Annotated in this window: 45 protein-coding genes, 4 tRNA genes and 1 other annotated feature; of the genes, 37 read left to right on the top strand and 12 right to left on the bottom strand. The window is 47.8% G+C overall.

Translation table 11 applies throughout. The annotated features are described in order from the left end of the window. From dnaE to ACH2EM_RS08990, 32 genes are all read left to right on the top strand, one after another. Positions 1-1,659: DNA polymerase III subunit alpha (gene dnaE, locus ACH2EM_RS09145; protein ID WP_395152089.1), on the top strand; the 1,659-nt coding region annotated here is incomplete at its 5' end. A 130-nt stretch (positions 1,660-1,789) separates the two neighbouring features. Next, on the top strand, positions 1,790-2,764 hold the full coding sequence (gene pfkA / locus ACH2EM_RS09140; RefSeq protein ID WP_395152087.1) for a 6-phosphofructokinase: 975 nt from the start codon (positions 1,790-1,792) through the stop codon (positions 2,762-2,764). Between the two features lie 676 nt (positions 2,765-3,440). Continuing rightward, complete coding sequence (locus ACH2EM_RS09135) at positions 3,441-4,097, top strand: sporulation protein YunB (RefSeq protein WP_395152085.1); 657 nt, start codon at positions 3,441-3,443, stop codon at positions 4,095-4,097. Between the two features lie 194 nt (positions 4,098-4,291). Beyond that, positions 4,292-6,274 carry an NAD-dependent DNA ligase LigA gene (gene ligA / locus ACH2EM_RS09130; protein ID WP_395152083.1) on the top strand — a complete coding sequence of 661 codons (1,983 nt, stop codon included), beginning with the start codon at positions 4,292-4,294 and terminating at the stop codon, positions 6,272-6,274. 117 nt (positions 6,275-6,391) lie between these two features. Next, positions 6,392-7,291, top strand: coding sequence for an ATPase, T2SS/T4P/T4SS family (locus ACH2EM_RS09125; protein WP_395152081.1), 900 nt, complete (start codon positions 6,392-6,394; stop codon positions 7,289-7,291). Further along, positions 7,288-7,758 (top strand): hypothetical protein, encoded by a 471-nt coding sequence (locus tag ACH2EM_RS09120; protein ID WP_395152079.1) that lies wholly within the window; start codon positions 7,288-7,290, stop codon positions 7,756-7,758. Before ACH2EM_RS09125 ends, ACH2EM_RS09120 begins: the two co-directional genes overlap by 4 nt. A 27-nt stretch (positions 7,759-7,785) precedes the next feature. Further along, positions 7,786-7,980 (top strand): stage III sporulation protein AC, encoded by a 195-nt coding sequence (gene spoIIIAC, locus ACH2EM_RS09115; RefSeq protein WP_395152077.1) that lies wholly within the window; start codon positions 7,786-7,788, stop codon positions 7,978-7,980. Between the two features lie 10 nt (positions 7,981-7,990). Next, entirely contained in the window at positions 7,991-8,371 is a 381-nt protein-coding gene (locus ACH2EM_RS09110; RefSeq protein WP_395152075.1) for a SpoIIIAC/SpoIIIAD family protein, read from the top strand. After that, positions 8,368-9,417, top strand: a complete 1,050-nt coding sequence (locus ACH2EM_RS09105; RefSeq protein ID WP_395152073.1) for a hypothetical protein — start codon at positions 8,368-8,370, stop codon at positions 9,415-9,417. The genes ACH2EM_RS09110 and ACH2EM_RS09105 overlap by 4 nt, the downstream gene beginning before the upstream one ends. Beyond that, on the top strand, positions 9,418-9,852 hold the full coding sequence (locus tag ACH2EM_RS09100; RefSeq protein WP_395152071.1) for a hypothetical protein: 435 nt from the start codon (positions 9,418-9,420) through the stop codon (positions 9,850-9,852). A gap of 79 nt (positions 9,853-9,931) precedes the next feature. Next, a complete protein-coding gene (locus tag ACH2EM_RS09095) occupies positions 9,932-10,363 on the top strand; it encodes a stage III sporulation protein AG (protein WP_395152069.1) in 432 nt (143 codons plus the stop codon). 14 nt (positions 10,364-10,377) lie between these two features. Next, positions 10,378-11,013: a SpoIIIAH-like family protein gene (locus ACH2EM_RS09090; RefSeq protein ID WP_395152067.1), complete on the top strand. Its 636-nt coding sequence runs from the start codon at positions 10,378-10,380 to the stop codon at positions 11,011-11,013. 151 nt (positions 11,014-11,164) lie between these two features. Continuing rightward, a complete protein-coding gene (locus tag ACH2EM_RS09085) occupies positions 11,165-11,539 on the top strand; it encodes an Asp23/Gls24 family envelope stress response protein (protein WP_395152065.1) in 375 nt (124 codons plus the stop codon). A gap of 74 nt (positions 11,540-11,613) precedes the next feature. Beyond that, positions 11,614-12,048: a transcription antitermination factor NusB gene (gene nusB, locus ACH2EM_RS09080; RefSeq protein WP_395152063.1), complete on the top strand. Its 435-nt coding sequence runs from the start codon at positions 11,614-11,616 to the stop codon at positions 12,046-12,048. 3 nt (positions 12,049-12,051) lie between these two features. After that, positions 12,052-12,981, top strand: coding sequence for a glycoprotease (locus tag ACH2EM_RS09075; protein WP_395152061.1), 930 nt, complete (start codon positions 12,052-12,054; stop codon positions 12,979-12,981). After that, a complete protein-coding gene (xseA, locus tag ACH2EM_RS09070) occupies positions 12,974-14,188 on the top strand; it encodes an exodeoxyribonuclease VII large subunit (protein ID WP_395152059.1) in 1,215 nt (404 codons plus the stop codon). The genes ACH2EM_RS09075 and xseA overlap by 8 nt, the downstream gene beginning before the upstream one ends. Beyond that, positions 14,185-14,442, top strand: a complete 258-nt coding sequence (gene xseB, locus ACH2EM_RS09065; protein ID WP_395152057.1) for an exodeoxyribonuclease VII small subunit — start codon at positions 14,185-14,187, stop codon at positions 14,440-14,442. The genes xseA and xseB overlap by 4 nt, the downstream gene beginning before the upstream one ends. Further along, positions 14,439-15,320, top strand: coding sequence for a polyprenyl synthetase family protein (locus ACH2EM_RS09060; RefSeq protein ID WP_395152055.1), 882 nt, complete (start codon positions 14,439-14,441; stop codon positions 15,318-15,320). The genes xseB and ACH2EM_RS09060 overlap by 4 nt, the downstream gene beginning before the upstream one ends. Positions 15,321-15,343: 23 nt before the next feature. Further along, positions 15,344-15,814 (top strand): divergent PAP2 family protein, encoded by a 471-nt coding sequence (locus ACH2EM_RS09055; protein WP_395152053.1) that lies wholly within the window; start codon positions 15,344-15,346, stop codon positions 15,812-15,814. Between the two features lie 18 nt (positions 15,815-15,832). Next, on the top strand, positions 15,833-17,698 hold the full coding sequence (gene dxs, locus ACH2EM_RS09050) for a 1-deoxy-D-xylulose-5-phosphate synthase (protein ID WP_395152051.1): 1,866 nt from the start codon (positions 15,833-15,835) through the stop codon (positions 17,696-17,698). Beyond that, the gene (locus tag ACH2EM_RS09045) at positions 17,695-18,498 is read left to right on the top strand and encodes a TlyA family RNA methyltransferase (RefSeq protein WP_395152049.1); all 804 of its coding nucleotides are present in this window, start codon (positions 17,695-17,697) and stop codon (positions 18,496-18,498) included. The genes dxs and ACH2EM_RS09045 overlap by 4 nt, the downstream gene beginning before the upstream one ends. A gap of 54 nt (positions 18,499-18,552) precedes the next feature. Next, positions 18,553-19,401 (top strand): NAD(+)/NADH kinase, encoded by an 849-nt coding sequence (locus ACH2EM_RS09040; protein ID WP_395152047.1) that lies wholly within the window; start codon positions 18,553-18,555, stop codon positions 19,399-19,401. Positions 19,402-19,407: 6 nt separating this feature from the next. After that, the gene (locus ACH2EM_RS09035; protein WP_395152045.1) at positions 19,408-19,875 is read left to right on the top strand and encodes an arginine repressor; all 468 of its coding nucleotides are present in this window, start codon (positions 19,408-19,410) and stop codon (positions 19,873-19,875) included. Positions 19,876-19,903: 28 nt separating this feature from the next. Next, entirely contained in the window at positions 19,904-21,562 is a 1,659-nt protein-coding gene (recN, locus tag ACH2EM_RS09030) for a DNA repair protein RecN (protein WP_395152043.1), read from the top strand. A gap of 45 nt (positions 21,563-21,607) precedes the next feature. Next, positions 21,608-21,851 (top strand) — a binding site (T-box leader). 66 nt (positions 21,852-21,917) lie between these two features. Next, positions 21,918-23,144 carry a tyrosine--tRNA ligase gene (tyrS, locus tag ACH2EM_RS09025; RefSeq protein WP_395152041.1) on the top strand — a complete coding sequence of 409 codons (1,227 nt, stop codon included), beginning with the start codon at positions 21,918-21,920 and terminating at the stop codon, positions 23,142-23,144. A gap of 295 nt (positions 23,145-23,439) precedes the next feature. Continuing rightward, on the top strand, positions 23,440-25,239 hold the full coding sequence (gene pepF, locus ACH2EM_RS09020) for an oligoendopeptidase F (protein WP_395152039.1): 1,800 nt from the start codon (positions 23,440-23,442) through the stop codon (positions 25,237-25,239). Positions 25,240-25,389: 150 nt separating this feature from the next. Continuing rightward, positions 25,390-27,288 carry an ABC transporter substrate-binding protein gene (locus ACH2EM_RS09015; RefSeq protein ID WP_395152037.1) on the top strand — a complete coding sequence of 633 codons (1,899 nt, stop codon included), beginning with the start codon at positions 25,390-25,392 and terminating at the stop codon, positions 27,286-27,288. 91 nt (positions 27,289-27,379) lie between these two features. After that, a complete protein-coding gene (locus ACH2EM_RS09010; RefSeq protein ID WP_395152035.1) occupies positions 27,380-28,372 on the top strand; it encodes an ABC transporter permease in 993 nt (330 codons plus the stop codon). A 15-nt stretch (positions 28,373-28,387) separates the two neighbouring features. Next, positions 28,388-30,211 (top strand): ABC transporter permease subunit, encoded by a 1,824-nt coding sequence (locus ACH2EM_RS09005; protein WP_395152033.1) that lies wholly within the window; start codon positions 28,388-28,390, stop codon positions 30,209-30,211. A gap of 8 nt (positions 30,212-30,219) precedes the next feature. Next, the gene (locus tag ACH2EM_RS09000; protein WP_395152031.1) at positions 30,220-31,215 is read left to right on the top strand and encodes an ABC transporter ATP-binding protein; all 996 of its coding nucleotides are present in this window, start codon (positions 30,220-30,222) and stop codon (positions 31,213-31,215) included. Continuing rightward, entirely contained in the window at positions 31,205-32,218 is a 1,014-nt protein-coding gene (locus ACH2EM_RS08995) for an ABC transporter ATP-binding protein (RefSeq protein WP_395152029.1), read from the top strand. Before ACH2EM_RS09000 ends, ACH2EM_RS08995 begins: the two co-directional genes overlap by 11 nt. A 1-nt stretch (position 32,219) precedes the next feature. Beyond that, the gene (locus ACH2EM_RS08990) at positions 32,220-32,426 is read left to right on the top strand and encodes a hypothetical protein (RefSeq protein ID WP_395152027.1); all 207 of its coding nucleotides are present in this window, start codon (positions 32,220-32,222) and stop codon (positions 32,424-32,426) included. A gap of 277 nt (positions 32,427-32,703) precedes the next feature. Here the strand turns inward: ACH2EM_RS08990 and ACH2EM_RS08985 are convergent, their stop codons facing one another. From ACH2EM_RS08985 to asd, 5 genes are read right to left on the bottom strand one after another with little or no spacing between them, the layout of a single operon-like run. Then, entirely contained in the window at positions 32,704-33,660 is a 957-nt protein-coding gene (locus tag ACH2EM_RS08985; RefSeq protein WP_395152025.1) for a pseudouridine synthase, read from the bottom strand. 32 nt (positions 33,661-33,692) lie between these two features. Further along, entirely contained in the window at positions 33,693-34,898 is a 1,206-nt protein-coding gene (locus ACH2EM_RS08980; protein ID WP_395152023.1) for a CapA family protein, read from the bottom strand. Between the two features lie 26 nt (positions 34,899-34,924). Continuing rightward, complete coding sequence (gene dapB / locus ACH2EM_RS08975) at positions 34,925-35,683, bottom strand: 4-hydroxy-tetrahydrodipicolinate reductase (protein ID WP_395152021.1); 759 nt, start codon at positions 35,681-35,683, stop codon at positions 34,925-34,927. 57 nt (positions 35,684-35,740) lie between these two features. Further along, complete coding sequence (dapA, locus tag ACH2EM_RS08970; protein WP_395152019.1) at positions 35,741-36,628, bottom strand: 4-hydroxy-tetrahydrodipicolinate synthase; 888 nt, start codon at positions 36,626-36,628, stop codon at positions 35,741-35,743. 32 nt (positions 36,629-36,660) lie between these two features. Continuing rightward, positions 36,661-37,740 (bottom strand): aspartate-semialdehyde dehydrogenase, encoded by a 1,080-nt coding sequence (gene asd / locus ACH2EM_RS08965; RefSeq protein ID WP_395152017.1) that lies wholly within the window; start codon positions 37,738-37,740, stop codon positions 36,661-36,663. 317 nt (positions 37,741-38,057) lie between these two features. Here asd and queA point away from each other — a divergent pair, with 317 nt between their 5' ends. The 5 genes from queA (at position 38,058) to ACH2EM_RS08940 (ending at position 42,058) form a co-directional block, all read left to right on the top strand. After that, a complete protein-coding gene (queA, locus tag ACH2EM_RS08960; RefSeq protein ID WP_395152015.1) occupies positions 38,058-39,086 on the top strand; it encodes a tRNA preQ1(34) S-adenosylmethionine ribosyltransferase-isomerase QueA in 1,029 nt (342 codons plus the stop codon). A gap of 30 nt (positions 39,087-39,116) precedes the next feature. Then, positions 39,117-40,250 (top strand): tRNA guanosine(34) transglycosylase Tgt, encoded by a 1,134-nt coding sequence (tgt, locus tag ACH2EM_RS08955; RefSeq protein ID WP_395152013.1) that lies wholly within the window; start codon positions 39,117-39,119, stop codon positions 40,248-40,250. Between the two features lie 79 nt (positions 40,251-40,329). Further along, positions 40,330-40,668, top strand: a complete 339-nt coding sequence (gene yajC / locus ACH2EM_RS08950) for a preprotein translocase subunit YajC (protein WP_395152011.1) — start codon at positions 40,330-40,332, stop codon at positions 40,666-40,668. Positions 40,669-40,730: 62 nt separating this feature from the next. Continuing rightward, positions 40,731-41,150, top strand: a complete 420-nt coding sequence (locus ACH2EM_RS08945) for a TIGR04086 family membrane protein (protein WP_395152009.1) — start codon at positions 40,731-40,733, stop codon at positions 41,148-41,150. Positions 41,151-41,326: 176 nt separating this feature from the next. After that, entirely contained in the window at positions 41,327-42,058 is a 732-nt protein-coding gene (locus ACH2EM_RS08940; RefSeq protein WP_395152007.1) for a hypothetical protein, read from the top strand. Between the two features lies 1 nt (position 42,059). Here the strand turns inward: ACH2EM_RS08940 and ACH2EM_RS08935 are convergent, their stop codons facing one another. The 7 genes from ACH2EM_RS08935 to ACH2EM_RS08905 form a co-directional block, all read right to left on the bottom strand. Further along, entirely contained in the window at positions 42,060-43,190 is a 1,131-nt protein-coding gene (locus ACH2EM_RS08935; RefSeq protein WP_395152005.1) for a tyrosine recombinase XerC, read from the bottom strand. A 302-nt stretch (positions 43,191-43,492) separates the two neighbouring features. Next, positions 43,493-44,893 carry a DNA repair protein RadA gene (gene radA / locus ACH2EM_RS08930; RefSeq protein ID WP_395152003.1) on the bottom strand — a complete coding sequence of 467 codons (1,401 nt, stop codon included), beginning with the start codon at positions 44,891-44,893 and terminating at the stop codon, positions 43,493-43,495. A 12-nt stretch (positions 44,894-44,905) separates the two neighbouring features. After that, complete coding sequence (locus ACH2EM_RS08925) at positions 44,906-45,394, bottom strand: deoxycytidylate deaminase (RefSeq protein WP_395152001.1); 489 nt, start codon at positions 45,392-45,394, stop codon at positions 44,906-44,908. Positions 45,395-45,545: 151 nt separating this feature from the next. Beyond that, a tRNA-Cys gene (locus tag ACH2EM_RS08920) sits at positions 45,546-45,620 on the bottom strand. Positions 45,621-45,626: 6 nt separating this feature from the next. Next, positions 45,627-45,702 (bottom strand) — tRNA-Gly (locus tag ACH2EM_RS08915). A 6-nt stretch (positions 45,703-45,708) separates the two neighbouring features. Continuing rightward, positions 45,709-45,784 (bottom strand) — tRNA-Phe (locus tag ACH2EM_RS08910). Positions 45,785-45,791: 7 nt separating this feature from the next. Next, positions 45,792-45,868, bottom strand: a tRNA-Asp gene (locus ACH2EM_RS08905). Positions 45,869-45,918: the final 50 nt, after the last annotated feature.

Raw genomic sequence — 45,918 nt, 5'->3', positions numbered from 1 at the left:
CGGCCCGGCCCCATGGACTCCATCCCAACCTACCTGCGCAACCGCAGCCAGCCAGAAAAAGTGCAGTACAAAACCCCGCAGCTGGCTCATATTCTGGATGTTACCAATGGCTGCATTGTGTACCAGGAACAGGTAATGCAAATTTGCCGGGAACTGGCCGGCTTCTCACTGGGACAGGCAGACCTTGTGCGCCGTGCCATGAGTAAGAAAAAGCACGATGTCATGGAGCGAGAACGCCAGCATTTCGTCCACGGCAGTCAGGAACCAGGTGCAGAATGCGTGGGCTGTGTGGCGAACGGAATTGATGAAGCAACCGCAAATGCCATTTTCGACGACATGTCCAGCTTTGCATCCTATGCCTTCAATAAATCCCATGCGGCCTGTTATGCTTATGTAGCTTATCAAACAGCCTATCTGAAGTGCCACTATCCCATAGAGTTTATGGCGGCCCTTCTCACCAGTGTTCTGGATAACACCGATAAGGTCATTGAATATTCATCCGAATGTCAGCGGCTGGGCATCAAGGTTCTGCCCCCTGATATCAATGTGAGTGATGGAGGTTTTACGGCGCATCAGGGAAGCATTCGATTTGGTTTGAATGCCGTTAAGAATGTGGGCAGAAACCTGATTGCTGCGGTTGTAGCGCAGCGTAAGCAGGAGCCGTTCCGGTCCCTATATGATTTTTGCAAGCGAATGCGAGGAACGGAACTGAACCGCCGGGCAGTGGAAAGCCTGATTAAATGCGGCGCTTTTGATGAAATGGGCGCCACCCGGCGGGCCATGCTGCAAAGTATTGAGGCTATTTTAAAAAGTGTAGAAAACGACAGCCGCAAAAATGTAGCTGGCCAGCTGGATTTATTCAGTCAGATGAGTGCCGAAGATGATATGGACGATTACCACATGCCCGCTGTGGCGGAGTATCCTTTGCAGGAACTTTTGCAGATGGAAAAAGAGGTAAGCGGCCTGTATCTGTCTGGCCATCCCTTGGACTCTTATCGGCAAATCATCAAAAATATATCCGCTTGCAAGATTAGTGAATTGACTTGTGAAGATGCAAAACGGTACGATAACAGTGTTGTAAAGGTAGTTTGTGCGGTTATCAAGACCAAATTCATGACCACCCGTTCCAACACCATGATGGCCTTTACAAGCATCGAGGATTTGTCTGGTACCATGGAAGTGATTGTGTTTCCTAAAGTTCTTGCCAACTGCCGGGATGCTTTGCAGGACAATGCGGTTGTAGTAGTGCAGGGCAGGGTCTCTATAAAGGATGACGAAGCAGCCAAGCTTATAGCGGAGGAAATTGTGGATATCAGCCGTTACGAAAGCCGTTTGGGTACTTATGAATCACCACAGCCCGCAGTCACACAAAAAGCGCCGCAGCCTGTTGAACCAGCTGCCGATGCAGCTCAGGCGGAGCAGATGCCTGCAAAGCCTCAAAAAGGGCTGTATCTCAAGCTGCCCAGTAAGGACTGCCCGGCGTTTCGCAAAGTAGAAAATCTGCTAAAGATTTTTGAAGGTGCCGTTCCGGTGTATATGTACTTCGAGGATCAAAGTCAACTGATGCTGGCACCTCGCTCCATGTGGGCTGCACACCATGCAGCGCTGTACCGGGAGCTCAAGCGAATTTTGGGCGAAAAGAATGTGGCCATTCGGTAATGCCAGAGAATTCTCTGGATTTCTTGGGGAAAGTTAAAAAATTGTTTTGCATTTTTGTTGCCTTGATGTTATAATTATATCAATGTTGTGAGATGAATCGACAGGTTTAATTTTTAGGAGGGGCTAACTTATGTACAAGGAAATCAAGACCATCGGCGTGCTTACCAGCGGCGGCGATGCACCTGGCATGAACGCAGCAGTTCGTGCGGTTGTGCGTACTGCCTTGAGCAAGGGCATCCGTGTTATGGGCATTCAGCGTGGCTACAATGGCCTGTTGAATGGCGAAGTATACGAAATGAACCTGCGCAGCGTTTCTGAAATTATCCACCGGGGCGGTACCATTCTGTACACGGCCCGCTGCTTGGAATTTGTTGACCCCGAGTATCAAAAAAAGGGTGCTGAAAAATGCGCTGAATTGGGCATTGACGCCATAGTTGTAATTGGTGGCGATGGCTCTTTCCGTGGTGCTTGCGCTCTGGCAAACCTGGGCATTCCCTGCATTGGCATTCCTGGCACCATTGATAACGACATTGCTTGCAGTGAGTACACCATCGGTTACGATACCGCCATGAACACTGCGGTGGAAATGATCGACAAGCTGCGTGATACTACGCAAAGCCATGACCGTTGCAGTGTTGTTGAGGTTATGGGCCGCAATGCAGGTTACATTGCCCTGAATGTGGGCATTGCCACCGGTGCTTTGGCTATTTTGATTCCGGAGCGCCCCTATGATTTGGATCACGACATTCTGGCTCGTATGCGCAAAACCCAGAAAACCGGCAAGAAACATTTCATTGTTATTGTTGCCGAGGGGATTGGTCATACCCAGGAGCTGGCCGCTGAAATCCAGGCACAAACCGGTATTGATTCCCGCGCAACAATCCTGGGCCATGTGCAGCGTGGCGGTTCTCCCACCTTGCGTGACCGTGTAACCGCTTCTCAGATGGGCTATCATGCAGTAAATCTGCTGGAAAAGGGAATTTTCAACCGTGTAGTTGCAATTTCTGCCGATAAAATTGTGGACTATGATATCAATGTAGCTCTTTCCATGAAGAAAACCATCGATACCATTATGCTGGATGTGGCCAACACCATTTCCATCTAATAATTATCCTCGAACCATCTATATTGTCCTTGAACACATCCTATTTTGTCCATGACCGGATAGGATAAACAAGGGTAAAACAAAGAGAGAATTGCTCAATATGGGCAGTTCTCTCTTTTTTTATTTACGCAGATTCTCCAATATCCTCTGCTGTTCTCTGCCTCTCACCGATTGAGTTTTTGGCAGGCAGTAAGCAGGAAGGTGTAGCCGGACAGCCTTTTGCCGTCACCTAGAGAGAATGGATTTTCTCTTAAAATCTATTAAATACTCTTATTTTCTCCTGTTTTCTTTTGTCTTTAAATAACTACAAACCTCTTTTCGTTATCCCTGATTATTTCTAATTTACTCTAATCTATTCCAATCTCTCCCTGCGCTCCACTCAAATATCCACTGGAGCTGCATCTGGAAAACCGGTTTTATCGTGTGCGAAACAGGGTGATATAGGAGCCAGCGGTGGTTCCCGGAGAGCCGAGAGGAAAAGGACAAAATAGAGGGGAGAGTAGGGACAAAATAGGATGGGAGTGTACAATAATTTTTATGCTGCCCAGAGCAGCTGTTCTGCGTTTATTGTTGCAGAATAGCTGCTCTTTTTGTTTCCCTCAGGCACATTTTGATTAAACAATGAATATATCAGTATAGAATTTAAATCAACCTAAGGGGCAGGAGGGCAGATTTTATGCAAACAAAACAGGCAAACCGCTACCAAACCGCTCCAACCAGGCATGGGGGCTGCAAGCGTCGGCTGGCCGGGTTACTGATGCTGGTGGGAATCTGTCTGTTTGGTCTTGTTCGGCTGGACTGCTCCCTGAGGCCCATCATTGAGGCGACAATTTCCCGCCAGGCAGAGCATTTTTTAATAAGAACAATCCAGCAAACCTATCATACATTGCTGCAGCAACAACCAAATCTTTACCAAAATCTTTATGAGGTCAGCTATAACCAGGCAGGCCAGGTGCAAAGCATTCAGGTGAATGGTTTGGCTGTAAGCCGGCTTGAGGATGCACTGGCAGAACAGCTAACGCAGCAGCTGGCGCAATCCCAGCAGATGCGTTTTTACATTCCGCTGGGTACTTTATTGGACATTCAGCTGTTCCAGCAATCTGGCCCAGACTTGGAAATTCAACTGGTTCCGCTTACTACACCCCAAACCGAAACTGTTACATCCTTTGAAAGCGTGGGAATCAACCAATCACGGTGGGAACTGACTTTGGATGTACAGCTGGAATTGGGGGCTCTCTATGCAGGGCAGACGATGGCCGTTCGTGTTAACAGCAAGGTGCTTGCGGCTCAGGTGCTAATTGTAGGCCAGGTGCCGCAGGTAAATGTGGAATAGTATGCTTTAATAGGGGAGAACAGTTTTAAAAACTGCTCTCCCTTTGCTTAATTTTGCTAGGAAATGTGCTATAATAAACAACTAGGCGATGCTTTCTACTCATGACAGAGTATTCTCGCCATAAAGGATTTTTTCGACGGCCTATCACTTTGCGGTAAGACGGAGAAGATCCTGCAAAAAACGAGGTGACTTTTTTGGAATTGGAACAGGCAAAGCAGCGAATTCAGGAGCTGCGAACCATCATTGAATACAATAACCAACTTTATTACGATCAGGATGCCCCTGAACTGGAAGACTTTGAATACGATGCCCTAAACCGTGAACTGAAAGAGCTGGAAGCTCAGTTCCCTCAGTTGATTACGGCGGATTCTCCCACCCAAAAAGTAGGTGGCACCCCTTCCGGCCGTTTTGCCAAGGTAACCCACGCAGTTAAGATGGAAAGCCTTCAGGATGCGTTTTCTTTGGAAGAACTGCGGGAATTTGACCGCCGGGTTCGTGCAGAGGGGATTCAGCCTCGATATGTGGTGGAATCCAAGATCGATGGTCTTTCTGTTAGCCTGGAATATGAAAACGGGGTTTTTGTGCGTGGATCTACCCGGGGCGATGGCATTGTAGGCGAAGATGTTACGCAAAATTTGGCTGTTATTAAGGATATCCCCAAACAGCTGGTGGATGCACCTGCTTTTTTAGAGGTGCGAGGCGAGGTGTATATGCCTCACTCCGCCTTTGTGCAGCTGGTGGAGGAACAGGAACTCAACGACAAACAACCCTTTAAAAATCCACGCAATGCAGCGGCAGGCTCCCTGCGTCAAAAGGACAGCCGCATCACCGCCAGTCGTGGACTTTCCGTTTTTGTTTTTAACATCCAGCAGATTCAGGGCAAACAGCTGAACGGCCACAAAGAAAGCTTGGACTATGTAAAGGATTTGGGTTTTCCGGTTTCGCCCAACTATAAAGTATACGACACCATGGAAGAAGCCATCCAACGAATTGAGGAGATTGGCCAGCTGCGAGGAACGCTGCCCTACGACATCGACGGTGCTGTCATCAAGGTTGATGACTTTAATCAGCGGGCACAGCTTGGAAGCACCAACAAATTTCCTCGCTGGGCAGTGGCTTTTAAATATCCCCCTGAGGAAAAAGAAACACAGTTGCTGTCGGTGGATATTACCGTTGGCCGTACTGGTGTGCTTACCCCTACGGCTGTATTTAAACCGGTACAACTGGCAGGGACCACGGTCTCCCGTGCTATTCTGCACAACCAGGATTTTATCCGTCAAATGGATATTCGTCTGGGTGATACGATTCTTGTGCGTAAGGCTGGGGACATTATCCCGGAGGTGGTCGCCGTTACGCAGCACGCCGAAGGTGCAGAACCCTTTGAAATGCCCTCCATCTGCCCGTCCTGCGGCGCAGTTGCGGTGCGTTTGGAGGGCGAGGCTGCCTTGCGCTGCGTAAACCCGGAATGCCCAGCACAGGCCTTGCGCAATATCATTCACTTTGCTAGCCGGAATGCCATGAACATTGATGGCCTGGGCAAGGCAGTGGCTTCGCAGCTGGTGGAAAAAGGATATGTCCAGTCGGTAGCCGATATATACGAACTTACAATGGAGCAACTTTTGGAATTGGAAAAATTCAAGCAAAAGAGTGCACAAAATCTGCTGAATGCCATCCAAAATTCCAAAGGCAATAATCTGGACAAGCTGCTGTTTGGACTGGGAATCCGAAACATAGGCGAAAAAGCGGCAGCCCTGTTGTCAGAACAATTCCGCACGATGGACGCTATTGCTGCAGCTGATGTGGAGCAGATTGCTAAAATTGAAGGGTTTGGTCAGGTGATGGCGGAAAGTGTGGTGGCATTCTTTTCTAAGGAAGGCACCGCCGATTTGCTGGCCCGCTTGAAAGAAGCCCAGGTCAATATGGAATGGATTGGGCAGGAGAAAGGGGATGCATTGGCTGGCATGACCCTGGTTGTTACCGGTACACTGCCCACCTTGTCTCGTTCTGAGGCAGAAGCTCTGATTGTAAACAACGGCGGTAAAGCCAGCGGCTCAGTTTCCAAAAAAACAGCCTATGTGGTAGCTGGCGAAGCAGCTGGCTCCAAACTTACCAAAGCGCAGCAATTGGGCATCCCTGTATTGACAGAAGAAGAATTTTTGCAGCTGCTTGAGCAATAATCGACTGTTTACGAAAGAAGAAATCCTCGGCCTGGTTTTATTCCAGGTCGGGGATTTTTTTGGTCTACTTGCAGGTACAAACTGCATACTGATATAGCAAAAGGAGCGTGAAAGAAAATGGACGAGTTTTACCAGGCTATTCAGCGATTGCCGCAAGACATTCAGTCTGCCCTGGCCAGTATCCTGCCAAACCAGGCAAAGCAAATTTATGAAATTCGGCTGCGCAGCAATCGGCCCATTGTGTGCTCCACTGCACAGGGCCCCCAGCTGGCGGAGGTTTTAACCCAAGGGAAATTGACCAGGCCTCTGTCTCACAGCCAACTGCAAGAATGCTTTTACGATTTATGCCAGCGTTCGGTCCACAGCTATGAGCAGCAGCTGAACCAAGGATTCATTACCTTGCCCGGCGGCCATCGAGTGGGTATTGCAGGAATATTTCACCGGGATCAGGGCAAATTGCGTGGCATCCAAACCATCACTTCCCTTAACATCCGCATCGCTCGTGCAGTGTACGCAGTACTGCCGGTGGAGTTGGAGCAAAATCTCACCAGGGATTTTGCTGGTATGTTGTTGATTGGCCCGCCGGGCAGCGGCAAAACCACCTTGCTGCGCACGCTGCTTTCGGCCCTGAGTGGGGCAGGCCGCAAAACGGCTGTGGCGGATGAACGGCAGGAGTTGTGGCCCTGTGGCCCCCAAGGATTTTGTACCCCCGTACCATTGCACTGCGATGTAATAAGTGGCTGTCAAAAACAGATGGCACTGGCCATGGCTTTGCGCTGTCTTGGGCCGGAAATTTTGGCCTGTGATGAACTGGGCGGTCTGGAAGAATGGTCCTTGATGAAACAATGTTCTGCCGCCGGGGTGCAGGTGCTTTGCACAATTCATGGCAGCGGAGTAGGGGATGCGCTGAACCGTCTGGACTGCACACCCCAGGAACTGGCCAGTTGTTTTCGGGTCTGTGTGGTCCTTAAACCAGGAGCTCCTGCCGGCCGCATTCAAGAAATTATCCCCTTATGATGCTGCTGAAGTTTCCTGGAGCATTACTGCTGGTTTGCGTGGGGTTTGGAGTCGGAAGGGAATGGACGCAGAAACTTCGTCACAGGTGTTTGTTTTGGCAGCAAATGGGGGAGTTGCTTTGTTATATTCAGGATGCGGTGTTTTACCAGGCGGTCTCCCTGGAATCGTTACACCAACAGCTGGTACAGCAACAAGCTTATCCGATGCTGAATCTGCAAATGCAGCCATCACTGGCGGGGTTTTGCTTTCCTGATTGGGTTACACCTCAACAAAGTTCTGCCTTCCGGGAGCTTTTTTCGCAGCTGGGATGCATCACCGCAGCCCAGTTGTGCGATAGAATCCCTTACTATGTCCGGCTATGCGAGCAGCACCAAAAGAAACAGCAGGAACTTTCAATCCAGGCGGAGGCTCTTTATCCTAAGGCGGGCTTTTGTGCGGGCCTTCTTGCAGCGATTCTGCTGTTTTAAAAAAGAAAGGATGTGAGGATAGGCTCTATGAACATTGACTTGGTATTTAAAATTGCAGCGATTGGCATCATTGTTGCAGTCCTCAATCAGCTGCTTATACGGTCTGGAAGAGAGGACCAGGCTATGATGACCACTCTGGCCGGGCTGATTGTGGTGTTATCCATGCTGGTGCAGCAAATCAGTGAATTGTTTGTAACCATTAAAGGGCTGTTTAGCTTATAGGGATGTTGATATGGAACTGTTTCAGCTGGTGGCATTTGTTTTAGTAAGTGCATTTCTTACCGGGCTGGTGCGTCAATATCAGCCGGCGTACGGATTTGTGTGTTTGCTAGCCTGCTCGGTTGTATTATTGCTGTATCTATTCGGGGTTTGTCAGCCGGTACTGGAGTGGCTGGCCACCGGGGCGGAATATCTGAATCAACGCAACTTATCTGTGGTACTTAAAACCGCCGGTATCGCCCTCACAGCACAGACCGTTCAGGATTTATGCAAAGATGCCGGAATGACGGCTTTGGCTGGCACTGTGGAACTGGCGGGGCGCTGCCTGATTCTTATTTGTGCACTGCCCCTTTTTGAAACAATTTTAGAATCGCTGGTGATTTTTTTACAATGAAACGATTGTTTTGTATCCTTCTACTGGCTGTATTTCTAACGCTGGAAGTATCGGCTGCACAGGAGCTGCCCCGTGAAGCCCAGAACATCCTGGAAAAACCAGGCATAACAGCCCAGCAATTTCAGTCCATGAACCTCAGCGATCTTGTGGAGCCGCTGCTTAACCAAGCAAAAGAATGGCTGACAAGCCCTGTTAAATTGGGCGTAGGGCTTTTGTCTGGGTGCTTTCTGGGGGCGGCTGTTCTTTCTCTTGTTCCAGGCAGTCAATGGGCTGCGCCTCTGGAAACTGTCTGCATTCTGTCCATCTTTGGAGTGGGACTTCTCCCCATGTTGGAATTGATGAACGATATTGTAACATCGGTACAGGAGTGGCAGATTTACCTGGTGGGATTTATTCCGGTGTTTTCCGGCGCCATGATAAGCTGCGGCCAGATTACCCAGGCAGCAGTGTATAGCGGTATGTTTTTAGGAATGGCTGCATTTTCCGCTCAGCTGATTTCTCAAGCAGCACTTCCGTTGCTTCAGGTGTATCTGGCCCTTAATACCGCCGGGGGCATTTTTGGCATTCCCGGGCTGCCCCAAGCCTGCCAGATTCTTCACAAGGGTGTAAAATGGGCACTTACACTACTTTGCACCGCATTTACCGGTGTATTGGGGCTGCAAACCGTTCTGGCACAAGGTGCCGATGAACTTACCCTTCGTACCGGTAAGCTGCTCACCAGCGGCATTCCGGTGGTAGGAACCGTTGCATCTCAGGCCATGGGGAGTGTGCTCAGTGGATTAAAGGTATTGAAGGGTTCTTTGGGGTTTGCAGCCATAGCCTTTTTGGTGATTCAGTTTGCACCGGTATTTGTTCAGAGTCTGGGGTATTATTTTGCTTACACCGGCGGCGCTGCGGTGGCAAAAGCCATTGATTTGCCCAAGGCTTCTCAAATTTTAGATGGGATGAGCCAGGCGGTGGCACTTTGTCTTTCCTTTTTAATCTTCTTTTTTATGTTGATCGTGTTGGCAACTGCTTTAATGGTCTTAATGGGAGGGGGAGGTTAGGTGAAACACTGGGCCATGACGGTATGCGTGTGCTGTATTGTGGCAGGGGGACTTTCCATGCTTTTGCCTAAAAAAGAGTACACAAAAAGCATAAAGACAGTACTGGCGCTATATATTTTAGTATCAGCCATTCAGCCTGTATCCTGGCAGCTGGAAGATTGGACTGGTTTTACCAGCCAAAGTGCTGCGCTGCAACCGATTGATTTGCAGCCCTATACCCAGCAGCTGGAGCAGCAGGCGCTGCAATCTCAGTTGGAACAACTGCTGGAACAGCAAGGACTGACAGCTCAGGTATCCGTGAACAGTATGGATCCGCTTTCCATCACTGTTTGGCCGCAAACTGAAAGGAAAGGGGAGGTGTTGAACGCCGTTCAACAGGCATTGGCTGGAATGGGAAGCGTGGAAGTGTTGCTGGAGGAAACCAATGGAGCATGATTTGTTTAAAAAGCTAACCAATCCCGCCTCCTGGAACAGAAGCAGTCTGTTGTTTTTTGCTGGAATTCTAGGTGTTTTTTTGTTGCTTGGAGGCAGTCACCTTCCAAACATTCAAAGCAAGAGTGAATCGGATGCGGTGGTTCAAAACAGCACGGATCAAGAGGTTTACACCCAGCAGCTGGAGCAAAAGCTCACCCGCTTGCTAAGTAAGATTGCAGGAGCAGGGGAGATACAAGTGGCTGTAACACTGGAAAGCAGCAGTCAAACGGTTTATGCCTTGGACGAAAAAAGTCAGCAGCAAACTGGAAGCCAGGAGTATGAACACATTTTACTGGAAGCAGATGGAAGGCAGCAGGCTTTGGTGGAAATGGTGTGGGAACCTGAAATTCGCGGCATTGCAGTGGTATGCCAGGGAGCGCAGGATGTGCGGGTGCAAACCCAAATTACCGAGGCCATCTCAGTACTTACCGGAGTATCGGCCAATCGAATCAGCATTGCAACAATGAGCTAAACGGAGGGAACAAGATGAAATCCAAAAAAGCAAGCCAGAAAATGACCTTTGTAACCCTGGCAGTGGCACTGGGTGCTGCGGTGTACCTGAACTGGGAGTACGCCAAAAGTACCGATACACTGCCGGTGGATGTGCCGGTGTTAGAAACAGCCGCTGTTCAACAGGAAGATACTCAGGCGGAAAACACCTCGCTGGTTTTGGATGCCCTGCCCACCAATGGGGAGATGGACGCCACCGAATCGGCCGATAAGAACTACGGGGAAGCCCAGCTGGTTAGCGTAAGCGAGCCTACGGGTACGCAGTTTTTTGAACAGGCAAGACTCTCCCGCACAAAAAGCAGGGATGAAGCACTGGATACCCTGCAAAAGAGCCTGAAAAACGCCAAGCTTACAGATGAAGAAAAGGAAAGCCTTACCGCTGCCCTCAGCCAGACGCTGGCCAGCATGACAGCGGAAAGCGATATCGAAGCACTGGTGAAAGCAAAGGGCTTTGTGGATTGCGTGGCATTTTTGCAGGACGGCAAAGCCAATATTACGGTTATGACTACAAGCGACGGACTGAATTCCAGCGAGGTAGCTCAAATTCGGGATATTGTAGTAAGTAAATCTGCGGTTGAACCCCAGAATATTACCATTGTGGAAGTAAAATAGCTTGTAGAATGCACAAAAAAGTGGTATAATGTGCCCACTGGTATATTGTGTTACAAGCATCCCCGGCGGTGTGGGTTAATTCACCGCCGGGTTCTGTGTGAAGGGTAAAGCTCACTTTGCACAGCAATCTAGCTTTGGGAGGTTTCAAAATATGGAAGTTTCAAATTCCGTAGTAAACGGCAGCTTGCAGATTTCCAGCGAGGTAATTGCAAAAATCGCTCGGTTGGCAGCCCTCGAAATCGATGGCGTAAAAGATGTATGCGCTGGCACCGCCGGGGTCAAGGGGCTTCTGGGTCGTGTGGCGCCTCAAAAGCATGTTTGTGTGGAGCTGCTGGAGGATGTGGCTGAAATCACCGTTCACCTTCAGGTGTTGTATGGCAGCAAAATCCCCACCGTTTGCGAAAAAGTACAGCAGAGTGTAAAAAATGCTGTGCAAAATATGACCAGCATTACTGTATCTCGGGTAAACATTGTTGTTTCCGGCGTACAGGTACAGCCCGAAACCATCGAACCTCAGCAAGCATAACAAAAAAGCAAGAGCCCTCCCGCTGTTGGCCGTTGTAGCTTAGCAGGAGGGCTGTTGGTTGTGAAAGGATACCTATGGAGAAGTTGAACCGAAGAACCGCACGCGAAAACGCATTTTTTGCAGCATTTGCTGCCACCTTTGATTACGCAATGCCCGAAGAAGTGATTGCCATTCACAACGAGCAGGGCGAAATTGTAGTGGACGAGTTTGGCAAAAAGCTGATTGAATCTTACTACGAGCACAGCGCCGAGGTGAATGATATCATCAAGGCCCATCTGCGGGATTGGACCATTGACCGGATTCCCCGTGTAAGCCTGACCATTCTGCGGCTGGCTCTTAGCGAGATGCTCTACGCCGAGGAGCGTTTGCCCAGTGTGGCGATTAACGAAGCGGTGGAACTGACCAAGAAATTTGGCGGAGAAGACGACTATCAGTTCGTAAATGGCCTGCTTGGCTCTGTGGTGCGCGAACTGGGCCTGGCAGATGCCGATTCTGCTGAACAGGCATAACATATGTATATACTGGGGATTGATACCAGTAACTATGCAACCTCTTTGGCCGTGTACGACGCAGTTGCCAAAGAGGTTGTTTGCGATAAAAAACGCTTTTTGCCAGTAAAGCAAGGGCAGCTTGGGCTGCGCCAGAGCGATGCATTGTTTCACCACACAGTAGCATTGCCGGAACTTTTAAAGGAATTAGCCCAACAGGTGGACCTAAGCAAGGTGCAAGCTGTGGGCGTTTCGGTAAAACCAAGGCAGGTAGAAGGTTCCTATATGCCCTGCTTTCTGGCTGGACAGGCTGCTGCCGTGTCCTTTTGCGCATCTCGCAATCTTCCTATGATTGCAACCAGTCACCAACAAGGCCATGTGGCTGCTGCTTTGCTGGCAGCTGACGATACACTCATGACCAAGAAATGCCTGGTGTTCCATGTGTCGGGGGGCACCACGGATTTGCTTTTGTGCGATGGTATTCATAGCATCCAGTGCATTGGCACCAGCACGGATTTATACGCCGGCCAGGCAGTGGACCGCTTAGGTGTTCATTTGGGATTTGCATTCCCGGCGGGTGTTCAAGTTAGCGAAAAAGCTGCTGAATGCACCGAGGAAATCTCTCCCAAAAGCAGCGTGAAAGGTATGCAGTGCAGCCTTTCCGGCTTGCAAAATCAGTGCGAAGCGTTACTCAAACAGGGGAAAAGCGAGGCATTTGTGTGCCGCTATTGCTTGCTTTGTGTAGCACAAACTGCCATCAAAATGGTAAAAGCTGCCCAAAAAGAGCATCCTGGCTTGCCGATTGTCTTTGCTGGCGGTGTAATGAGCAGTGACATTATCCGTCCCTATGTGCAAAAACACCTGCCGGGCGCAATGTTTGTGCCTGCCCGTTTTTCCAGCGATAACGCCATCGGAGTGGCTCGTATTGCTGCACTGGAGGTACTTCATGGCTGAAATATATAGTGTTACAGCTTTAAATCGTCATGTGCGCTCGCTGTTGGACAGCGATCCGTTTTTAAACAGCATTGCCTTAAAAGGAGAAATCGCCAACTTTGTGCACCACTATAAGAGTGGTCACTTTTACTTTACACTGCGTGATGAATCCTCCAGTGTAAAGGCGGTGATGTTCCGGCAGGAGGCAGGGCGGCTAGCCTTTAAACCCCAGGATGGTATGCGAGTCATTGTGCGATGCCGGGTTAGCCTGTACGAGGGCACTGGAAGTTTTCAGGTTTATGTATCGGATATCTTCCCCGATGGTTTGGGTTCTGCCCAGCTGGCCTTTGAGCAGCTCAAGCAACGCTTGCAGCAGGAAGGTTTATTCCAGATGCAGCACAAGCAGCCAATTCCGCAGCGCCCCGGCGTGATTGGAGTTGTCACCAGTGCTACCGGTGCCGCCTTGCAGGATATTCGCAATGTGCTCCAGCGTCGTTGGCCGGTTGCAAAATTGGTTTTGGCTGCCGTTAATGTTCAAGGCGAAAAGGCCGCCCAGGAAATTGCTGCCGGCATTCGGCTGCTGGACCAAGACCCTCGTGTGGAGGTTATTTTGGTAGCACGGGGCGGTGGAAGCAGGGAAGATCTGTGGGTGTTTAACGATGAGGGTATTGCTCGTGCTGCATTCGCCTGCAAAACACCGCTGATTTCTGCGGTGGGCCATGAAATCGATGTTTCTATTTTGGATTTCGTGGCTGATTTGCGTGCCCCAACGCCCTCTGCTGCTGCGGAGCTGGCAACGCCGGACAAACGGGCCGAACTTGAAAAAATCATGAATATTTCTACGAATATACAGCAGAATATTCAAGCTCGGCTTGAAATGTGTTATAATAGATTTGAGCAGCTGAACAACAAGCGGCAATCCATCACACCTGGTACTCTATGCCAACCTCGGCAACAGGTTTTGCAGCAGCAGCAGCAAAGACTGCAAAACACCGTAGCGCATTTGCTGGAACAAAGTGCATTGCAGCTACAACACCGTGCTGCTTTGGCACATTCTTTAAGTCCTTATCAGGTGCTTGCCCGTGGATACGGCATTCCTACAACTGTAAAGGGAAAAAGCCTTACAGTAGATGAAATTAAAGAAAAACAGCGATTTTATCTGCAAGGATACCAGCAAAAAGTTCTCTGCTATGCCGAACAAGTGGAAGAAATCGAGGAAACTCCATGAAAAAGCCTAAAAACTATGAAGAGGGAATTCAGCAGCTGGACCAACTGTTGGAACAGCTGGCGGATCCCAGCACGCCACTGGATAAAGCTATTAAGCTTTACAGTGATACAGCTAGTCTGGTGGAATTTTGCACCCAAACTTTGGAGCAAGCCAGGCTGGAAATGGAAACGATCTCTGTAAAGTTAAACGGCCTTACAGAGAAAAAAACGCTCAATGAAGCCATTGAAGCCCGAGAGGAGGATATCCTTGCATGAATTACAAAGAACAATATGCAGCGTACCTTCAGCGGTTTGAGCAGGACCTTCAAATTGTTTGTGAGGAATATCTGCCCCAGTCCTCCCAAGTCAGCCAGGCTGCACGATACAGTTTGCTGGCAGGTGGAAAGCGCATTCGGGCTATTTTGTGCATGGCCAGCTGTGAGATGCTGGGTGGTGATGTGGCGGCAGCCAGCCGCTTTGCCTGTGCGGTGGAAATGCTCCACTGCTTTTCGCTGATTCACGATGATTTGCCCTGTATGGACGATGACGATTACCGTCGGGGCAAGCCTTCCTGTCATAAAGCCTATGGCGAAGCGCAGGCGCTCCTGGCAGGAGATGCACTTCTCACCGAAGCGTTTGAGGTCATTGCCGAAACACAAGCCACCCCAGAGTCCCGCATCGAGGCTGTTCGTCAGCTGTCCTTGGGAGGTGGCAGCCGAGGCATGATTTTGGGCCAGGAACTGGACATGGCGTTTGAAAACCAGGTGCCAGATGAAACGCAGCTGCGTATGATTCATAAAAATAAAACAGGTGCTCTGATCAACGCTGCGGTGCAGATGGGCCTGTGTGCAGCACCTGCTACACAGCAAGACCGTCATCTTTTAGAGCAATATGCCTTTGGCATTGGCCTTGTGTTCCAAATCGTGGATGATGTACTGGATATCACCTCCACCAGCGAGGAACTTGGAAAGCCGGTGGGCAGTGACCTGGAAAATGGCAAGGTTACCTTTGCATCCCTTTACGGCCCTCAAAAAGCCATGGAACTGGCTCGAGACCTCAACGAGAAGGTATGCACTGCCTTGGAACAGCAGTATGGCCCTGCGGCAGAATTTCTGGTAGAATTGGCTCGTCAGCTGGTAGATCGCCGGAACTGATATCTTAAGGAAGGAACTTCACAATGATCGCATTTTTCAAAGAGATGTACCAGTGGAATTTTCTGCTGAGCATTCCTCTTACAGGCTGGTTGGTGGCACAGGTGTTAAAGACCATCATCAACGGTATTTTGATGGGGAAGTTTGATGTGGAGCGGATGTGGGGCGCTGGCGGTATGCCCAGTGCACACTCTGCAACAGTGTGTGCGCTGGTTGTTGCGGCGCTGCGCCTGGAGGGAACGCATTCTCCCATCTTTGCCATTACGGTTGTGCTGGCTGTCATTGTTATGTACGATGCCATGGGAGTGCGCCGGGAAGCCGGAGAACAAGCGAAAATTTTGAACCATCTGCTTACCAACTGGATGGACGAAGAAGCCAAACGCACACCCATTTTGGGCGATAAAAAATTAAAGGAAATGGTTGGGCATACCCCCTTTGAAGTTTTGGGTGGGGCCCTTTTGGGTACCGTAATCGGCGCCTTGATCCCAATCATGTAAATAAAGAGGAACAATGCTATGAACTACCCATTGCTGGAACGGATGAAAGATTCGAAGGCATTAAAAAGTCTCTCCAGCCAGGAACTGGAGACTTTATGCCATGAGATTCGGTCCTTTCTGATTGAAAGCGTGTCCAAAACCGGCGGTCATCTTTCGTCAAACCTGGGCACCATCGAACTTACGGTAGCGATTCATCGGGTGTTTCAGACCCCACAGGATAAAATTGTTTTTGATGTAGGACATCAATGCTATACACACAAACTGCTCACCGGACGCAAAGACGGCTTTGAACGCCTTCGCAAGCTGAACGGTTTGTCTGGGTTTCCTGCGCCCTCCGAAAGCGTTCATGATGCCTTTATTGCTGGCCATGGCAATACAGCACTTTCCGTTGCCATTGGTATGGCGAGGGCAAAAAAACTCAAAAATGAGCCTGGCAAGGTGATTGCAATTATCGGAGATGGTGCCTTTACCGGCGGCATGGTCTATGAGGGTATGAACAACATTGATACCCTGAACAACCTGATTGTCATTTTAAATGATAACAAGATGTCCATTTCTAAAAATGTCGGTTCCTTGTCCCGTCATTTAACCATTCTGCGCACCAATCCAGAGTACAATAAAGCTAAGGCAAATACCGAATCCCTTTTGTCGGCTATTCCTTTGGTAGGAAATCCTTTGATTCATCTGCTGCAAGGAGGCAAAATGCTGCTGCGCAGAGGTATTTATGATTCTACTTTATTTGAGGAGATGGGATTTCAATACCTGGGGCCGGTGGATGGGCACGACATCCAAAAGCTGTGTGCTTTGTTCCAAAACCTTCAGCGTCAGGTAGCACCGGTTATTGTGCATGCTGTTACCGTTAAGGGAAAAGGGTTTAAACCTGCCGAAGAAAACCCTGGTGAATTCCACGGTGTTTCGTCTTTTGACCCCAGCCAGATTACAGATCCGGATGTGTCGCCTGCTGCATCTTTTTCTACAGTATTTGGCACCCATCTTTGTGAACTGGCGCAAACCCGCAGCCATGTGTGTGCCATCACTGCTGCCATGAAATATGGCACCGGTCTCCAGTATTTTTACCGGCAATTTCCGGAGCGCTTTTTTGATGTGGGCATGGCTGAACAGCATGCAGTTACCTTTGCCGGAGGGTTGGCCAGCCAGGGGATTCTTCCGGTGGTGGCTATTTATTCCACTTTTTTGCAGCGGTCCTATGACCAGATGATTCACGATGTGAAGCTTATGGAGCTGGATGTTGTATTTGCAGTGGATCGGGCTGGGTTTGTTCCTGGAGATGGGGAGACTCACCAGGGAATTCACGATCCCGCCTATTTTCGGCAGATTGGTATTCCGGTATACGCCCCCTGCAACTACGATGAGTTGCGCTATTGGATGGAGCAGCTATTGGATCACTGCAAAGGCCCCAGAGCTATACGCTATGCTCGTGGTGCACAGCCGGACGCTGTGGCCACTCTCGGTTGCAGCAAGCAACTGTATGATGTCTATCCTTCCAAGGGAGATGCGTCCATCGCATTGGTCACCTATGGTGCCACCGTTGCCGATGTATTTCAGGCTCAGGATCTTTTGGCGCAAGATGGAATGCAAGCGGATGTGTTTAAACTGGTACGCATTCATCCTTTGCCAGAAGATTTTTGCCAGCAGCTCACACGCTATCGCACCATTGTGTTTGTGGAGGAATGCGTTCGTGCAGGCGGCATTGGTGAAGCATTCAAGGCGGCCCTTGCCGAGTTCAAATGGACCGGCTCCTTTATTCACAAGGCTGTGGATTATGCAGGGCAGGTGCCTCATGCATCGGTGCCGGAAATTAAGCAAGTCCTGGGTTTGGATGCCCAGGGTATTATCCGTGATATAAGAGGAACAGTATCTTGAAGATTCGTTTGGACCAATACTTGTGTCAGAATGGTTTGGCACAAAGCAGAGAGCGGGCAAAAGCTCTCATCATGTCTGGCATCGTATTTGTTAACGAGCAAAAATCCGACAAGGCAGGGGAGATGATTTCCTCTGATGCCAAGGTGGAGGTACGGGGCCATGACATCGGTTATGTCAGCCGGGGCGGTTTAAAACTAGAGAAAGCCATGAAGGCTTTTCCTTTAAGCCCCAACGGTAAGGTTTGTATGGATATCGGCGCTTCTACCGGCGGTTTTACCGATTGTATGCTCCAGAATGGTGCGGTGAAGGTATACGCTGTGGATGTGGGATATGGTCAGCTGGCCTGGAAACTGCGCACTGATAGCCGCGTGGTCAATATGGAGCGCACAAACATCCGACATGTTACCCCTGATATGCTGGAGGAACCTGTTGAGTTTTTCAGCGTGGATGTTTCTTTTATTTCATTGAAACATATTTTTCCCGTAGCACAGCGGGTAAGTAAGCCGGGCGCTATGGGCGTTTGCCTGGTAAAACCTCAGTTTGAAGCAGGCAAAGAAAAAGTGGGTAAAAAAGGTGTTGTGCGAGAAGCCAGCACCCACCGGGAGGTTATTTTGCAGGCAGCTGCCTATGCTGTGGAACAAGGCTTTTCGGTAAAGGGGTTGGATTATTCTCCCATCAAGGGTCCTGAAGGCAACATTGAGTTTTTGATGTTTGTTCAAAAGGAAGAAAATCCCCAGCCCATTCAGCAAGAGTGGGTGCAACAGGTGGTGGATGCTGCACACCAGCAGCTGGATGTATAACTACTGCTCTGAATGTTGCAATTAAATATGTAAGAAGGACGGGTGATTTCCAGCATGATGGTGTATATTGTGCCCAATACCACAAAGCCACGGGCTGTTCCGGTAGCGTTGCAAGCCATCGACATCCTGCAAGCGGCCGGTGCTGGTGTAATTCTGGACCCCATGTTTCAGCCAGTCTATCAAAACGATTCGGTAAACTATTTTTCCACTTCAAAGGCGCTGGCATTGTGTGACGCTGTCATTACAGTGGGCGGCGATGGCACCATTCTGCACACTGCAAAGCAGTGTATACACCAGCAGAAACCCATTTTGGGCATCAACCTGGGGCGCACAGGTTTTTTGGCTACCTGCGAAGTAAATGAAATGGAACAAAAACTCGCAGCTCTCGCAAAAAAGAAGTTTCAGCTAGACCGACGAATGCTGCTGAGTGTTACCGTCGATGGCCTTCAGCAGGAGCCAAAAACTGCTTTGAATGATGTGGTAATTTACAAGGGCACCCGTTTGCAAACCATTGATTTCAGCGTTTATTGTGATGATATTCTGGTAAATCACTGTTCGGGCGACGGCATTATTTTGGCAACGCCCACCGGCTCCACCGCTTACTCGCTTTCAGCGGGCGGGCCCATTTTGGATACGCATATCCAAGGCATCGTAGTAAGTACTATCTGTGCGCACAGCTTGCGTCAACCTTCCATGGTTTTTGCGGCAGACCGGCGCTTGCGTATTCAAGTAGACACCCGAGGGCGCAATGATGTGTATTTAAGCACAGACGGAGAGCCGGAACAAACTTTAACAAACCCCTGTAGTGTACAGGTAGAGTTGCTAAAGCAGTGCATCGATTTGATTACCTTTAATCCGGCTGATCAATTTGACGCAATCGATAAAAAACTGAGAGGGAGGTAAATGATTTTGAAAGATGAACGCCACAAAAAAATTCTGGAGCTTATCAAACAGCATCCTATCGACCGACAGGAAGATTTGCTTCAGCATCTGAACAAGGCAGGCTTCTCAGTTACTCAGGCTACTGTATCCCGTGATATCCGGGATTTAAACTTGGTAAAGGTTTCTACCGGAGCGGGCAGTTACCGCTATGTATCTGCTGTTAGCGCAGGTGGCCAGCCTATTCACTCTCAAAGTCGTTTTGAGATGATTTTTCGTGAATCCGTACTGAAAGCGGACTATGCAGGGCACACCGTTTTGGTAAAATGCTTTTCGGGTATGGCCAACGCCGCCTGCGAACTGTTTGATTCCATGGAATGGGACTGTGAAGTGGTTGGCACGCTGTCTGGTGATGATACATTCCTGATTCTAATGAGAACAGAAGCTGATGCCCTTGCTCTATGTCAGCGGCTGTCGCAATACATTACTAAGCACTAACGAGTAAAAGGAGGGCGGGTTAGCTGCAATGCTTACCACACTCAGAATTGAAAATGTAGCCGTTATCGAAAAGGTTACCGTTCAGTTTACAGCTGGCCTGAATGTGCTCACCGGTGAAACTGGTGCGGGTAAATCCATTCTGATTGACTCGATCAGTGCGATTCTGGGCAACCGCATCAGTCGGGATTTGGTTCGTACAGGTACATCTAAGGCTTGCATTTGGGCTACATTTGACCAACTGCCCAAGCAGATTAAAATGCAATTGGAGCAAGCGGGCTATGATGCAGGCGAAGAACTGTTGATTTATAGGGAAATCACAGCAGATGGAAAAAGCAGCTGCCGGATTAATGGTATGCCTGCTACTGCTGCAATTTTGCGGGAGCTTTCCACCGGATTGATTAACATTCATGGCCAACATGATAGTCAAAGCCTAACTGACCCTGCCAAACATCTGGGCATTATTGATGCCTTTGCGCAAAACCAGCTGGAATTCAACGCCTATCGAAAAGTATATAAAGAGCTGGTGGCGGTAAAACGCCAGGCAGATGCTTTAATGCTGGGAGAGGCCGAAAAGCAACGCCGTATGGAGGAGCTTCGCTTTCAACTGGAAGAAATCGATGATGCTGCTCTACAAACCGGCGAAGAGGAACGGCTTACAGCCCGCCGCAAAATTGTTACCCATGCACAAACTATTCTGGAACAACTTTCTAACGCTCATAATGCCTTAGCTGGTGGCGATGAATTTAGCGGTGCGGCAGATATGCTGGGAGATGCCAGCGGTTGTATGGAACAAGCAGCTGCTTTGGATGAATCGCTCCAGCCTTTGCAAGAAAAACTGGCAGACCTATACTATAACACACGGGAACTGGCGGTAGATCTGGCCGCCCGCTTTGAGGAATATGGATTTGACCCCGCAGAATTGAACCATTTGGAAGAACGGCTGGATACCATCTATCGATTGCGGCGCAAATACGGTGCCGACACGGTAGATGACCTTCTGCATCTTGCAGAAAAAGCGCGGGAAGAACTGGAGCACATTGAACGGGCAGACGAAACCCTGGAACAGCTAAACCGGCAAAAGCAAGAGTTGTATCAGGAAGCCAAAAAACTGGCCGAAGCCCTTACTCAAAATCGGCTTAAAGCTTTTAGCCGCATGGAAGAACAGCTGGTAGAAGCTTGTACCTTTTTAAATATGCCAGGTGTGCGCTTTGTGTTACAGCACTCCCGTGGTCCTTTGGCAGGTGCCGGACAGGATACCGTGGAATTCTATATCTCCACTAACCCTGGCGAAGCGCCCAAGCCTCTTGCAAAAATTGCATCTGGCGGCGAGCTTTCTCGTATTATGTTGGCACTCAAAAGCGCTTTGGCAGAAAAGGACTCCATTCCCACTGTTATTTACGACGAGATCGATACAGGTGTTTCCGGCCTTGCAGCCAGCCGAATTGGCGAAAAACTGCGGCAGACCTCCAAGGGCCGGCAGGTGCTGTGTATTACCCATACAGCTCAGATTGCTGCATTGGCTACCAGTCATCTGTTAATTCAGAAAAATGTGGATGGCCAGCGCACTTACACTAAAATTCATCCTCTGGACCAAGCGGGTCGTGTACAGGAACTGGCGCGCATTATTTCTGGTGATCACATTACCGAACTGAGCCTGGCTAACGCACGAGAAATGCTTTCCTTATAAGAAGGATACTTGACAAGCAAAGGTCTTTCGGCTATACTAACCAACATAAATGCATAGATGAGAACCAGTAATTCTGCCCCGTGCAGCACAGAGAGCCCCTGGTTGGTGAAAAGGGGAGTGCACAGCAGAACGAATACATCTCGGAGCAGCGGACTGAACTTGGATAAATAGTAGGTTTTGCCGGGGCGCGCCCGTTACAGCGTGTGGAGTGTTTGCATGCACTCCCTGAGGCCTGCTTTTGCGAAAAAGCAGGTAAACAGAGGTGGTACCGCGATGATTCGCCCTCTGCCAATCCGTTGGCAGAGGGCTTTTTTTGCCTTTTGCCCAAACATTAACACAGAAGGAGACTCTGCACATGACTTTGTATGATGAGCTGGTTGCCCGTGGCCTTGTTGCTCAGGTAACCGACGAAGAGGAAATCAAGGATCTGATTAACAATGGTAAGGCAACCTTTTACATTGGCTTTGACCCCACCGCGGACTCTTTGCATGTGGGCCATTTTATGGCGTTGAACCTGATGCGCAGAATGCAGCGTGCAGGCAACCGTCCCATTGCGTTGATTGGTGGCGGCACTGCCATGATTGGTGACCCCTCTGGGCGTACCGATATGCGTACTATGATGACCGAAGAAACCATTGCCCACAACTGTGAATGCTTTAAACAGCAGATGAGTAAATTCATCGACTTTTCCGAAGGCAAAGCGCTGATGGTGAACAACGCTGACTGGCTGATGAAGCTGAACTATGTGGAATTGTTGCGGGAAGTTGGCGCTTGTTTTTCGGTTAATAATATGCTCCGGGCCGAGTGCTACAAGCAACGCATGGAAAAGGGCCTGTCCTTTTTGGAATTCAACTACATGATTATGCAGTCTTACGACTTCTATCATATGTTCCAGAACCTGGATTGCTGCCTGCAATGCGGCGGCGATGACCAGTGGTCTAATATGCTGGGAGGCACCGAGCTGATTCGTAAAAAGCTGGGTAAGAATGCCTATGCTATGACCATCACCTTGCTTCTTACCTCTGAGGGCAAGAAGATGGGTAAAACCCAGAAGGGTGCTGTTTGGCTGGATCCCAACAAAACTTCTCCCTACGAGTTCTACCAATACTGGCGTAACATTGACGACGCCGATGTCCTAAAGTGCCTGCGTATGCTTACCGATGTATCGCTGGAAGAAATTGACCAGATGGAAACTTGGCAGGGCAGTGAGTTGAATAAAGCAAAAGAGTTGCTGGCTTACGAACTTACCAAGCTGGTGCACAACCAGGAGGAAGCCGATAAAGCACAGCAAACTGCTCGGGGCTTGTTTAGTGGTACTGTAGACACAGCCAATATGCCCAGCACTCAGCTGAGCCATGAGCAGCTTGTCGAGGGTAAAATTGGCATTCTGGACTTGTTGGTGGCTTGCAAACTGGCCCCCAGTAAGCGAGAAGCTCGCCAGTTGATTCAGCAGGGAGGCATTCTGCTGGACGGCGAAAAGGTAACCGACCAGCTTTTGGCTGTTACCAGTGAACAACTGACCGATGGCGTGGTTATTAAAAAAGGCAAGAAAATTTACCACCGTGCCACTTTGGACGCATAAGAACACCCTTTAACCTCATGAAAAAGGAGCAGTATTCCAGAGATAAACTGCACCTTGACTGCGGAATAGTATACGACACTATCCAAGGTCAATGTGCAGTTCGATGGAGATACTGCTCCTTTTATTTATAGAATAGATAAGAATAGCCTGCAAAAAATCGTCGCAGCATCGGGCGGCAGCATTTAGCGGGACTCTATAATTCTATGCTTCAAAGTTCATAATTTGTTCATAATTAAAGGGGTGCATTGTGTTATGCTGATAAAGTATTACAACGAAAAGGAGCGTGCTATCTATAATGAACACTCGTCCCGTTGGACCTCGCAGTGAGGCCGATCCCCGGTTTACCTGGGCTCTTTCCGATTTATATTCAAACGATGAAGCATGGCAGAAAGATTTTGACCGTCTTCAGGAAATGGTGCAGTCCTTTGGTGCATTTGCTGGCACTTTGGGGCAGAAGGCCGATGCGTTGCTCGGCTTTTTGCAAGCGCAGGATGATATGGAAAAGGTAGCCAATGTGGTGTTTTCCTATTCTTTCCGTAAAGCCGACCAAGATACCCGGGATGCAGCAAGCCAGGCGCTGAGGCAGAAATCCCAGGATCTTTGGGTACAAATCAACCAAGCTCTTTCCTTTGCAACTCCTGAAATTTTGGCCATTCCGGACGAAACTATGGAGAAGTTCTACCGTGAGCAGCCTAAATTGGAGCAATACCGGCTGGCCTTGACCCGCATCATGCGAAAAAAGGCCCATACGCTTTCGCCGGAAATGGAGCAGCTTCTTTCTGCTGCCGGCCAAATCAGCCAAACTCCTTCCAGCATTTTTAGTATGTTTGATAGTGCAGATGTAACTTTCCCAGACGCAGTGGACAGTCAGGGAAACAAGCACCCTGTAACGCATGGTACTTTTATCTCCTTGCTGGAATCCGATGACCGCAGTCTTCGAAAATCTGCTTTTGAATCTGTTTACGGAGTGTATGGCCGTTTTTCAAACACCCTTGCAGCCATGCTCAATGGGCAGATGAAGCAGCTGCAATTCTATGCGGATTGCCGAAAATATCCTTCTGCTTTGCATGCGGCCTTGGACAAAACTGAGGTACCGGTGGAGATTTATCATAATTTGATTGAAACTGTGCATGCCCACCTGCCTTCCATGCATCGGTATGTGCGTCTTCGCAAAAAGGCTTTGGGTGTAGATAAGCTTCACTACTATGATTTGTACAATCCCATTGTTGCCGATCAGGCTCAAATCATTGATTACGAGCAGGCCAAGCAGATTTCTTTTAAGGCCCTGGCTCCTCTGGGACAGGACTATCTGAATCTGCTGAAGGAAGGCTACGACAATCGTTGGATTGATGTGTACGAAAACATCGGAAAGCGCAGCGGTGCTTATTCTGCCGGGGTTTATGGAAGCCATCCGTTCGTACTTATGAACTATACCGATACCTTGTCGGATGCATTTACACTTGTGCATGAAATGGGGCATGCACTCCATTCTTGCCTCACAAATCGCACCCAGCCAGTGACCTATGCAGACTATGTCATTTTTGTTGCAGAGGTGGCTTCCACCTGCAACGAATCTCTTATGATGCAGTATTTGCTGCAAAACACCACCGATTCTGGCCAGCGTGCTTATCTGGTAAACCATTTTATCAATAAGTTCCGCAGCACTCTTTACCGTCAAACGATGTTTGCTGAATTTGAGCTTTGGTGTAGTGAGCAGGTACGATTGGGTAATGCACTTACTGCAAAAGCCATCTGCGAAAAATACGCACAGCTGAACCACCTGTACTACGGTGAGGATATCGTTGCAGATCCGGAAATTGCCATGGAATGGGCCAGAATCCCGCACTTTTATCGAAACTTCTATGTATACCAATACGCAACTGGTTTTTCTTGTGCTATTGCCCTGTCCCAGCGGATTTTAAAGGAAGGGGAGAGCGCTGTTCGAGATTACCTGAACTTCCTCAGCAGCGGTTGCTGCCAGGACCCTGTTTCACTGCTGAAGGGGGCCGGTGTGGATATTTCTACTCCAAAGCCCATCGAAGATGCGCTTGAACTGTTCGATGAATTGATTGATGAATTGGAGCGCTCCATTTAAATTTTTAATATTTTATCAAATAAAAGCGATAAACCTCTTGCGCTTTATCGGATTATCTGATAAAATTACAACATTCTTTCACATTTAGCTTTTAAGATGCGGTAGCTCTTGTGAAGGAGTACATAATTCAGAAAGGGGTATGAAACAAGAATGAAAATCAAAAAAGTTCTCGCACTTCTTATGGCGGGTATGCTGGCTGTTTCTGCTGCGGCCTGTGGCCAGAGCGGCGCTGTTACCAACAACAGCAGTGCTTCTGGTGCATCCAGCGATTCCACTGCACAGACGGTTGTCAGCGAGCGTCCCACCACTCCGACTGGCCAGCTGGTCATCGGCTCTACAACAGATTTGGAGGCTGACTTTTACGACACCAGCTTCAACAACTCTGCAACCAACTACAAAATGTATAGCCTGATCCACGGTCTCGGCGCTGTGACCCAGACTAAGGAAGGCGACTTCACTTACAACCCCACTGTGGTAAAGAGCCACGAGGAAGTGGAGAATGCAGACGGTACTAAAACCTACACCGTTACCATCAACGATGGTCTGGTGTGGAGCGATGGTACCCCCATCACCGCTAAGGACTATGTGTTCGCAGTTCTGCTGGAAAGCAGCCCTGAAATGGCTTCTTTGGATGGCTATCCCTCTCAGGCTGGTTACTCCTATGTAGGCTACGATGAGTTCCTGGCAGGCGAGACCAAGGCATTTGCCGGTGTACATCTGGTAGATGACATGACCTACTCTGTTACCGTTAAGGCAGAGGAGCTGCCCTACCACTACGATATCCTGAACGCAGGCCTGGCACCTCGGCCCATGTTTGTAATCGCTCCCGAGTGTGATGTGGAAGACACCGAAAACGGCGCTACCATCACCGGCGATTTCACTGCCGAGCTGCTGCAGAAGACCATCAACGATCCCACCACTGGTTACCGTTACAACCCCACTGTGGTTTGCGGTCCCTACCTGTTTGAGTCCTACGACGCTAACAGCCGTCAGGGTACCTTCGTGGTGAACCCCAACTACGCTGGCGATTACCGCGGTGTAAAGCCCGTAATCGAGAAAATCATCATCAAGACTGTTAAGTCTGACACCATGATGAACGAGCTGGCAGCTGGTTCCGTAGACCTGCTGTTCCAGACCAGCGGCGCTGACACCATCAATGTGGGCCTGGATCTGGTTGAAGAAGGCAAAGCCGCCAAGAACAGCTTCTTCCGTAACGGTTACGGCAAGGTTCAGTTCGATTGCAGCCAGTTCCCCACCGATTCTGCCAGCGTTCGTCAGGCTATTGCATACTGCCTGGATCGCAATGAGTTTGTTCGTCAGTACAGCGGCGGCTATGCCTCTGTTGTAAACAGCTGGTACGGTCTGGCTCAGTGGGAGTACACCGAGTCCAAGACTTGGCTGGCCGAGAATCTGAACAACTACGAGAAGAATATCGAGACCGCCAAGGAGCTTCTGGCTGCTGATGGCTGGAACAAGAACGCAGATGGTTCTGACTACTCCGGCACCGGTACTCGCTACAAAGAGGTAGATGGCGAACTGAAGCCCCTGGTAATTGAGTGGGCAAACTCCGAAGGCAACCCTGTTTCCGAGCTGTTGGCCACCATGCTGCCCGAAGCAATGAAGGAGGCCGGCATGGAGCTGAAGCCCACCACCATGGACTTCCCCACCTTGCTGAACGCCATCAAGCACAAGAGCGACAAGGTGTACAATATGTACAACCTGGCTACCGGCTTTGCTGCTGCATCCTCTCCCTGGTATGCTTTCAGCAGCGATCCTGCTTGGATGACCGGCGGTTTCAACACCAACTACATTGCTGACGAGCAACTGTCCACCATTGCTACCAATATGAAGGCAATTCCCTTCGAAGATAAGGAAGCCTGGCTGGAAAGCTGGCAGCAGCTGATCAAGCGTTGGAACGAACTGATGCCCGATGTGCCCCTGTACTCCGATGAGTACTACGATTTCTTCAGCACCAAGCTTCAGGGCTGGGAAAGCAATGCAATTTGGGATTGGTCCTCCGCTGTGCTGGACGCCTGGGTTGTAGAGTAATGGTATAAAACCAAATAGGCGGAATCCCTGCATTAAAGATGGGGTTCCGCCATTTTTGGGTATTTAAAATAAAGAAATGGAGGTAACAAAAATGGGTAAAGCACAGTACCTTTTAAAACGATTACTCTACATCATTTTTGTGTTTTTTATCATTTCCATCATCATGTTTTTCATCTATAAGATGATGCCCGGTGACCCCGTAGAGCTGATGATTGGAGACAGCAAAGCCAACATGAAGCCGGATGCGTATCAGGCGCTATACGACCGTACAGCGGCAATGTTGAATCTGGATAAACCGTTGCCCTTCCAATACACCAGTTGGATTACCAATATGCTCACCGGTCAGTTCGGCTACTCGATTCAGTACAAGAAGCCTGTCATCCAGGTAATTGGTACTCCCATGAGCAACACTGTACTGCTCAACCTCTTTTCCATGATTGTGGTATTTAGCATTGCCATTCCCTTGGGAATTATCACTGCTGTACGCAAAAATGGCTGGTTCGATAAAACGGTACAGGTTTTGACCATTGTAGGTTACAGCATTCCCAGTTTTATTATTGCACTGCTTGCAATTTTTTTGTTTGCAGTAAAAATTCCAATCTTTCCTATCAGTGGCGTAAAGACTGCTGGTCTGGATGCCACAGGAATACAGGCAGTTTTGGACAAGGTCTGGCACATGGCTTTGCCGGTGCTGGTTATGTCCGTTTCCGGTATTGGCGGCATCACTCGTTATGTGCGTGCAGCCATGATTGATGTACTTCGCATGGACTACATTAAAACTGCCCGGGCCAAAGGTTTGACCGAAAAGGTAGTTATTTACATCCATGCATTCCGCAATGCGATGATTCCCATTGTTACCATTACCACCTGGTGGATTATTGGTTTGTTTGGCGGTTCTCTGGTAATTGAGTCCGTGTTCTTGTGGCCTGGTTTGGGCAAAATGCTCATCGACGGCCTGATGACGCGTGACTTCGCACTGGTGCTCACCATTCAGATGTTTTATGTAATTCTTTCTTTGGTAGGAAATGTAATCATGGATATTGCCTACACCTTGGTGGATCCTCGTGTCCGCCTGGAAAACTAAAAAGGAGGAGCAACAATGGCGAATCAAAAAAAGAGGCCCGAAAAGCGCAAACGCTCCACGGCTCAGATGAGTGCTCAGCGTGTGCTGCTGGGTGGTTTACCGCAAGAAGAAGACGATTTGCAGCAAAGCCCGCTGCAAATGGTCATGCATAGCTTTTGGAAGGATAAAATTGCCATTGCAGGTGTGGTGTGCTTTACTTTTATCTTTGTTTGCTGCATCATCCTGCCGGTATTCTTTCCCATCGACCGCTATTACCAAGATGTAACCCAAGCCAATGTGGCACCGGGTTTTAATATGCTTTCCGTGCCAAATGCACTGAAAAACAATGCCGAGATGATTTCTGTGGGCAGCACATTCTCTGTTGGTATTGATAAAAACGGAAATGTATACGAGTGGGGCACTTTTCCCACCGACAAACTTAAAAAAATCCCCAGTTCTTCTGAGATGGGTAAGTTGACCCAAGTTTCTGCTGGCCTGGACCATGTGCTGGCTGCGAACGAAAACGGACAGGTGATTACCTGGGGCAACGACCGCATGGGTCTTGCCACCATCCCCATGGAACTGCGCACAGGAGGGGAGAGCATAAAGCAGATTTATGCTGGCTATCAGATTTCTCTGGCTCTCACCGAAAGTGGCACCATGTACAACTGGGGCAGCGACTATCTGTTGAACATCATCTATCCGGAGGGTGTTCAGGGTCATATTAAAAAATTTGCAGCATCCACCAACATTGTTATGGTACTGACCGACAAAGGGGAAGTGGTGCCTTTAACAAAGACCGTTTCTGCTTACACTGCCATTCCTGAAGAAATTCAAGGTAAAGTGGTGGACTTCGCCCTCACCGACGAATCTGCAGCAGCTGTTACCGAGGATGGAAAAGTGTATACCTGGGGTAACAATATAAAGAAAACTCTAGAAGTTCCCGAAGAAATTCAGGGTCAAGTGGCCAGCATTTCCGGCGGCCGCTATCATTTCTCCGTCATCCTGAAGGATGGTACCCTGGCTGCTTGGGGCGACAATACGCAAGGCCAAACCTCTGTCCCCAATGTGAACGGCCAAAAGATTACCCGGCTGGATAGTGGATATTATGGCAACTATGCCATTACCGAGAATGGTACTGTAAAGGCATGGGGCCTTAAAGGTTATCTCATGGGCACCGATGGTTTGGGCCGTGATGTATTCCGCCGTCTGCTGCTGGGTGGCCGAATGACCATGACAGTAGGTGCTATCTCGGTTATCATCTCTGCCGCAATCGGTATTACCGTTGGTGGTATTTCTGGCTATAAGGGTGGTAAAGTAGATAACCTTCTGATGCGTTTGGCAGAGGTTGTATCCTCCATTCCGTTCCTGCCTTTTTGCATTATTCTATCCAGTATTTTAGGCAACAGTATCAGCGAATTACAGCGAATTATCTTGATCATGTGTATTTTGGGTCTGCTGTCCTGGCCTGGCATTGCCCGCCTGGTACGCGGCAGCGTGCTGGCAGAGCGTGAGCAGGAATTTGTAACCGCAGCCAAGGCGCTGGGCGTCAAGGAGTTCGGTATTATCTTCCGTCACATCCTGCCCAACATTATCACGGTAATCATCGTAAACGCTACCCTCGACTTTGCAACCTGTATGCTCACCGAATCCTCCCTTTCCTTTATTGGTTTTGGTGTCAGCGAACCCAATGCCACCTGGGGCAATATGCTTACTGGCTCCCAGAATGGTCAGGTAATCGAAAACTACTGGTGGAGATGGGTATTCCCCGCACTGGTACTGGGTATCTGCACCATTAGCATCAACTGCATTGGTGACGGTCTGCGGGAAGCAATCGATCCCAAATCAAAAGAGAGGTGAGTGGCAGTATGAGTTTGCTCGAGGTAAAAAATCTTCATACATTCTTTAACACCAAAAAAGGCATTGTAAAAGCCGTGAATGATGTGACCTACAGCCTGGAAGCAGGCAAGACCCTGGGCATTGTAGGTGAAAGCGGAAGCGGCAAAAGCGTTTCTGCCATGAGCATTATTAAGTTGCTGGATGGCAACGGATATATCGACAGTGGTGAAATTACCTTTAATGGAAAAGATATCCGCAATTGCTCCATGAAAGAGATGCATCATATCCGAGGCAACGAAATTTCTGTAATTTTCCAGGAGCCCATGACCTCCCTTAATCCGGTGTTTACTATTGAGCATCAAATCGGTGAGGTTCTGCGCATCCACCAGAATATGAACAAGAAGCAGGCGAGAGAGCGGGTAATTTCTTTGCTGTCAGATGTGAAAATTCCCAATCCGGAACGCATTGCAAAGCAATTTCCGTTTCAGTTGTCTGGCGGTATGCGTCAGCGTATTATGATTGCCATGGCTCTTGCCTGCAAACCCAAACTTCTGATTGCAGACGAGCCCACCACGGCGCTGGATGTTACGATTCAGGCTCAAATTCTGAAGCTGATGAACGATTTGAAGCACCAGACTGGCACCTCCATTCTGTTCATCACTCATGATTTGGGTGTTATTCATGAAATGGCAGATGATGTGGCGGTTATGTACTGCGGCCAAATTGTAGAAAAAGCGGATGCCAAAACGATTTTCCGCCACCCAGCTTATTCTCACCCTTACACCGAGGGGCTGATGACTTCCATTCCTCGACTGAGCACTCCTCGTGGTCAGCGTCTGGATGCTATCCCTGGTGCTGTGCCTAACCCCTTGTATCTGCCTGAAGGCTGCAAATTTGCACCTCGCTGCAAATACTGCACAGAAAAATGCAAAACCCAGGAACCGGAATTAGTAGAGGTAGAACCGGGGCACCTGATTCGGTGCTTCTACGCAGAAAAGGCGGTGCGAAACAACCATGCAGAATGAAAATCAAAAGGTATTGCTGGAAATCAAGGATGTGAAGCAATATTTTCCTATCAAAAAGACAAAGTTCTTTGAAGAACAGCGGTATGTGCGTGCCAATGATGGTATCAGCATCGATATCTACGAAGGAGAGACTCTGGGCCTGGTAGGCGAATCCGGCTGTGGTAAATCCACCTTCGGACGCACCGTGTTGCAGCTTTACCCTCAAACCCATGGTGACATCGTTTACTATAAGGACGGGAAGGCAATTAATCTGAAGGAGCAATCTGCCGAGGATATGCGCCTTCTTCGCAAAGATCTCCAGTTGATTTTCCAGGATCCGTACTCCTCGCTGAATCCTCGTATGACTGTGGGCCAAATCATCAGCGAAGGACTGGTTTCTCACGGGCTGTTCAAGCGCAATGATCCTGCCTTGCAGGAATATGTGTACGAAATCATGGAAAAGTGTGGCTTGGCTCGTTACATGTACGGCCGCTACCCCCATCAGTTCTCCGGTGGTCAGCGTCAGCGTATTGGTATTGCCCGTAGCTTGGCATTGAAACCTCGTTTTGTGGTTTGTGACGAAGCAGTTTCTGCCCTGGATGTATCCATTCAGTCTCAGATTCTGAACCTGCTTTCCGATTTGAAAGAGCAGGAGAATCTGACCTACCTGTTTATCACGCATGATTTGAGTGTAGTAAAATACATCAGCGATCGCATCGGTGTTATGTATTTGGGTAACATGATGGAGTTGGCCGGTTCCGATGAATTGTTTGCCAACACGCTGCACCCCTACACAGAAGCACTGCTTTCTGCAATTCCTACCACCGAGGAACAACCAGAGCGGGAACGCATTATTCTGGAAGGCGATATTCCCAGCCCGGTGAACCCGCCTTCTGGCTGCAAATTCCATACTCGCTGCCGTTATTGCCAAGATAAGTGCAAAACCGAAGAACCAGAATGGAGAGATATGGGCAACAACCACTATGTCTGCTGCCATTTCCCCCTGAACAACAAGAAGGGATAACATGTTTTTTCATAAAAAAATCAATCGTGTTGTAAACCTAAAAAAAGCCGAACAGCATCTGGAAGAAGAACTGGATGATGTGGAACTGGAAAAAGGGGACCGCTTGGCCATGACTCTTGCCGGGCTGATTGTGTTTCTTCCCATTACATTAGGAATTATGGCGCTTATGTGTTTAGCGCTCTATCTGGTGTTTTTTCGCTTTTTTTAACCGGAATATCCAGGTATAACCCGAAAGGGCATTATTCTGGATTGCGCAGCCGTTAGAATTTTTTGTTTCGCACCCCAATTTCATACCCAAAACAAAAGCCATTGGAAAATATTCCAATGGCTTTTGTTATATGCTATCAAGTTAAAGTTGCCTGTTTTGGGGTATCAACCTAAAAATCTATCCTTGTTGGGATGGATGGATTCTTTGCGCTCAGAGAACCAATAAATCGCCTTCAAAGATGGATAATATTGTTAAGCACCCAACTGTATGGGGGATTTTAATGCAAGGTACCATCCAATACCTGTTGTACCCACCAGGGTTTTTCCACGGTAAAGGTTTTTCCGCTTAATCCGGCCAATTCTTTTGACTCCAAGGCAGGGAAGGTGAGTTTCCAAGCACAAAGAGCCTGATATTTGATTTTCAGTTCCCTGTTAACAGTATTATTGCCATACTTGCTATCGCCTAAAACAGGACAGCGGATACTGGCCATATGTGCCCGTATCTGATGGGTACGCCCTGTAATCAGGTTTACTTCCAGTAGCGCAAGGCGACCGCTTGTATGAATGGTTTTGTAATGCGTTTCCACTGATTTTGCACCAGTTCCTGCTGTGGTGGCGATGTATACCTTGCCTTGTTGAGCGTCCTTATAGAGATATCCGTTCAGAACGGCTTGTGGGGGATTGGGTCGACCAAAGGTCACACAAAGATATTGTTTTTTCAGACGATGCTCTCGAATCAATTTTAGCAACTGTTGTTCGGCAGCTGCGGTTTTTGCAATTATTACAAGGCCGCTGGTGCCAGTGTCCAATCGATGGCATAAGGCAGGAGTATCATCTGTGTCAGGGTTCCATTTATTCTGAAGATATAAGTAGCGCTGAGCCCGATGAATCAGAGTGTCCGCCGTACTATCATCCGCCACGGGTACTCCAGCCGGTTTGTTTACCAGTAATACAAATTCATCCTCATAAATGGGGGTGATTGAATACGAAGTCTGCAAAAACAGAGGCTGCTGCTTTTGTTCATTGCAGCCATACAACATTTCATCCAGTAAAAACAGCTTAATTTCATCTCCGGCGCCAACCCTTGTGGAAAGAGGCTGCTTTTTTCCGTTTACCTTAATCTTGTTTTGACGCAATGCTTTATTCAGTGTTCCAAGGTTTAGGGTGGGGAACTGCTCCATTAGATATTTATCCAGACGCATTGGTTTGTTGTTGCTAGGGTGCAATGATTTCATGAATAGAGCTCCAGTTCTGTTGAGAAATATACTTACGATTGCAATGTTTGCTGTAAAAATTCCGAGGAAATACTCTCATCCAACACGGATTGAATGTATTCCAAACTAAAACCAGGGAAATTAGCCGTTACTCCATGTGATTTCGCCAATTCCTGGGTATAGTCGCTCAGCAGATACAGTCGGATATTGGCATAATCAGAATCGTAATGGTTGATGACGGGAACCAAAATGGGGTTCAGCAACTTTACCTGAATGTCGCCGGATGGATGGGTGGTTTTTTCCATTGTAATGGTAAGAACGGAACCAATCATGGTATCTGCGGAGGACTGAGCATTTAAAAAATTGCCCAGGGAGTATGCCACAAAGGCAGTTCGTCCATCTGCCGCTGTGAGCCATTGTGCATCCTGCACTACATGCGGATGTGTACCAATAATCAAATCCGCTCCCCAATCAGCCAGCTGTTGTGCAAGAACTTGCTGATCAGTAGTTACTTGATGACTACCTTCTACCCCCCAATGAACGCTTACTACTACCACATCGGCCTGATTTCTGGCCAGCTGAATTTGCTTCTGAATCCGTTCGGTTTCGCTTGTGTAAATCAGTTCAGCAGGGGCACCATCCGGAGTGGGAATTCCGTTGGTGTATTGTGTGTAGCCCAGGTAGGCGATGGTGATTCCGTTTACTGTTTGTAGGGGTATTTTACTATCTCCATCCGGAATATTTACCAGGCCACATGTTACCACATCTGATGGCATTGCCTGCCAGAAAGCCAGGGTGTCAACCAACCCCTGCTTTCCTTTGTCGTAAGTATGATTGTTGGAGAGGTTAAACACTCGAAATCCCACATCATAAAGGGTACGCCCCATATCTCCCGGTGTGGAAAAACAGGGGTAACTGCTGGGAGAGAGGGTATCGGTAACCAATGTTTCCTGGTTAATCCAATTCACATCAAACTTTTCGTAAAAAGGGAGTAGATTCTGATAACAATAGGAAAAATCATACCCTTCTTTACCTTGCAGCTCTGCACGCTTTTTCGCTTGTTTGTAAATCCCGTCATGAATCAGATTATCGCCTGTTGCGGAAAATCTGACCGTCTCTACTATGGGTCCAGGAGTGGGTGTAGGGATAGAGGAAGCAGCAGGGAAATCCTTTTGACCAGAGCAACCGCCCAATATGCCCACAACACAAACAGCAACTGCAGCCCAACCAAGAATGCGTACAAAAGCGGATAATTTCATTGAGCATTACCTCCAAACAAATACAATCACAGCAGGGAACGCATCAAATCCTTCATATCATAAAGCCCAGCGGTGCGGCTTGCCACAAAAACTGCTGCATTGATGGCCCCGTTGGCAAATACTGCCCGAGACCCAGCACTGTGAGACAGAGTAATGACCTCATCTGGGCCACAGAACAAAATATCGTGGTCTCCTACGATACTACCTCCTCGCACTGCATGGAGACCGATTTCATGTACATCTCGCTTTTGACGCACATCGTGGCGGTCGTATACATAATGGTAAGAGTGGGAAGCAGCTTTGTTGATTTCATCAGCAAGCAGGAGAGCTGTTCCACTAGGAGCATCTACTTTATTGTGATGGTGCTTTTCGATGATTTCAATATCATAATCTAAGCCCAGTGCCTGAACAGCCTTTTGAGCCAGTTCTGCCAGCAAATTTATACCCATGGACATATTGGCACTTTTAAAAACAGGAATCGTCTGTGAGACAGATTGAATCAAACGCTCACATTCGTCATCCAAACCAGTGGTACACACCACACAGGCCATTTTGTGGGCCTGACAGTAGCGAAGGGCCGCACTGGTAGCTTGGGGAGTGGAAAAATCAATCACCACATCGGCCTCTACATTTAATTCCTCCAAGCTGGCTGCTACAGGAATAGCCCCGCTTTTGGAGGTAATATCCACACCTCCCACAACTTTGCAGTCATTGCGCCGCTCAATCAAATCGCACAGTACCTTGCCCATACGGCCATTGATTCCTTGGATGATAATATTCGTCATTTTTTGCTCTCCTTTCAAAAAACTACCCGGCACATTGCTGTGTCGGGTAGTTTGGTTTTACAATAAACCAGCGTTACGCAAGGCCCGGCGGATTTTTTCCTGATTTTGTTCGGAAGGTTCCACCAAGGGCAAACGGCAGGCACCGGCGCTCCACCCCAACAGATTCATGGCAATCTTAACAGGGCTGGGATTCACATCACAGAACATAGCATTGCACAGTTCCAGCAGTTGCAACTGCATAGTGCAGCTTTCCTGTGTTTTTCCGTCCCACCACAGCCGGCAGAGCTGATGCATCTGAGCCGGAGCCACATTAGCCACAACCGAGATAACACCCTGGCCACCTAAAGACAGCAGGGGAACTACCTGGTCGTCGTTTCCAGAATAGAGAGGAAGCTCCTGCCCGCAAAGCGCAGCAATTTCTGCTACCTGAGAGATATTTCCGCTGGCTTCCTTCAAACCGCAAATCCAAGGATTTTTACTTAATTCCAAAGCAGTTTGGGGATTGATGTTTACACCGGTACGGGAAGGTACATTGTAAATAATAGCCGGCATCTGCACAGAATCCACAATAGCGGTAAAACTTTTTATAAGACCTTCCTGGCTTGTTTTATTGTAATAGGGGGTAACAAGAAGCAGGGCATCGGCACCACGCTCTTTGGCTTCTTTAGACATCATAATGGCGTGAGCTGTGTTATTGGAACCAGTACCTGCGATAACAGGAATACGGCCTGCCACTACTTTAACCACTCGAGAAATACATTCCAGATGTTCAGCATCCTCCAAAGTGGCAGATTCTCCTGTTGTTCCACACACCACAATTGCATCGGTGCCGCTTTCCACATGAAACTCAGCCAATCTTTCCAATTCTTCAAAGTTTACAGTTCCGTCCCCCTGCATGGGGGTAATGAGTGCCACGGCACTACCTGTGAAAATTAGCTTTTTCATGTTGATCATACTCCTTGTTGGGTTTGCGAATTTTAGTCAAAATATCCCTGTGCAGCTAAAAGCTCTGCCAGCAGCACAGCTCCGCCAGCTGCACCGCGCAGCGTATTGTGAGAAAGGCACACGAATTTATAGTCATACTGGCTGTCTTCCCGCAGTCGGCCCACCGAAATTGCCATACCATTTTCCAGATTGCGATCCAGTTTTGCCTGAGGGCGATCTGCTTCCTGGAAATAGTGAATAAATTGTTTGGGTGCACTGGGGAGATTCAGCCGCTGTGCTTCTCCTTGGAACTCTGTCCAGCGCTGCAAAATCTGTTCTTTGCTGGGCTTGTTCTTAAAGCGCACAAACACGGCAGCCATATGCCCATCCGAAACAGGCACACGCAGACACTGTGCAGTGATAGCAGGAGAGGTGGCATGCTGAATAGAATCCTCCGCTACCTGGCCCCACAGCTTGAGGGGTTCCTGCTCACTCTTTTCCTCCTCGCCGCCAATGTAAGGGATACAGTTATCCACCATTTCGGGCCAAGTCTCAAAGGTTTTACCAGCGCCGGAAATTGCCTGATAGGTGCAAACCAGTACATCTTCCAAGCCAAACTCCTCACGCAAAGGATGCAGTGCAGGTACATAGCTTTGCAGAGAGCAATTGGACTTGACTGCAACAAAGCCACGCTTAGTGCCCAATCGATTGCGCTGTGCCTGGATGATTTTAGTATGCTCTGCATTAATCTCAGGAACTACCATAGGAACATCCGGGGTAAAACGATGAGCGCTGTTGTTGGAAACCACCGGACACTCCGCTTTAGCGTAGGCGGTTTCCAGCGCTTTGATTTCCTCTTTATTCATATCCACTGCACAGAACACAAAATCCACACAAGCAGCTACTTCCTCTACACAGGAAGCGTCCTTTACAACCAGTGTTTTTGCCTGTTCCGGCATGGGAGTTTTCATCATCCAACGCTGGCCTACTGCCTCTTCATATGTTTTCCCGGCGGAACGGGGAGAGGCTGCCACCGCACAGAGTTCAAACCAGGGATGCTGCTCCAGCAGGGAAACGAATCTTTGACCTACCATACCAGTGGCACCAACCACGCCTACTCGATACTTCTTCATGACCGCAATCATCCTTTCTAAGACCTATACCCCCTTCAAGCGGGGGATATCCTGCATCAAATCGGCAAATATGGAAAACTAGCTTGAAAACCAACTTGTTATGCCATATAATAAACTAGATTGCATCTGTTTTTTTTATGCCGTTTTATCCTTGTGCGGAAGCAGCGTTCCAATCCCTTTCGTACGGCTGCATAAGGCTTATAATGAAAGGGATAAAGATGCACTAAAACTCCTGGCAAGTTGTAGCAATGCAGTTTACTAAACTATACCATTTGCCGGGTAGTAATGTCAATGTAAAGTGAGACGATCTTGATTCTATGCGTAAGAAAGATTTTTGGTTTGATTTGCCTCAGGAACTGATTGCCCAGCAACCCTGTTTACCCCGCGACGCCGCTCGTTTGATGTGTCTTCACCGGGAGAGCGACGCCATTGAACATCGGACATTCCGCGATTTGATTGATTTGTTGGAAGAAGGGGATTTGCTGGTAGTCAACAACTCCAAAGTTCTGCCTGCCCGCCTAATTGGTTCCAAGGAACATACTGGTGCAGTATGCGAACTACTTCTGCTTCGCCAGGAAAGCCAGGACATCTGGGAATGCCTTGCTAAGCCTGGCAAACGGTTGAAGCCAGGTATGCGTATTCTGTTTGGGGATGGAACCCTTGTTGCAACTATTCTGGAAACCAAGGAAGATGGAAACAAACGGGTAGAATTTCAATATGATACCCAAACACTATACGAAAAATTAGATTCCTTCGGTAAAATGCCCCTTCCTCCATATATCACAGAACAACTGGAAGATCAAAGCCAGTACCAAACTGTTTATGCGAAGGAGCTTGGCAGTGCCGCAGCTCCCACAGCAGGCCTTCATTTCACACCCGAATTAATGGACAGGCTTCAGCAAAAGGGAATACAAATTGCAGAAGTAACCTTGCATGTTGGCCTGGGAACTTTTCGGCCGGTGAAAGAAGATGAAATTACCGATCATTTGATGCATTCTGAATGGTATAGCATTAGTGAGGAAACTGCCGGCAAAATCAATGCAACTAAAAAGGCAGGGCATCGAGTTATTGCTGTGGGAACCACCAGTTGCCGTACGCTGGAATCCGTCGCAGCCAAATACGGCGAAATTCGCCCTTGCAGTGGTGATACCAGTATCTTTTTGTATCCCGGAAAGGAATTCCGCTGCTTGGATGGCTTGATTACCAATTTCCACTTACCCGAAAGTACTCTGATCATGCTGGTCAGTGCATTCTATGGCTACGAGCGTACCATGAAGGCCTATCGGATTGCTGTACAGGAAAAGTACCGCTTTTTCAGTTTTGGTGACGCCATGCTGATCCTCTGATTGTAAGACTATGAAAAAGGAAGGTGTTTTATGCCTTATCGCTTGATTAAAAAAGAAAATAGTGCCCGGCGGGGCGAGTTTGAAACTGTCCACGGAACTGTGCAAACACCCGCATTTATGAATGTTGCTACTGCGGCAGCCATCAAAGGTGGTCTTTCTGCATTTGATCTAGAAGATATCCGCTGTCAGGTCATGTTGTGCAACACCTACCATCTGCACCTGCGCCCTGGTGACAAGTTGGTTGCCGAAATGGGCGGTTTACACAAGTTTACTGGTTGGAAAGGCCCCATTCTAACCGACAGCGGCGGATTTCAGGTGTTCAGCTTATCCAAATTGCGTAAAATCAGTGAAGAAGGCGTAACCTTTAACTCTCACCTGGATGGGCATAAAATCTTTATGGGACCCGAAGAAAGTATGCAGATTCAGGCCAATCTTGGCTCTACAATTGCCATGGCCTTTGATGAGTGTGTGGAGAACCCGGCGGATCATAACTACTCCAAAGCTAGCTGTGACCGTACCGTCCGATGGCTGAAACGCTGCAAAACCGAGTTGGATCGGCTGAAATCCGAAGGAAAAGCCATTAACCCTGACCAAATGCTGTTTGGTATCAATCAGGGTTGCACCTACGAGGATTTGCGGGTGGAGCACATGAAGCAGATTCGAGAGTTGGACTTGGATGGTTATGCCATCGGCGGTTTGGCCGTGGGCGAACCTGCTGAGGATATGTATCGAGTTATCAGTGCGGTAGAGCCCCATATGCCAGCAGACAAAATTCGCTATTTGATGGGTGTAGGCACACCAGGGAATATTATCGAGGCCGTTTCTCGCGGTGTTGATTTGTTCGATTGTGTTATGCCGAGCCGAAACGCCCGCCATGGTCACCTGAATACCTGGAGCGGTGTCATTAATATTAAAAATCTAAAGTATCAGAAGGACGAAGGACCTATTGATGCAGAGTGTGATTGCCCGGTATGCCGGAATTTCAGTCGTTCTTATCTTCGCCATCTGTTTAAAGCCGACGAAATGCTGGGTATGCGACTGGGTGTTATGCATAACCTGTACTTCTACAATCGTCTGATGGAGCGCATTCGCAATGCTTTGGATGAAGGTACTTTCCAGGAGTTCCACGATCGTTATGTAACCTTACTGGATACTCGTATTTAACCTATTGCATCCCAGTGAAAAATCCAGTATACTTACTTAATAATGAATATTTAATACACCGAGAGGAGTTTATTGTATCATGTTTGTTAATTTCCTGAGCACCTCTACCGATGTAGCTGCCATTGGTTCTACTTTCGGCCCCTTAGTAATGCTTGCCGTAATGTTTCTGTTTATGTGGCTGTTTGTATACCGTCCCCAAAAGAAACAGCAGCAAAAGGAAACTGAGATGCGTAACTCTTTGGAGATTGGCGATGAGGTAACCACCATTGGCGGTATTATTGGCCGTGTTGTTGCCATCAAGGAGGATACCTTTGTTTTGGAAACCGGCAGTGACCGTACCAAAATTCGTTTTCGCCGCGCTGCTATTCAGTCTATCGAAAAATTGAACCTGGATTCTTCTGCTGCTAGCCAGAAATAAATAAGAATAGATAGAGCACCTTTCTGCATACCATACAACAAGGCAGGGAGGTGCTTTATTTTATGGAAATGAAACAATACAAACAACAACGCGCAAATAACACCCATCAGCTTGCAGTTTGCATTTTATGGGCGGGCGCACTAGGAATTCTGATAACTTTTTTGTTGCTGCTGGCTGCCGCCTGGATGTTTACCAGGGCCAGACTTCCAATGTGGTCGTACATACCGATTGCAGTTTCGGCAGTGTGTGTTGGAAGTTTCTTCAGCGGTTATATTGTGGCAAACAGGGTGAAGAAAAATGGTCTTTTCTGCGGCTTGTGCTGCGGCATTGTTTTTTTTGTAATTTATCTGATTGCCTCTTTGCTGACAGGGGATTTTGATTATACAGCACTGTTAGGAATTAAGCTTGTAAGTTATAGTTTAGCCGGAAGTTTAGGCGGCCTAATAGGAGTTGCCACTGCGCAAAAAAAGAGACGCATCTAAAAAATGAATCACTTTGCAACGCAGACAAAAGCCCCCTGATGTATTCATTTTCATACATCAGGGGGCTTACTTTAAGTAGCTAAACTAGTGCAACACAATTTAATATTTCTGAAACTGGTCATCTTTTTTAGATTTGCGCATAAAGATAGTAATAAATTAAAGGAGGTAAAATTCAAATGTGGACTTACCGTACTTATAAAAAAACGGTTTCATCTGAAGTTTCAGCACAAGGCCATTCTCCCGATTGCTTTACTGCTTCATCATCCAACACACAAAACAAATCATCGGATGTTTCAACATTCCGGAAGCCTTTTGCAGCCAGTCAAACAGAAGCTTTTAGCAAATCTACCTGGTTTTATGGAAGCCTATTTTACCTGATAGGGCTTTTTATGGGAGGGTTTTTGGCTTCAACCTGCTCAGATTGGTGGTCTTTATACCCTGAGCGCCAGTTAGAATCTTTTTTGAGTCAGATTTCCAACAATCAGTATCTAGCCATTTATGGAGCATACTTCTTGAGCATCTGGATTCATTTGACCATTATATACTGTTTAGCACATTGGACCAATGGCGCATTGCTTCTTTGGCCGGCATTAATATTGCGTGGAGTTGGAATCGGATTATTTTATGCAGCCTCTTATCAACATTTCACTCTGTTGAAGGGATTGCTATTTCAGAGTGCTATTTTTATTTTACCGGAAACCATTTCCATTGGCTTAATTCTATGGGTAGGTATTCCGGCATGGAATCTCTCTCAAACTCTCCATGCTCTCTGTCATCAAAAAGCTATTTCCCGCTTATCTCACTGGAGAAAATTACTTATTACTCGATATAGAACTGCCTCAATCACAGCATTTCTGCCTTGTGTCATTCGACTGCTTGGTGCTTTTGTGATTCATATGTTCTTGTAAATCACGAATTTTCTGGAATTAAGTCCTCCGGCAAAGTTCCTTGCGCCTGACCAGCCTCTTGGGAGGAATGGTCGGAAGTTGACTGCTGTAAAGGCTGCTCATCTCGCCAGGATTCTGCCGGTTTCTTTTGAAATTCCATTTTGGAAAGCGGTGTAGAACTAGCAGCTTTTCGCAATTTTTCGGTATTGATATGGGTATAAATTTCTGTTGTGGATACATGCTCGTGGCCCAGAATTTCCTTTAATTCCAACATATCCACATTGCCGTGTCGATACATCAAGGTTGCTGCTGTATGGCGAAGTTTATGGGGTGAGTAGCCTTTTCCAGAAAGATCAGCGGTTTTTAAGCACTGTTCTACAATCTGTTCCACGCGTCTGGTTCCAATTCGCTTACCTGTGCGCCGGGAGACAAAGAGCGCCTGTGTATCTTTTAAATTAGGTAGTTTTGCACGGGCATCACAATATTGCTGCAAAGCATGAATGCAAGATTGGTTTAGATATACCAGGCGCTCTTTGTTGCCTTTACCAATAATTCTGATTGTGTCCTCCTTAAAATCTGTCAAGTTAATTCCTACCAACTCCACCAAACGCATACCGCAATTTAAAAACAGGGTAATGATGCAGTAATCTCTCTCATAGAAATCTGTTTGAATATTTTTTAACAATTCAATACTTTCTTCCAAAGAAAGATATTTAGGCAGTGCGCGTTTTGTGGTAGGAACAGACACATCTTTAGAGGGGTCATTCTCCAGTCGATTTGATTTGATTGTTAGATAACGAAAAAAACTCTTGATGCTGCTTAGTTTGCGAGCTCTGGCAGCAGGCTCATTGCCACGGGCGTTTTTAAGAAAATACAGATATTCGTAAATTTCGTTTTTAGAAATCGAACCAATAAAGTCAAGATTTAAACTCCGAATATCAATGTCATCAAAGGCAATCGAAGAATCACATAGACGGCGGTATTGAACCATGAAACGAAAAAAAGTGCGCAAATCAATATAATAGGCATTTATGGTTCGCGGAGATCGGTTCAAGATAGCTCCCATATAATTTAAAAAATCCCGAACATCCAGTGGAATGTCATCATAAGGTGCATGCTTGCCAGGTTCTAGTGGATTAATATAAGTACTCATAAAGTTCTCCAACAAAAAAATAAGCTAAACAACAAAAAGAATATTAAAAATCACATCATGCAATTATATAATACGAAAACTAACAGCAAACTCGCAGAAGCGCAAAAATTACGAAAAGCTGAAAAAAGACGGAAAGAGGTCATTTTCGCTTCCCTATATTTCGCTAAATTTTCATTTAGCGAAATAGTATAGCGGATAATTCCCGCTTCCCGCCCCTTCAATTTTGGCCAGTTCTGAATCAGGTTCTATGTTTAATCTATGCGCAACTGAAAATGGAATTTTTCTGCATTTTGAATTCACCATTATTTAATGGCCTGAATTGCGTCACGAATATAATTCACACCCACAAGTTCTAAACCCTCAAAATCTTTCACATCAATGTGGCGCAAACCGTTGCTTGGCACTATAGCTTTTGTAAATCCAATGCGCTGAGCCTCTCGCAACCGATTTTCCAAAAATGTCACATTACGGATTTCTCCTGCAAGACCAACCTCGCCAATGGCTACTGTCTTATCTCCAATCGGTTTATCCATTAACGCAGACGCCATTGCCAGGCACACTGCTAAATCACAGGCTGTTTCGTCCAAATCTAATCCACCGACAATGTTAATGTATACATCAAGATTGCCAAAAAAATAACCGGCTCTTTTTTCCAGCACTGCCAAAAGCAAATTAGTGCGATTAAAATCAAAACCACTGGCAGCTCGTCTGGGTGTACCGAAACCACTTTTGGTAACCAGTGCCTGAACTTCACTTAAAATTGGACGAGTTCCTTCCATAGTACATGCTACACAGTTTCCACTGATTCCAAGCGGGCGCCCATCCAACAGCATTTGAGATGGATTTTCGATTTCTGCCAGCCCTGTTCCTGTCATATCGAACATTCCAATTTCATTGGTAGAGCCATATCGATTTTTTACGCCTCTCAGTACCCTATATGGCAAAGTTTTGTCACCTTCAAAGTAAAGCACAGTATCCACGATATGTTCCATTACTTTGGGACCGGCTATAGCGCCATCCTTGTTTACATGACCTACGATGAAAGTCGGAATTTCACAACTTTTGGCCACGGCAAGTAATCTAGCCGAACACTCTTTTACCTGAGAAACACTTCCTGCAGAAGATGTAATATCTCCGCAATGCATGGTTTGAATGGAATCGATTACCACCAAGTCAGGGCGCATCTGGGTAATTAATGTACAGATGTCATCGATTTCAGTTTCGGCAATGAGACTGATATTATCTTGGTTTACCTGCAACCGGTTGGCCCTCAATTTAATCTGACGAGTAGACTCCTCCCCAGTTACATACAATACATGGTGCTTTCCAGAAATAGCACCACACAACTGCAACAGCAGCGTGGATTTACCCGCTCCTGGCTCGCCGCCTAGCAAAATTACACTGCCTACTACAACGCCGCCACCAAGAACCCGGTCCAGTTCCGTTATACCAGTGACAATACGACTTTTTTCTTCATCTGTACTGATATCGGTCAGCTTGCTTGCTTGTATAGTTAAAGTTCTGTTTACCTGAGATGCCTGTGTAACCTTGCGCACAGAAGAAAGTGATTTTGGCTCTGCCATCACCACATCTTCAGTCATGGTATTCCATTCGCCACAGGATGGGCAGCGCCCCATCCATCTGGGTGAAGTTTCACCGCAGCTGGAACATACATAAATTGTTTTTAATTTTCCTTCTTTCATTATGAATTCCTCTTAGTAGCCAAAAATTCCTTCCAAAGACTCATCATCCAAAACCCAGTCCTGAACCTGAATTATACGGTAATCATTTTTAGTATCCCGTATGTACACTCGCTCTATTCCCGCATTAATAATCATGCGTTTACACATGGAACAACTATTTGCTTTTTCCACATAATCGCCTGTTCCCATATCGATGCCCACTAGGTAAATCTCGCTGCCTAACATCTTATCCCGCGGTGCACTGATAATTGCATTCGCTTCGGCATGAACACTGCGGCACACTTCATAGCGTTCTCCGCGAGGGATATTCAGTTTTTGCCGAATGCACACATTCAGGTCGGTGCAATTTTTTCGACCACGCGGTGCACCAACATATCCGGTAGAAATGACTTCATCATTTTTTACAATAACAGCACCATAATTGCGGCGCAGGCAGGTGCCACGCTGCAAAACCATTTCAGCAAGATCCAAATAATAATTAACTTTATCTCTACGATGCATAATCGATATCTCCTATTTGTTTTGATTAATTTCTGTTATATTATAGCACAAGTTTAAACTAGGCTTATAGATCTACTTATTTACAAACCAATTGTACTACAAAAAAATCCCGGATAACAGGCTTAACCTGAAATCCGGGATTTTAAATAATTGGAGGTGCTGATCAGATTTGAACTGATGAATGAAGGTTTTGCAGACCTTTGCCTTACCACTTGGCCACAGCACCAAAAAATGGAGCGGCTTACGAGGATCGAACTCGCTACCTCCACCTTGGCAAGGTGGCGCTCTACCAGATGAGCTAAAGCCGCACAGTTTGGTGCCTCCGATCGGAATCGAACCAATGACACGGGGATTTTCAGTCCCCTGCTCTACCAACTGAGCTACAGAGGCAAAAAAATGGCGACCCGGATGGGGCTCGAACCCACGACCTCTAGCGTGACAGGCTAGCGTTCTAACCAACTGAACTACCGGGCCACATGGTGGAAGTTACAGGGCTCGAACCTGTGACCCTCTGCTTGTAAGGC

It is taken from the genome of uncultured Allofournierella sp., from assembly GCA_944382705.1.
Lineage (GTDB): Bacteria > Bacillota > Clostridia > Oscillospirales > Ruminococcaceae > Allofournierella.
The sequence above is the reverse complement of the archived record's forward strand: the minus strand, read 5'-3'. Positions and strand labels throughout refer to the sequence as shown.

What these genes read in the sequence shown, in the direction of transcription:
- pfkA (WP_395152087.1), top strand. Translation starts at nt 1,790, where the DNA reads ATGTACAAGGAAATCAAGACCATCGGCGTGCTTACCAGCGGCGGCGAT.
- ACH2EM_RS09135 (WP_395152085.1), top strand. Translation starts at nt 3,441, where the DNA reads ATGCAAACAAAACAGGCAAACCGCTACCAAACCGCTCCAACCAGGCAT.
- ACH2EM_RS09125 (WP_395152081.1), top strand. Translation starts at nt 6,392, where the DNA reads ATGGACGAGTTTTACCAGGCTATTCAGCGATTGCCGCAAGACATTCAG.
- ACH2EM_RS09120 (WP_395152079.1), top strand. Translation starts at nt 7,288, where the DNA reads ATGATGCTGCTGAAGTTTCCTGGAGCATTACTGCTGGTTTGCGTGGGG.
- spoIIIAC (WP_395152077.1), top strand. Translation starts at nt 7,786, where the DNA reads ATGAACATTGACTTGGTATTTAAAATTGCAGCGATTGGCATCATTGTT.
- ACH2EM_RS09110 (WP_395152075.1), top strand. Translation starts at nt 7,991, where the DNA reads ATGGAACTGTTTCAGCTGGTGGCATTTGTTTTAGTAAGTGCATTTCTT.
- ACH2EM_RS09105 (WP_395152073.1), top strand. Translation starts at nt 8,368, where the DNA reads ATGAAACGATTGTTTTGTATCCTTCTACTGGCTGTATTTCTAACGCTG.
- ACH2EM_RS09090 (WP_395152067.1), top strand. Translation starts at nt 10,378, where the DNA reads ATGAAATCCAAAAAAGCAAGCCAGAAAATGACCTTTGTAACCCTGGCA.
- ACH2EM_RS09085 (WP_395152065.1), top strand. Translation starts at nt 11,165, where the DNA reads ATGGAAGTTTCAAATTCCGTAGTAAACGGCAGCTTGCAGATTTCCAGC.
- nusB (WP_395152063.1), top strand. Translation starts at nt 11,614, where the DNA reads ATGGAGAAGTTGAACCGAAGAACCGCACGCGAAAACGCATTTTTTGCA.
- ACH2EM_RS09075 (WP_395152061.1), top strand. Translation starts at nt 12,052, where the DNA reads ATGTATATACTGGGGATTGATACCAGTAACTATGCAACCTCTTTGGCC.
- xseA (WP_395152059.1), top strand. Translation starts at nt 12,974, where the DNA reads ATGGCTGAAATATATAGTGTTACAGCTTTAAATCGTCATGTGCGCTCG.
- xseB (WP_395152057.1), top strand. Translation starts at nt 14,185, where the DNA reads ATGAAAAAGCCTAAAAACTATGAAGAGGGAATTCAGCAGCTGGACCAA.
- ACH2EM_RS09060 (WP_395152055.1), top strand. Translation starts at nt 14,439, where the DNA reads ATGAATTACAAAGAACAATATGCAGCGTACCTTCAGCGGTTTGAGCAG.
- ACH2EM_RS09055 (WP_395152053.1), top strand. Translation starts at nt 15,344, where the DNA reads ATGATCGCATTTTTCAAAGAGATGTACCAGTGGAATTTTCTGCTGAGC.
- dxs (WP_395152051.1), top strand. Translation starts at nt 15,833, where the DNA reads ATGAACTACCCATTGCTGGAACGGATGAAAGATTCGAAGGCATTAAAA.
- ACH2EM_RS09040 (WP_395152047.1), top strand. Translation starts at nt 18,553, where the DNA reads ATGATGGTGTATATTGTGCCCAATACCACAAAGCCACGGGCTGTTCCG.
- recN (WP_395152043.1), top strand. Translation starts at nt 19,904, where the DNA reads ATGCTTACCACACTCAGAATTGAAAATGTAGCCGTTATCGAAAAGGTT.
- tyrS (WP_395152041.1), top strand. Translation starts at nt 21,918, where the DNA reads ATGACTTTGTATGATGAGCTGGTTGCCCGTGGCCTTGTTGCTCAGGTA.
- pepF (WP_395152039.1), top strand. Translation starts at nt 23,440, where the DNA reads ATGAACACTCGTCCCGTTGGACCTCGCAGTGAGGCCGATCCCCGGTTT.
- ACH2EM_RS09015 (WP_395152037.1), top strand. Translation starts at nt 25,390, where the DNA reads ATGAAAATCAAAAAAGTTCTCGCACTTCTTATGGCGGGTATGCTGGCT.
- ACH2EM_RS09010 (WP_395152035.1), top strand. Translation starts at nt 27,380, where the DNA reads ATGGGTAAAGCACAGTACCTTTTAAAACGATTACTCTACATCATTTTT.
- ACH2EM_RS09005 (WP_395152033.1), top strand. Translation starts at nt 28,388, where the DNA reads ATGGCGAATCAAAAAAAGAGGCCCGAAAAGCGCAAACGCTCCACGGCT.
- ACH2EM_RS09000 (WP_395152031.1), top strand. Translation starts at nt 30,220, where the DNA reads ATGAGTTTGCTCGAGGTAAAAAATCTTCATACATTCTTTAACACCAAA.
- ACH2EM_RS08995 (WP_395152029.1), top strand. Translation starts at nt 31,205, where the DNA reads ATGCAGAATGAAAATCAAAAGGTATTGCTGGAAATCAAGGATGTGAAG.
- ACH2EM_RS08990 (WP_395152027.1), top strand. Translation starts at nt 32,220, where the DNA reads ATGTTTTTTCATAAAAAAATCAATCGTGTTGTAAACCTAAAAAAAGCC.
- ACH2EM_RS08985 (WP_395152025.1), bottom strand. Translation starts at nt 33,660, where the DNA reads ATGAAATCATTGCACCCTAGCAACAACAAACCAATGCGTCTGGATAAA.
- ACH2EM_RS08980 (WP_395152023.1), bottom strand. Translation starts at nt 34,898, where the DNA reads ATGAAATTATCCGCTTTTGTACGCATTCTTGGTTGGGCTGCAGTTGCT.
- dapB (WP_395152021.1), bottom strand. Translation starts at nt 35,683, where the DNA reads ATGACGAATATTATCATCCAAGGAATCAATGGCCGTATGGGCAAGGTA.
- dapA (WP_395152019.1), bottom strand. Translation starts at nt 36,628, where the DNA reads ATGAAAAAGCTAATTTTCACAGGTAGTGCCGTGGCACTCATTACCCCC.
- asd (WP_395152017.1), bottom strand. Translation starts at nt 37,740, where the DNA reads ATGAAGAAGTATCGAGTAGGCGTGGTTGGTGCCACTGGTATGGTAGGT.
- queA (WP_395152015.1), top strand. Translation starts at nt 38,058, where the DNA reads ATGCGTAAGAAAGATTTTTGGTTTGATTTGCCTCAGGAACTGATTGCC.
- tgt (WP_395152013.1), top strand. Translation starts at nt 39,117, where the DNA reads ATGCCTTATCGCTTGATTAAAAAAGAAAATAGTGCCCGGCGGGGCGAG.
- yajC (WP_395152011.1), top strand. Translation starts at nt 40,330, where the DNA reads ATGTTTGTTAATTTCCTGAGCACCTCTACCGATGTAGCTGCCATTGGT.
- ACH2EM_RS08945 (WP_395152009.1), top strand. Translation starts at nt 40,731, where the DNA reads ATGGAAATGAAACAATACAAACAACAACGCGCAAATAACACCCATCAG.
- ACH2EM_RS08940 (WP_395152007.1), top strand. Translation starts at nt 41,327, where the DNA reads ATGTGGACTTACCGTACTTATAAAAAAACGGTTTCATCTGAAGTTTCA.
- ACH2EM_RS08935 (WP_395152005.1), bottom strand. Translation starts at nt 43,190, where the DNA reads ATGAGTACTTATATTAATCCACTAGAACCTGGCAAGCATGCACCTTAT.
- radA (WP_395152003.1), bottom strand. Translation starts at nt 44,893, where the DNA reads ATGAAAGAAGGAAAATTAAAAACAATTTATGTATGTTCCAGCTGCGGT.
- ACH2EM_RS08925 (WP_395152001.1), bottom strand. Translation starts at nt 45,394, where the DNA reads ATGCATCGTAGAGATAAAGTTAATTATTATTTGGATCTTGCTGAAATG.